The following is a 56,795-nucleotide window of genomic DNA, read 5'->3' as shown; positions in this document are numbered from 1 at the left end:
ATGTACTCGGCCAGCATGTTGAGGACGAAGGGCGAGACGTTGAGCAGGACGCTGGTGTGCAGGTTGTACACGTCCTCCTTGATGTCGTCGCTGGCGGTGAGCATCGCGGCCTTGGCGTCCTGCACGGGCCAGGTCTTGCCGGTGTCCTCGATGACCAGGTAGCGGACGCCGGAGTTCTCCAGGAGCTCGTACACGTCGAAGCGGGCGAGCTCCTCGTCGTACAGCGTGAAGGACGCGAAGCAGAAGTCGATGACCAGGAGCTTGTCGTGGTCCTTGCAGTACCGGACGACCTCCTCCAGGCCCCGGCGGCCGTGCGACATCAGGCTGAAGCCGGTGGGGTTGTTGGGGTCGACGAGGAAGAGCGCGTCGGTGCGGACCCGGCGCTTGAGCTCGGTGTAGATGCGGTCGACGTCGTGCAGCGCGGACTCGTCGATGGGGTAGAGCGGCACGCCCATGTTCGACAGCACGTCGTGCAGGTTGTCGAAGCAGGGCTCGACCAGGGTCACGGCCATGCGCTGCCGCTTGAGGTACATCGCCACGACCATGGTGGAGATGGACGCCGCGTAGGACAGCAGCGTCTTGTTCTTCTCCAGTGCGGTGGGCTGGCGGTGGAGGCGGAAGAAGGCCTCGGTGAAACGCTGTTCGTAGGTGGCCTGGAGGCCTTCCTCGGCCTCGTACCACAGCTGCGGCAGCCGCTCGACGATCCCGTGCTGGGAGGCGGACTGGCGCTGGTGGGTGTGGGCGTCGGCGAGGTTGAACTCGGTGCGGAGCGCCTGGATCTCGTGCTGGGTCAGGTCCAGGAAGGTGTCGGCGTGCACGGTCATGGTTCCTCCGGTCGTACGGCGTACGGATGAGGAGCACGGGCGGGTCGGGCGGGCGGGCGCATGGCGGCGCCGGCCGGTCCGGCTCGTGCTCAAGAGGATTTCTCGTTGCAGGCCGCGGCCTTGGGGCACGCGGGAACCGTCCCTGCGGACGGGGATGCGGGTGCGGCGACGTCCCAGGGATGTCCTGGGGATGTCCTACGGAACGGTGGAGTGAATGCGTCTGCGGGAGGAGGTCGTAGTGCTCCTGCCGGATCGCGATACAGCCATGATTACCCCCGTAAACGGACTGCGGTCCGATTGGGGACTCTGTCACAGTCGGCGGCGGCGGTACAAGCGGCTCGCCAAGGAGTGGGCCATCTTCTGGACGCCGGTTGCGCGATGGTCATATGGCCGTCGCACGATGGTCGGTTTGCGGTCGGACGGGGGGTCGGTTCGAGGGCCGGTCGTCGGGTGGCCGTCGGGCGGCCGGCGGGCGATCGGTGGGCGATCGGTGGGCGGTCGACACGGTCGGTGGGCGATCGGTGGGTGCTCCGTGCTCGGGTCACGGCGCCGCGACGGTCCGGCCTGGACCATTCCCCGTACACTGCACGTACGCCGCCCCCGCTCCGCCATCCCCACGGAGAAAGAACCGAGGCCCCGCGTGCAGAACCTCTCGCCCGCGCCCTTGCCCTGCGCCCTGCACGAGCCGCCGGCCGAGCGCTCGGACGCCGCGCGCAACCGGCTGCGGATCCTTGCCGCCGCCCAGAAACTCTTCGACCGGCGCGGTGTGGCGAACGTGTCCATGGACGCCATCGCCGCCGCGGCCGGCGTCGGCAAGGGCACGCTCTTCCGCAGGTTCGGCAGCAAGGCAGGGCTGGCCGCCGCCCTGCTCGACGCGCAGGACAGCCGCCTTCAGGAGCGCATCCTGCACGGCCCGCCACCGCTCGGCCCGGGCGCTCCGGCGGCGGCGCGCATCACCGCCTTCTTCGGCGCCTACCTGGACCTTCTGGACGAGAACCTGGAGCTGGTACGGCTGTCGGAGACGGCCGCGCCGGGCGCGCGCTACCAGATAGGTTCGTACGCCTTCTGGCGCGTGCACCTGACCATTCTGCTCCGCGAGGCTTGTCCGGATCTCGACGCCGACTGTGGCGCGCATCTGCTCCTCGCGCCCCTGGACTCGGACCTCCAGCACGCGCTGCGGGAGGGCGAGTTCGACGGCGACCGGATCCGGGGCACGCTGCTCGCCCTGGTGGCCCGGATCACCGGCGCCTGAGCGCGCGGCGCGAGGCAAGGGCCTCGGCCGTGCGAGCAGGCACGACCGAGGCCCTTCGTGGCCGGGCGTCAGGAGGTCAGTTCTCCTTGATCGCCTCGAGCTCCAGGGACAGCTCGATCTCCTTGGAGACGAGGATGCCGCCGGAGTCCAGGACCATGTTCCAGGTCAGGCCCCAGTCCTCGCGGTTGACCTTGCCGTGGGCGGAGAAGACCGTACGGTCGTTGCCCCACGGGTCGCGGGCGTGCCCGAGGTAGTCGACCTCCAGGGTCACCGGCTTGGTGACGTCCTTGATGGTGAGGTCGCCACTGAGGGTGCCGCGCTTGCCGTCCCAGGTCACCCGGGTGGAGGTGAAGGTGGCCTTCGGGAACTTCTCCACGTCGAAGAAGTCGCCCGAGCGCAGGTGGTCGTCGCGGGTCTGGTCGCCGCTGTCCACGCTCGCCATGTCGATGACGGCGGTGACCTTGCTGTCCTCGGGCCGCTCGCCGATCTCGATGGTGGCGTCGACGCCGGTGAACCGGCCGCGGACCTTGGTCAGCATGAAGTGGCGACCGAGGAAGCCGACCTCGGCGTGGCCCGGGTCGATCTTCCAGGTGCCGACGGCGGGCAGCTCCACGCCGTCGACGGTACGAGTCGGGGAAGTGGTCATGTCAGTCGCGTCCTCTGTTCGGAGGTCGGAGGTCGGAGACCGGCGGTCTCAGGCGCCGGACTCGGTCGGCAGGCCGGCCTCGACCCAGTCGGCCTTGCCCTCGTAGTACTCGCGCACGTCGGTGTAGCCGAGCTCCACCAGACGCTCGGCGGCGATGCCCGAGTTGGGGCAGGGGCCGTCGGCGCAGTAGGTGACGATCGCCGCGTCCTTGTTCGGGAGCAGGGTCGGGGACAGCTCGTCCACCTGGTCGAGCGGCAGGTTGAGGGCGCCGGGGAGGTGCTTGTCGGCGTAGTACGACAGCGGCAGCGCCTCGACGACCGTCACCAGGCCCTCGTCGATCTTCTTCTGCAGCTCGTCGCGGGTGATCTTCTGGACCATGTCCGTGCCTCCAGCATGAGTGGCTAATCAGTGCGTCCGCACACACATTAATCAATGCGTGCGCACGCACGCAAGTCCCGTTACACTCGTCCCTGTGAACGAAGGTGAGCACCGACTCGAGGCCTGGCGAGCCCTGCTTCTCGCCCACAGCGCCGCCGTGCGCGCCATCGAGAGTGATGTGGCGCGCAATGGCACCATCCCGCTGACCTGGTACGACGTCCTCCTGGAAGTCAGGAGCGGCGGCGACCAGGGCCTGCGCATGCAGGAGGTAGCCGAACGGGTCGTCCTCAGCCGCACCCGCGTCAGTCGCCTGGTCGACGAGATGGCCCGATCAGGCCTGGTCACCAAGCGCCCGGACCCCACGGACAAACGCGTCACCTGGGCCACCATCACCGAAGCCGGCCGCGCCGCCATCCACGCCACGGCCCCCGCCTACATGGCCGGCATCTGGGAACACTTCTCCCGCCACCTCACCGACGACGAATCCACCACCATCGCGGAGGCCCTCTTCCGCGTGGCCCACGCCCAACAGGAACTCCGGCTGGGCTGATCTGACCCCGGGGATCGTGAAGAGGAAGGCCCGTTGGCTGTGTCAACGGGCCTTCCTCTCACTTGAATTGAGGTTGTCGTATACGCTGCGCGCGGGGATGGGGTCTGTCCGCATCGTGCCGTGTGGGCGATCTCCGATGGGGAATCGTGTGCCCGCACGGGCCACGCGAATGCGCAAGGGAAGAACGGGCTTGGCGACGCAGATGATCGCGGGGCGGTTCCGGCTCGACGCCCTCTCCTTCCACCTCTGCGGGATCAACCGCGACGACATCGACCGCAGTCTCGACACCTCCGCCACACCGTGCGGAAGGGCGAGGCCAGGCACGGTACCTGCCGCACCAAGGCCCTCGTCCTCACCGAGAACGACCGTATGGCGGCGGCCGGCGTCGGCCTGACGACGCCCCTCGTGGACGGCGAGAACCGCGCCTCCGTCCTCACCCTGCCCCTGGGGCCACGGCCCTCACCACCCGGAAGCCTGACGCGCGCCACCGCCCATGCGGCCCGGACCGGAGGAGAGCACCCGGTCCGGGCCGCGACGAAGGAGTGACCATGGATGACGAGATCGAGCTGATCAGGGACGGCGACGGCCTGGCGGTCATCGGGGATCAGGCAGCGGTCGAACGCTTCCTCGTCACCGAAGGGCTGCCGTCGCAGGCCCTGCGACGGCGTCCGTTCCGGTCCGCCCTCGGTAACGCGGCCGGAGCCGCGCAGGCGGGCTCCGACATCGCCGCCCAGTCGAGCCGTTGGGTGAAGCTGACCAAAGAGTCCGCGCAGCGGATCGACAAGCTCGGGCTGAGGAAGAGCGCCGAGACGGGTCTCAGCACAGGAGTGCTGAAGGGGCCCAAGGGCCAGATCAAGGGATTCGTCGAATTCGCGAAGGATTCGGGACCACTGCGGGGCAACCCGGCGCAACTGGCCAACGCCGCGGCGCTCATGGCACAGCTCGCCATGCAGCAGACCATGGACGAGATCACCGACTATCTCGCCGCCATCGACGAGAAGCTCGTCGACGTGCTCCGCGCCCAGGAGGACGAAGCCGTGGCGAAGATGATCGGAGCGGAGCTCGTGATCACCGACGCCATGACCATCCGGGACGAGGTGGGCAGGGTCTCCGACATCACCTGGTCGAAGGTGCAGGCCACGCCGGAGACGATCGCGACGACCCAGGTGTACGCGCTCCGCCGGCTCGACGCGCTCGCGGAGAAGATGGAACAGAAGGCCAAGATCGGTGAGCTCGCCGCGGCGGCCGAGGAAGCCGAGGCCAAGGCTCGGCAGTGGCTCGCCGTTCTGGCTCGTTGCTTCCAGCTCCAGGACGCGGTCGCCGTGCTCGAACTCGACCGGGTGATGGATGCGACTCCGGAGGAGCTGGACCGGCATCGCGACGGGATCCGGATCGCCCGGCGGAGTCGGCTGGAGCTCATCTCGCGGAGCACCGAGCGGCTGGTGGCCCGGATGAACGCGGCCGCCGACGAGGCCAACGCGAAGGTGCTGCTGCACCCGGCCAAGTCCCCGGCCGTGGTCCAGTCGAGCAACCAGGTCGTGGTCGGCGTGCACGACTTCCACGGGCGGCTCGGGATCGAGTCCGGTCGCCAGGCGTCGGAGACGAGACGATGGGTGGCCGCGGCGGCGGAGGCGAGGGACAAGGCGCTTGAGACCGGTGCGAAGGGCGTCGTAGCCGCCAGAAATCTCGGCAACGGGACCCTCGACCGGGCCAGTTCGGTGAAGGGGAAGCTCTCCAGCGGCATCGCCGATCGAGCCCGTCGTCTGCGTGCGGGTGAGGAGGAACGGGACGCGGAAGGCTGAGCGAGCGGCAAGCGGGCTCGCTGGGCCTCGACAGGCTGCCCGAGAACCGATCTGCCCTTGTAGCGGCCACCTCGTCTGAGGAGTCCATGACCTGACGGTGGGCCGCTCGCCGCTGGAGACCGGCGGATCCACAGCCCCACCCGCACCCTTGATCGCGATGAGTTCCGCATCAGACCCGCCCGCCCCGGACAGGTCCGCACCTCACTGGGCGACGACGGCGCTGGACGACACCGCCGTTGGTGAGCGCTCCGACGGCGGCGAGTTCGAATAGGCCGCGGGCCCCCGTCATACAGCCGCTCAGGGCGGCACACGCCCGCACATACAACAAGACCCCGTCCTCAGCGTTTCCGCTGATCACGGGGTCTGTCTGGCACTTCTGCGAAGTGCCCCCGGCAGGATTCGAACCTGCGCACACGGCTCCGGAGGCCGTTGCTCTATCCCCTGAGCTACGGGGGCCTCACCGCTTGTCGCGGCGACGGGAAGAACACTACCAGCTCTCGGAGTGTGCCTGTGAACAGGTATTTCCGGGGCGTCACCGGGGTGGGGGTCCCTCGCACGGGTCAGAAGTGGGCAAAAGCCGGACGCAGTGGCTGCGCGGGTCCTACTCTCGAGGTGTGTCAGGCGTGTCCGGGCGGGTGCTGGTTGTGGATGACAACCGGGTGATCCGCCAGCTGATCAGGGTCAATCTCGAACTCGAGGGGTTCGAGGTGGTGACCGCGGCCGATGGTGCCGAGTGTCTGGATGTCGTGCATGAGGTCTGTCCTGATGTCGTCACCCTGGACGTCGTCATGCCCCGGCTCGACGGGCTGAAGACCGCCGCGCGGCTGCGGGAGGATCCGCGGACCAGAGATCTGCCGGTGGCGATCATCAGTGCCTGCACCGAGTACGACACGGACGGCGGCGGCCTCTCCGGGGTCGACGCGTTCCTCGCCAAGCCCTTCGAGCCGGCCGAGCTGGTGCGGGTCGTGCGGCAGCTCATGCACCGGGAGCGGCGCGGGCCGCGGGACGGTGGGGGAGCGGGCGGTGGGCAGGGGCAGGACGGCGCCGAGGAGCCGCCCGCAGTGAGTTCGAGCCGCTGCGCCGGAGAAGCCTGACCGCGGGGCCGGCCCCCCACCGCCCACATGCCGAAACCCGTTCGCGTTCGTACCCCCCTCCTCCCCTAGGCTTGTCCCGTGACCCCCGCGGACCTCTCCCTCACCGTGCTGCACGCCGTGCGCCGTGCGGTCGACGAGGGTGCGTTGCGGGTCGGTGTGCCCGCGCGCGTCAAGGTCGAGCGGCCCCGGCCCGGCGGCACCGGCGATTACGCCAGCAGCGTCGCGCTCAGCCTCGCCCGGCCCTCCGGGCTCGACGCCCGCGCCGTCGCCGCGATCCTGAAGGAACGGCTCCACGACAGCCCCGGCGTCCGCTCCGTCGACATCACCGGGCCCGGGTTCCTCAACTTCACCCTGGAGGACGGGGGACAGGACCAGGTCGTGCGCGAGATCCTCGCTGCCGGCGCCTTGTACGGGCACTCCTCTCTGCTCTCCGGGCAGCGCATCCGGCTCCGGGCCACCGACGAGCCCCGCGCCCGCCTCCTCACCGAGACCGTCCTCGCGCTCCTCCGCTCCCAGGGGGCCGACGCCCGCCTCGATCCCGCCGGTGAGCGGATCCCGGTGCTCCCCGCCCCGTACGAGCCTCACCTCCTCGGCACCGACGCCGCCCGCTGGGCCCTCCTCCGGCCCGCCGCCCACGACCGGGCCCTCTCCGGCGCGCCGCTCCTCGTCCAGCACGAGCGCAATCCGCTCTTCCGGGTGCGGTACGCCCATGCCAGGAGCCGAGCCCTCCTTCGTAACGGGGCACAGCTCGGCATCAGCGCCGCGTACGCCGAACCCGTCGACGCGCCCGACCTCCTCACCCTCCTCGGCGACCACCCCGACGTCCTCGCCTCCGCCGCCCGCCACCGCGCCCCCGACCGGGTCGCCCGGCACCTGGAGGGGCTCGCCGACGCGTTCCTCGCGTACCAGCACACCGTCCTGCCCCTCGGCGACGAGAAACCCTCGGCCGCCCACCGCTCCCGGCTCGCGCTCGCCGAAGCCGCCGGGACGGTGCTCGCCGGTGGCCTCTCCCTGCTCGGCATCAGCGCACCCGACCAGATCTGAAAGACGCAGAGACATGAGCCGTTCCGCCCACCCCGCCGGGCCCCGCCACGCCGACGTCCTCCCCGAGGGGCACTACTCCGCGCCTCCCGCCGACCTCAACCGGCTCGACCCCAAGGTCTGGTCCCGGACCGTCGAGCGGGACGAGCAGGGGCAGCTCACCGTCGGCGGGCTCTCCGTGACCCGGCTCCGCGAGGAGTTCGGCACCCCCGCCTACTTCCTCGACGAGGACGACTTCCGCGCCCGCTGCCGCGCCTGGGCCGACGCCTTCGGCAAGGACGCCGACGTGTTCTACGCGGGCAAGGCCTTCCTCTCCCGCGCCGTCGTGCGCTGGCTCAAGGAAGAGGGGCTCAACCTCGACGTCTGCTCCGGCGGCGAGCTCTCCACCGCCCTCTCCGCCGGCATGCCGGCCGAGCGCATCGCCTTCCACGGCAACAACAAGAGCACGGACGAGATCCACCGCGCGGTCGAGGCCGGCGTCGGGCGGATCGTGCTCGACTCCTTCCAGGAGATCGTGCGGGTCGCGCACATCGCGCAGTCCCTCGGCAAGCGGCAGCGCGTGCAGATCCGCGTCACCGTCGGCGTCGAGGCGCACACCCACGAGTTCATCGCCACCGCCCACGAGGACCAGAAGTTCGGCATCGCGCTCGCCGGCGGACAGGCCGCCGAGGCGGTGCGGCGGGCGCTGAACCTCGACGGTCTCGAACTCATCGGGATCCACTCCCACATCGGGTCCCAGATCTTCGACATGGCCGGCTTCGAGGTGTCCGCCCGGCGCGTCGTCCAGCTGCTCGCCGAGGTGCGCGACGAGCACGGCGTCGAGCTGCCCGAGATCGACCTCGGGGGTGGGCTCGGCATCGCGTACACCTCCGACGACGACCCGCGCGAGCCGCATCACATCGCCAAGGCGCTCACCGAGATCGTCTCGCGCGAGTGCGAGGCCGCCGGGCTCCGCACCCCCCGCATCTCCGTCGAGCCCGGCCGCGCCATCGTCGGGCCCACCGCCTTCACCCTGTACGAGGTGGGCACGGTCAAGCCGCTGGAGGGGCTGCGCACCTATGTCTCCGTCGACGGCGGCATGTCGGACAACATCCGCACCGCGCTGTACGACGCCGAGTACAGCGTCGCGCTGGTCTCCCGTACGAGTGACGCCGAACCGATGCTGACCCGTGTCGTGGGCAAGCACTGCGAGAGCGGCGACATCGTCGTGCGCGACGCCTTCCTGCCGGCCGACCTCGCGCCTGGCGACCTGATCGCGGTGCCCGCGACCGGCGCGTACTGCCGCTCCATGGCCAGCAACTACAACCACGCGCTGCGCCCGCCGGTCGTGGCCGTACGGGACGGGGAAGCACGCGTCATCGTGCGCCGCGAGACGGAGGAAGATCTCCTGCGTCTCGACGTCGGGTGATGAAATAGTCACGTGATGGAAACCATGTCTCGCCATTCGGACTATGCCCTGAAACGGGCGTCCGGTGAGTGAGACTGGTTCCACCGTGGGGATCCCCCGGAGATTCCCCGGAGCTCCCACCAGGGAAACGACCGTAGAGATACGGATCAGTAGGTACGAGAGACGAGGTCGGATGATGCGTACGCGTCCGCTGAAGGTGGCGCTGCTGGGCTGTGGAGTGGTCGGCTCAGAGGTGGCGCGCATCATGACGACGCACGCCGACGACCTCGCCGCGCGCATCGGCGCGCCGGTCGAGCTCGCCGGCGTGGCCGTCCGCCGGCCCGACAAGGTGCGCGGCGGCGTCCCCGCCGAGCTGATCACCACCGACGCGACCGCCCTCGTGAAACGCGGGGACATCGACGTCGTCATCGAGGTCATCGGCGGCATCGAGCCGGCCCGCTCCCTCATCACCACCGCCTTCGAGCACGGCGCCTCCGTGGTCTCCGCCAACAAGGCGCTGCTCGCCCAGGACGGCGCGGCCCTGCACTCCGCCGCCATCGAGAGCGGCCAGGACCTCTACTACGAGGCCGCCGTTGCCGGTGCCATCCCGCTGATCCGGCCGCTGCGCGAGTCCCTCGCCGGCGACAAGATCAACCGGGTGATGGGCATCGTCAACGGCACGACCAACTTCATCCTCGACAAGATGGACACCTCCGGGGCGGGCTACTCCGAGGCCCTGGACGAGGCCACCGCGCTCGGGTACGCCGAGGCCGACCCGACCGCCGACGTCGAGGGCTTCGACGCCGCCGCCAAGGCCGCGATCCTGGCCGGAATCGCCTTCCACACGCGCGTGCGTCTCGACGACGTCTACCGCGAGGGCATGACCGAGGTCACCGCCGCCGACTTCGCCTCCGCCAAGCAGATGGGCTGCACCATCAAGCTGCTCGCGATCTGCGAGCGGGCCGCCGACGGCGAGTCCGTCACCGCGCGCGTGCACCCCGCGATGATCCCGCTCAGCCACCCGCTCGCCTCGGTCCGCGAGGCGTACAACGCGGTCTTCGTCGAGGCGGAGGCCGCCGGGCGGCTCATGTTCTACGGTCCGGGCGCCGGCGGCTCGCCGACCGCCTCGGCCGTCCTCGGCGACGTCGTCGCCGTCTGCCGCAACCGTCTCAACGAGGCGACGGGCCCCGGCGAGTCCGCGTACACCCAGCTGCCCGTGAGCCCCATGGGCGACGTGGTGACGCGGTACCACATCAGTCTCGACGTGGCCGACAAGCCGGGCGTGCTCGCCCAGGTCGCGACGGTCTTCGCCGAGCACGGCGTATCCATTGACACTGTGCGCCAGCACGGTCGCCAGGACGGCGACGGCGAGGCTTCGCTCGTCGTCGTCACCCACCGCGCGCCCGACGCCGCCCTCTCCGGGACCGTCGAGGCGCTGCGCAAGCTCGACACCGTGCGCGGTGTCGCCAGCATCATGCGTGTTGAAGGGGAGTAAGGACCCATGATCACCAAGGGCACCCACCAGTGGCGCGGCATCATCGAGGAGTACCGGGACCGTCTTCCGGTCACGGACACGACGCCGGTCGTCACGCTCCGTGAGGGTGGCACGCCGCTCGTCCCCGCTCAGGTCCTCTCCGAGCGCACGGGCTGCGAGGTGCACCTCAAGGTCGAGGGCGCCAACCCCACCGGTTCCTTCAAGGACCGCGGCATGACCATGGCCATCTCGAAGGCCAAGGAGGAGGGCGCGCAGGCCGTCATCTGCGCGTCCACCGGCAACACCTCGGCCTCCGCCGCCGCGTACGCGGTGCGCGCCGGGATGGTCTCCGCGGTGCTCGTCCCGCAGGGCAAGATCGCGCTCGGCAAGATGGGCCAGGCCCTCGTGCACGGCGCGAAGATCCTCCAGGTCGACGGCAACTTCGACGACTGCCTGGACCTGGCCCGCGCGCTGTCCGACAACTACCCGGTCGCGCTGGTCAATTCCGTGAACCCGGTGCGTATCGAGGGCCAGAAGACCGCCGCCTTCGAGATCGTGGACATGCTCGGCGACGCCCCCGACATCCACGTGCTGCCCGTGGGCAACGCCGGCAACATCACGGCGTACTGGAAGGGGTACCGCGAGTACGCCACCGACGGCCTCGCCACCCACCGCCCGCGCATGTGGGGCTTCCAGGCCTCCGGCTCCGCGCCCCTCGTGCGCGGCGAGGTCGTCAAGGACCCGTCGACGATCGCCACCGCGATCCGCATCGGCAACCCGGCCTCGTGGGACTACGCGATCGCCGCGCGCGACGAGTCCGGCGGCTTCATCGACGAGGTGACGGACCGTGAGATCCTGCAGGCCTACCGCCTGTTGGCCGCTCAGGAGGGCGTCTTCGTCGAGCCCGCCTCGGCCGCCTCGGTGGCCGGCCTCCTCAAGGCCGCCGCGCAGGGCAAGGTCGACCCGGGCCAGACCATCGTCTGTACGGTCACGGGCAACGGCCTCAAGGACCCCGACTGGGCCGTCGCCGGCGCCCCGCAGCCGGTGACCGTCCCGGTCGACGCCTCGGCCGCCGCCGAGCGCCTCGGCCTGGCCTGAGGATCCGGCCTGAGGATCCGGCCCGAGGATCAGGCCAGAGGATCCCGCCTGAGCGTCCGGCCCGAGGGTCTCGGCCCGGGAATCCCGGCCGGGAGCCTCACCTGACACTCTCGCCCGAAATTCTGGCCTGAAAACGGTGCCCCTTGGTTTCCGATCAAGGGGCAAACCCGATCAGGAACCTACATAGGCGCACAGGTTGGCGCGCGACACGCATCGTGCGCCTCCTGTGCGCCCTATGTCGCGACAGAACCTTCCTTCGATAGGCTGTGCCCAACCCGCCCCGCCGCAGATGTGCGGTGTTGTTGCCGTCGCCCGTGAGGCGCGAACGGCCCCCGGGTTCTCCGCACTTCCTTCGAGCCACCCCGCAAGTCAAGGAGAGTCATCGAGCGATGGCCGGTCCAGCGTTCCGCGCCGCCGCCGTACGGGTGCGCGTTCCCGCCAGCAGTGCCAATCTCGGCCCCGGATTCGACGCCTTCGGGCTGTCCCTCGGGCTGTACGACGACGTCGTCGTCCGGGTCGCCGACTCCGGGCTGCACGTCGACATCGCCGGCGAGGGTGCCGACACCCTGCCCCGCGACGAGAGCCACCTGCTCGTCCGCTCGATGCGCACGGCCTTCGACCTGCTCGGCGGGCAGCCGCGCGGCCTCGAGGTCGTCTGCGCCAACCGCATCCCGCACGGCCGCGGCCTCGGCTCCTCCTCCGCCGCCATCTGCGCCGGCATCGTCGCCGCCCGCGCCGTGACCATAGGCGGCGACGCCCGCCTCGACGAGACGGCACTGCTCGAACTCGCCACCGAGATCGAGGGGCACCCCGACAACGTCGCCGCCTGTCTGCTCGGCGGATTCACGCTCGCCTGGACCGAGGCCGGCGCCGCGCGGGCGATCAGGATGGAACCCTCCGATTCCATCGTTCCGGTGGTTTTCGTCCCCGGGAAGCCGGTGCTCACCGAGACCGCCCGCGGTCTGCTCCCGCGCACCGTCCCGCACGTCGACGCCGCCGCCAACGCCGGCCGCGCCGCCCTCCTCGTCGAGGCCCTGACCCGCCGCCCCGAACTGCTGCTCGCGGCCACCGAGGACAAGCTGCACCAGGAGTACCGGGCCCCCGCGATGCCGGAGAGCCTCGCCCTGGTGCACCGGCTGCGGGCGGACGGGATCCCCGCGGTCATCTCCGGCGCGGGCCCCACGGTCCTCGCGCTGGCCGAACACGGGACGGCCGACAAGGTCGCCCTGCTTGCGGGCGAGGGCTGGGCCGCGAACCGGCTCGAGCTCGACATGCCCGGTGCGAGCGTGCTGCCGCTCGCGCCCTGACGTACCCGGCCGCGCGGTCTCCGAGCCGGACCGCGCGGACACGGGATTGCCGGTGACGGAGAGGGGGAATGTTTGTTGGAGCCGGTAGTGTTAACCTCAAGTCTGCACCCGACGTCTACGAGACGCGGTGCTGAGTGTCCCCGTCCGGGACCACTGATTCTTCCGGGAGCCTCCTCCACTGCCTGAGCAGCCTGCCTGAGCAGTTTCGAGCACGCTCCGGAACCGGCGCGACACCCCTCGTTCTTTCTCGTCGAGGGCCGAGCAGGGGGCGCTCGGGCCGGACCAACGCATGTTTTTCTCTCTCCGCCGCACCCGGCGGGACCACCGCCCCGACACGGTCCACCAAGCAGGACCGCTGCCGGACAGCACAACCGGTCGCCGAGCCAGATGGCCGACGTCCGCTCCAGGGAAGGACCCTTCGTGAGCGACACCACCGATCTGATGGGCGTGACTGCCGACAACAGTGTCGACACCACCGCGCCCGCCGCAGGTGCTGCCACTGGCACCACCGCACGGCGCCGCCGCTCCGGCACCGGCCTCGAGGGCATGGTCCTGGCCGAGCTGCAGCAGGTCGCGTCCGGCCTCGGCATCAGGGGCACCGCGCGGATGCGCAAGAGCCAGCTGATCGAGGTCATCAAGGAGGCGCAGGCCGGGGGCTCCGCCGCCGGTTCCGCCGCGCCCGCCAAGTCCGGCGACGCCGCCGAGACCAAGCCGAAGCGCCGCGCCACCTCCAAGGCCCGCACGGGCGAGTCCGCCGCCGAGACCGCCGCGCCCAAGGCCGAGAAGGCCGAGCAGGGCGAGAGCGCCCAGCAGCAGATCGAGATCCCGGGCCAGCCGGCGGGCGAGGCCCCGGCCGGCGAGCGCCGCCGCCGGCGCGCCACCGCCCCCGCCGGTTCGCCGGAGGGCGAGGCCAAGGCCGAGACCGCGCAGGCCGTCAAGACCGAGACCCGTACCGAGGCTCGCACGGAGACCAAGGCGGAGCCGCAGGCCGCGACCGACGCCAAGGCCGAGGCCGCCGCCGACGGCGCCGAGGGCCGGGGCCGCCGCGACCGCGGTGAGCGGGGCGAGCGCGGTGACCGCCGCGACCGCCGCGACCGCCAGCGCGACCGCAAGGGCGACGACCAGCAGGGCGGTGGCCAGGGCGGCCAGCGCCAGCGTCAGGGCGGCCAGGGCCAGGGCGGCCAGCAGGCCGGCCAGGGTCAGGGCCAGCAGGGCGGTCAGGCCGGCCCGCAGGACGACGACGACTTCGAGGGCGGCCGTCGGGGCCGTCGCGGCCGCTACCGCGACCGTCGTGGCCGTCGCGGCCGTGACGACTTCGCGACCGGCGAGCCGCAGGTCTCCGAGGACGACGTGCTGATCCCCGTCGCGGGCATCCTCGACATCCTCGACAACTACGCGTTCATCCGGACCTCCGGCTACCTGCCCGGCCCGAACGACGTGTACGTCTCCCTCGCCCAGGTCCGCAAGAGCGGCCTGCGCAAGGGCGACCACGTCACCGGTGCCGTGCGCCAGCCGAAGGAGGGCGAGCGCCGCGAGAAGTTCAACGCGCTCGTGCGCCTGGATTCGGTCAACGGCATGGCGCCGGAGTCCGGCCGCGGCCGCCCCGAGTTCAACAAGCTCACCCCGCTGTACCCGCAGGACCGCCTCCGTCTGGAGACCGACCCGGGCGTGCTGACCACGCGGATCATCGACCTCGTGTCGCCGATCGGCAAGGGCCAGCGCGGTCTGATCGTGGCCCCGCCGAAGACCGGCAAGACCATGATCATGCAGGCGATCGCCAACGCGATCACCCACAACAACCCCGAGTGCCACCTGATGGTCGTCCTCGTCGACGAGCGTCCGGAAGAGGTCACCGACATGCAGCGGTCGGTGAAGGGCGAGGTCATCTCCTCGACCTTCGACCGTCCCGCCGAGGACCACACCACCGTCGCCGAGCTGGCCATCGAGCGCGCCAAGCGCCTCGTGGAGCTGGGTCACGACGTGGTCGTCCTGCTCGACTCGATCACCCGCCTGGGCCGCGCGTACAACCTCGCGGCGCCCGCCTCCGGCCGCATCCTGTCCGGTGGTGTCGACTCGACCGCGCTCTACCCGCCGAAGCGCTTCTTCGGTGCCGCGCGCAACATCGAGGACGGCGGCTCGCTGACCATCCTGGCCACCGCGCTCGTCGACACCGGCTCGCGCATGGACGAGGTGATCTTCGAGGAGTTCAAGGGCACCGGCAACATGGAGCTCAAGCTCGACCGGAAGCTCGCCGACAAGCGCATCTTCCCGGCCGTCGACGTCGACGCCTCGGGTACGCGCAAGGAGGAGATCCTGCTCGGCAGCGAGGAGCTCTCCATCACCTGGAAGCTGCGCCGGGTGCTGCACGCGCTCGACCAGCAGCAGGCGATCGAGCTGCTGCTCGACAAGCTCAAGCAGACGAAGTCGAACGCCGAGTTCCTGCTGCAGATCCAGAAGACGACGCCCGGCGGCGGCAACGACTGACGCCGAGATCCTCGTCACACGGCGTGACGGCGACCCCTGGGTCGTAACCTCGCCGTGACCTGCACAAACGACTGCGCCCACCGAGCCCCGCTCGGTGGGCGCAGTCGCGTCACCGGCCGTCGCTCATCGAAACCTCACAGCCGCCCGTGCAACCCTTTCGGGTGCCTTGCCGTCACACAAGGTGAACCATAGGGCTGAGGGAAGACGATGACCGAGCAGAACAGCAACGGCCGAATACGAGCCGGCGGCCGCCGCCGCAGGCCGCCCGCCAGGGGCCGCCGCGCCGCGGTCGTCGCCGCGTGGAGCGCCGCCGTGCTGGTCCTCGCCGGCGGCTCCGGACTCGGCTACGTGTACTTCAAGCTCAACGGCAACCTCGAAGGCGTCGACATCAACGGGGCGCTCGGCAAGGACCGGCCCGAGAACGTCGACAACGGCTCGATGGACATCCTCGTCCTCGGCTCCGACTCCCGCTCCGGCGCCAACGGCGCGTACGGCAAGGACGAGGGCGGCGCCCGCTCCGACACCGCGATGGTGGTGCACGTCTACGAGGGCCACAAGAAGGCCTCCGTGGTCTCCATCCCGCGCGACACCCTGATCGACCGCCCGCGGTGCACCTCCGGCGACGGCACCACCGCCCCCGCCGAGCACCGGGCCATGTTCAACACGGCGTACGAGGTCGGCGGCCCGGCCTGCGCCGTGAAGACCGTCGAGGCCATGTCCGGCATCCGCATGGACCACTACATCGAGGTCGACTTCACCGGCTTCAAGAAGCTCATCGACAAGCTCGGCGGCGTCGAGATCACCACCACCAAGGCCATCAAGGACGCCAAGAGCCACCTCGACCTCCCACCGGGCACCCACACCCTCGACGGCGAGCAGTCCCTCGGCCTGGTCCGCACCCGCAAGAGCGTCGGTGACGGCAGCGACCTCGGCCGCATCCAGCTCCAGCAGGCCTTCATGAAGGCCTTCATCGACCAGGTGAAGAGCGTCGGCGTCTTCTCCAACCCCAAGACGCTCTTCGACCTCGCCGACACCGCCACCAAGGCCATCACGCCGGACTCCGAGCTCGACTCCGTGAACGAGCTGATGGGCTTCGCCAAGGGCCTGTCCGGGCTCGGCGCCGACGACGTCCACATGATCACGCTGCCGGTCGAGTACGACCCCCGCGACCCCAACCGCGTCGTGCCCCTGGAGGCCCAGGGCAAGCAGGTCTGGGCGGCGCTCAAGGCGGACAGGCCGATCCCCGGGTCGGCCACCAGGGACGCCGCCACCGGCCAGGCCGCCGGCCTGGTGAAATGACCCCGCAGGGCACCCAGGAATAGTTCCGCACCGACCCCGGTTTTGGGAGATGCGGCCGGTCCTGGCAGACTGGTACGTCGGCCCCGGTTCACGCATGTGCATCCCGCACGGGCGACCCGGAGCCCTCCCGGAACTAGGAGACACCTTGAAGCGCGAGATCCACCCCGAGTACGTCGAGACCCAGGTCAGCTGCACCTGTGGCGCGTCGTTCACCACCCGTAGCACCCTCACCGAGGGCACCATCCGTGCCGAGGTCTGCTCCGAGTGCCACCCGTTCTACACGGGCAAGCAGAAGATCCTCGACACCGGCGGCCGCGTCGCCCGCTTCGAGGCCCGCTTCGGCAAGGCTGCCGGCTCCGCCAAGAAGTAGCGAGCCACAGCGCCGGTCTTCGGCTGCCCCTGCGCGGGGCGGCCGGGACCGGCGCTTTGCCGTCCCCGTAGCAACTGACGAAAACCCCAGGAGCCCCCGATGTTCGAGGCGGTCGAGGAACTGGTCGGCGAACGAGCCGACCTCGAGAAGCAGCTCGCCGATCCTTCGGTCCACGCCGACCAGGCCAACGCGCGCAAGCTGAACAAGCGGTACGCCGAGCTGACCCCGATCGTCGCCACCTATCTCTCCTGGAAGCAGACCGGTGACGACATCGAGACGGCCCGCGAGCTGATGCACGAGGACCCCGAGTTCGCCGCCGAGGTCAAGGAGCTGGAGAAGCAGCGCGAGGAGCTCACCGACAAGCTCCGCCTGCTGCTCGTTCCGCGTGACCCCAGCGACGACAAGGACGTCATCCTGGAGATCAAGGCCGGCGCGGGCGGCGACGAGTCCGCCCTGTTCGCCGGCGACCTGCTCCGGATGTACCTCCGCTACGCCGAGCGGATCGGCTGGAAGACCGAGATCATCGACTCCACCGAGTCCGAGCTCGGCGGCTACAAGGACGTCCAGGTCGCCGTGAAGACCAAGGGCGGCAACGGCGCGACCGAGCCCGGCCAGGGCGTCTGGGCCCGGCTGAAGTACGAGGGCGGGGTGCACCGCGTGCAGCGCGTGCCCGCCACCGAGTCGGCCGGCCGCATCCACACCTCCGCCGCCGGCGTGCTCGTCACCCCGGAGGCCGAGGAGGTCGACGTGGAGATCCACGCCAACGACCTGCGCATCGACGTCTACCGCTCGTCCGGCCCCGGCGGCCAGTCGGTCAACACCACCGACTCCGCGGTCCGCATCACGCACCTGCCGACCGGCATCGTCGCCTCCTGCCAGAACGAGAAGAGCCAGCTCCAGAACAAGGAGCAGGCCATGCGCATCCTCCGCTCCCGGCTGCTCGCCGCCGCGCAGGAGAAGGCCGAGGCCGAGGCCGCCGACGCCCGCCGCAGCCAGGTCCGCACCGTCGACCGCTCCGAGAAGATCCGTACGTACAACTTCCCGGAGAACCGCATCTCGGACCACCGCGTCGGCTTCAAGGCGTACAACCTGGACCAGGTGCTCGACGGCGAACTCGACCCCGTCATCCAGGCCTGCGTGGACGCGGACTCGGCGGCGAAGCTCGCCAACGCGTAAGCCAGCGCCCGTACTTGTCAGCCCCACCCGCACCACGGAGGACCAGCGTGAACCTGCTGCTTGCCGAGGTGGCCCAGGCCACCCAGCGGCTGGCCGACGCCGGCGTTCCCTCACCGCGTTTCGACGCCGAGGAGCTCGCCGCGTTCGTGCACGGCGTCAAGCGGGGGGAGCTGCACAACGTCAAGGACGCGGACTTCGACGCCCGCTACTGGGAGGCCATCGCCCGCCGCGAGGCGCGCGAGCCGCTCCAGCACATCACCGGCCGCGCGTTCTTCCGCTACCTGGAGCTCCAGGTCGGCCCCGGCGTCTTCGTGCCGCGCCCCGAGACCGAGTCCGTGGTCGGCTGGGCCATAGACGCGGTGCGGGCGATGGACGTCGTCGAACCGCTGATCGTCGACCTGTGCACCGGCTCCGGCGCGATCGCGCTCGCGCTGGCCCAGGAGGTGCCGCGCTCGCGCGTGCACGGCGTGGAGCTGTCCGAGGACGCGCTGGTGTGGACCCGCAAGAACGTCGACGGCTCCCGTGTGGTGCTGCACGAGGGCGACGCGCTCACCGCGCTGCCGGAGCTCAACGGGCAGGTCGACCTGGTCATCTCCAACCCGCCGTACATCCCGCTCACCGAGTGGGAGTACGTGGCGCCCGAGGCCCGCGACCACGACCCGGAGATGGCCCTCTTCTCCGGCGAGGACGGCCTCGACACCATCCGCGGCATCGAGCGCACCGCGCACCGGCTGCTGCGGCCCGGTGGCCTGGTGGTCATCGAGCACGCGGACACGCAGGGCGGCCAGGTGCCGTGGATCTTCAACGAGGAGGCCGGCTGGGCGGACGCCGCCGACCACCCCGACCTGAACAACCGGCCGCGTTTCGCGACCGCCCGCAAGGCGACCCCATGACCAGGCAGACGCACGACGTGTACGAGGAGGACCGGGACTGATGGCTCGGCGATACGACTGCAACGAGGCGACGGACCGGGCGACGGGTCTGCGTGAGGCCGCGTCCGCCGTACGCCGCGGCGAGCTGGTCGTCCTTCCCACGGACACGGTGTACGGGATCGGCGCGGACGCCTTCGGCTCGGAGGCCGTCGCGGACCTCCTCGCCGCGAAGGGGCGGGGCCGCAACATGCCCACGCCCGTGCTCATCGGCTCCCCGAACACCCTGCACGGCCTGGTCACGGACTTCTCCGAGATGGCGTGGGAGCTCGTCGACGCGTTCTGGCCGGGCGCGCTGACGCTGGTCGCCAAGCACCAGCCGTCGCTGCAGTGGGACCTCGGCGACACCCGGGGCACCGTCGCGATCCGGATGCCGCTGCACCCGGTCGCGATCGAGCTGCTCACGGAGGTCGGCCCGATGGCGGTCTCCTCGGCGAACCTCACCGGGCACCCGGCGCCGGAGGACTGCGACGCGGCGCAGGGCATGCTCGGCGACTCCGTCTCCGTGTACCTCGACGGCGGCCCGACCCCCGGCAACGTGCCGTCGTCCATCGTGGACGTGACGGGCAAGGTGCCGGTGCTGCTGCGCGAGGGCGCGCTCACGGCGGAGGAGCTCCGGAAGGTGGTACCCGACCTCGAGGTGGCGAATTGACCGCCCCTGAGGGGCGTGGCATAGCGGGGCACGAGCACGACGGCAAGACCTTCCGCATCCTCCACGTCAGCACCGGCAACGTCTGCCGCTCGCCGATCACCGAGCGGCTGACCCGCCATGCCCTGATCGACCGGCTCGGCGACCCCATGGGCGGCGGCCTGATCGTGGAGAGCGCGGGCACCTGGGGCCACGAGGGCGCCCCGATGGAGTCCAACGCGGAGCAGGTCCTCGCGGACTTCGGCGCGGACTTCAGCGGCTTCATGGGCCGCGAGCTCCTCGACGAGCACGTCATCCGCGCCGACCTGGTCCTCACCGCGACCCGCGACCACCGCGCGCAGGTCATCTCGATGGGCCACTCGGCGGGCCTGCGCACCTTCACCCTGAAGGAGTTCACCCGCCTCGTCCGCGCCATAGACCCGGCCACCCTCCCGGACCCCCGCGACGGCCACGGCACGGTCGACCGCGCGCGTGCCCTGGTCCGCGCTGCCGCGGCTCTACGCGGGTGGCTCCTGGCCCCGTCGCTGGAGGCGGACGAGGTGAACGACCCGTACGGGGCGCCGATCACGTTCTTCCGCTCGATCGGCGACGAGATTCAGCAGGCGCTGGACCCGGTGGTGACGGCGCTGACCGGGGTGCGGGCGCGGCGCTAGAAGGGCCCCTCGTGGGGCTCTGGAGGCCCATGGAGCAGTTCCGGGGGCGGGGGTGGGGGTTGGTGCCTAGAGTGGGGTTTCAGGTCCCCCCTCACGCACGGAGTGCGTCATGCCGGTCACCGCTCCCATCGAAGCCGAGCACGGGCTCGACGTGCTGCGCCGTCAGGATCCCGAGGTCGCCGACGTGCTGTTCGGGGAGGTGCGGCGGCAGGGGGACAGCCTGCAGCTGATCGCCGCCGAGAACTTCACCTCGGGCGCGGTGCTCGCCGCGCTGGGGTCGCAGCTCGCCAACAAGTACGCCGAGGGCTACCCGGGCGCCCGGCACCACGGCGGCTGTGAGTATGTCGACGCCGTCGAGCGGATCGCGATCGACCGCGCCCGGTCGCTCTTCGGGGCCGAGCACGCCAACGTACAGCCGCACTCCGGCTCCTCCGCCGTGCTCGCCGCCTACGCCGCGCTCCTGCGCCCCGGCGACACCGTGCTCGCGATGGGCCTCGCGTACGGCGGGCACCTCACCCACGGCTCGCCCGCCAACTTCTCCGGCCGCTGGTTCGACTTCGTCCCGTACGGCGTCGACGCCGAGACCGGGCTCGTCGACTACGAGCAGGTCGCCGCCCTCGCCCGGCACCACCGCCCCAAGGCGATCGTCTGCGGCTCGATCTCCTACCCCCGGCACCTCGACTACCCCCTCTTCCGCGCCATCGCCGACGAGGTCGGCGCGTACCTCATCGCCGATGCCGCCCACCCCCTCGGCCTGATCGCCGGCGGCGCGGCGCCGAGCCCCGTGCCGTACGCCGACATCGTCTGCGGCACCACCCACAAGGTGCTGCGCGGGCCGCGCGGCGGGCTGCTGCTGTGCGGGGCCGAGCTGGCCGAGCGGGTGGACCGGGCGGTGTTCCCGTTCTCCCAGGGCGGTGCGCAGATGCACACGATCGCGGCCAAGGCGGTGGCCTTCGGCGAGGCGTCCACCCCGGCCTTCACCACGTACGCCCATCAGGTGGTCGAGCACGCCCGGGTGCTCGCGGCCGCCCTCGCCGCCGAGGGCTTCGCGCTGACCACCGGCGGCACCGACACCCACCTCATCACCGCCGACCCCGCCCCGCTCGGCGTCGACGGGCGCACCGCGCGCGCCCGGCTCGGCGCCGCCGGCATCGTGCTCGACACCTGCGCGCTGCCGTACGGGGACGGCCGCGGCATCCGGCTCGGCACCGCGGCCGTCACCACCCAGGGCATGGGTGCCCCCGAGATGGCGAGAATTGCGGGATTGTTCACCGCCGCGTTGCGGGACGACGCGGAGGAGACGGCCCGGGTACGCGCGGAAGTACGCGCACTAGCAGGGCGTTTTCCCCCGTATGGCCGGTAGCGCGGGTCCCACCGCAACCGTTCGCGCCACCCGTATGTCCTCAACCATGGGGACGGCCCGGCTAGGGTGTGGGGCTGAGATGGCCAGCGATTCCTGTGGGGCAGCCCGTGCGTGATTACCTGCTGACGCTCTGTGTCACGGCCGCGGTGACCTATCTGCTGACCGGTCCGGTGCGGAAGTTCGCCATCGCGACCGGCGCGATGCCGGAGATCCGCGCCCGCGACGTGCACCGAGAACCGACTCCGCGGCTCGGTGGCATCGCCATGTTCTTCGGGCTGTGCGCCGGCCTGCTCGTCGCCGACCACCTGCAGAACCTCAACAGCGTCTTCGAACTGTCCAACGAGCCCCGCGCGCTGCTCTCCGGCGCCGCCCTGATCTGGCTGATCGGCGTCCTCGACGACAAGTTCGAGCTGGACGCGCTGATCAAGCTCGGCGCGCAGATGATCTCCGCGGGCGTGATGGTCATGCAGGGTCTGACGATCCTGTGGCTGCCCATCCCGGGCGTCGGCACGGTCGCGCTCACCCAGTGGCAGGGCACCCTCCTGACCGTCGCCCTGGTCGTCCTCACCATCAACGCCGTGAACTTCGTCGACGGCCTCGACGGCCTCGCCGCCGGCATGGTGTGCATCGCCGCCGCCGCCTTCTTCCTCTACGCGTACCGGATCTGGTTCAGCTACGGCATCGAGGCGGCCGCCCCCGCGACGCTCTTCGCCGCGATCCTGATGGGCATGTGCCTGGGCTTCCTGCCGCACAACATGCACCCGGCGCGGATCTTCATGGGTGACTCCGGCTCGATGCTGATCGGCCTGATCCTGGCCGCCTCGGCCATCTCCATCACCGGCCAGGTCGACCCCGACGCGCTGCGGATCTTCGAGGGGTCGACGAAGGCGGCCACGCACGCGGCGCTGCCGGTCTTCATCCCGCTGGTGCTGCCGCTGACCATCATCGCGATCCCGATGGCCGACCTGGTCCTGGCGATCGTGCGCCGTACGTGGAAGGGCCAGTCGCCGTTCGCGGCGGACCGCGGGCACCTGCACCACCGGCTCCTGGAGATCGGGCACTCGCACAGCCGCGCGGTGCTGATCATGTACTTCTGGTCGGCGCTCATCGCCTTCGGCACGCTGGCCTACTCGGTGCACTCGACCTCGATGTGGATCGTCCTCGCCGTGGTCTTCCTGAGCGCGGTCGGCCTGGTGCTGCTCCTGCTGCCCCGCTTCACGCCGCGCGCCCCGCGCTGGGCGGAGGCCGTCGTGCCGCCGCGCTACCGGCGCCGCCGCGTCGTCGTGGAACCGGAGCCGGCCGCCGTCCTGGAGGAGCGCGAGCCCGTGCCGGCCGGAGTCAACGGAGCGACCGCCATCGGTCACCGTTCGCGCTTCTCCGACCGGAGTAAGGCCGGAGCGCGCGGTTGACGCGTGGGTGAACCGCGGTTGACGAGAGTCGCATTCGAGGCCATTACCAGACATATCTCCCCGCTGCCGTGCACACACGCGCAGGGTCACTCTCACGTGTGAGAGTTGGCACACCCACGGGTAAAGACCTATTCAAATAGTTTGTGATACGGTTCACGAGACCCGGCGACAGTGCCGAAAGACCGTAGTGCGACGGTCTGTTGGCCCCGAGACACACCTCGGACCGGGCCTACGCTCGTCCCTGACGACACCATCGCCCCCACCAGCAAGCGGAGACACCGCCATGCCGTCCAACGACGCACGCACCCTGCTGCTCACCGCAGTGCCCACCGCCGCCGTAGGCGTCATCGCCACGGTTGTCAGCGGTGTGGTCGCCGGTGGCAAGGGTGCGCTCGGCGCCGTCGTCGGCACCGCCGTGGTCCTCCTCTTCATGGGTATCGGGCTGGTGGTTCTGCAGCGGACGGCGAAGAAGCTTCCGCAGCTGTTCCAGGCCATGGGACTGATGCTCTACACGGCCCAGCTGCTGGTCCTCTTCATCTTCCTGGCCTTGTTGAAGGACACCTCGGCGTTCGACTTCAAGGCCTTCGCCTTCACGCTGCTCGCCACGACCATCGTGTGGGTCGCCGCCCAGGCCCGGGCCTATATGAAGGCCAAGATCATGTACGTCGAGCCCGACAAAACGGGACCGAAGTCGTGAAGGGTAGGGCCGGGATAAAGAGCCGTTCGGCTTCCTGCTATCGTCCGGTGCCAACTGCGGCACTGCGGGCGCGGGCATCCGAAGCGGCGCCTGTCCCAGCGCGAGGCTCGATGCCGAACCGCCGCCCCCTTATCCGTAAGACCAGTCCAGTGCCGACCCGCGGCTGCGTGCCGCGCCGACACAACGAGGTTGCCGTACCTATGCGCCACGCTGAAGGAGCCCGCGGTGAGTGCTGACCAGACGCTTGCCTTCGACCCGGATTGCCACATCTTCACCGGATGTGGCTTCCCGGCGCCGGGGCTGCACACGTTCATGTACGAGCCCATCTTCACCGTGGGCAGCTTCGACTTCACCAAGCCGATGCTGCTCGCCATCCTGGGTTCGATCGTGGTCGTCGGCTTCTTCTGGGCCGCGTTCAACAAGCCGAAGCTGATCCCCGGCAAGATGCAGATGGTCGGCGAGGCCGGTTACGACTTCGTCCGCCGCGGCATCGTCTACGAGATCATCGGCAAGAAGGACGGCCAGAAGTACGTGCCGTTCATGGTCTCGCTGTTCTTCTTTGTATGGATCATGAACCTCTGGTCCATCATCCCGCTGGCACAGTTCCCGGTCACCTCGCTGATCGCCTTCCCGGCGGCCCTCGCGCTGATCGTCTACGTGATCTGGGTCTCGCTGACCTTCAAGAAGCACGGCTTCGTCGGCGGCTGGAAGAACATCCTCGGCTACGACAAGTCGCTGGGCGCGATCCTCCCCCTGATCATGCTGCTCGAGTTCTTCTCGAACCTGATCATCCGGCCCTTCACGCACGCGGTCCGACTGTTCGCGAACATGTTCGCCGGTCACCTGCTCATCGTGATGTTCTCGCTGGCCACCTGGTACCTCATGAACGGCCTCGGCTTCGTCTACGCCGGCGCCTCCTTCGTGATGGTCATCGTGATGACCGCCTTCGAGCTCTTCATCCAGGCCGTCCAGGCGTACGTCTTCGTCCTCCTGGCCTGCAGCTACGTCCAGGGCGCGCTCGCCGAGCACCACTGAGCCGGCCCGGCAGCAGCTTCACCACCCCCTTACCAACAGTCGTCCGGTGGCCAACCCCCACCGGGTCCTTGAAAGAGAAGGAAGAACCGGCATGTCCGCTCTCGAGACTCTCGCCGCCGTCAACGGAAACGTCGCCTCCATCGGCTACGGCCTCGCGGCCATCGGCCCCGGCGTCGGCGTCGGCATCATCTTCGGTAACGGCACCCAGGCCCTCGCCCGCCAGCCCGAGGCTGCCGGCCTGATCCGTACCAACCAGATCATGGGTTTCGCCTTCTGTGAGGCGCTCGCCCTCATCGGCATCGTCATGGGCTTCGTCTACAAGTAAGCCGGACCGACAGCCCGATTCTTTTTACGGAAGGCACTGATGTGAACGCTCTGCTTCTTGCGGAAGCGGCGGAGGAGCAGCCTCCGCTCATCCCGCATCTCGACGAGCTCGTCATCGGCCTGATCGCCTTCGTCATCGTCTTCGGCTTCCTCGCCAAGAAGCTCCTCCCGAACATCAACAAGGTTCTGGAAGAGCGCCGCGAGGCCATCGAGGGTGGCATCGAGAAGGCCGAGTCGGCCCAGATCGAGGCTCAGAGTGTGCTGGAGCAGTACAAGGCTCAGCTCGCCGAGGCCCGCCACGAAGCCGCGCGTCTCCGCCAGGAGGCGACGGAGCAGGGCACCGCGATCATCCAGGAGATGAAGGCGGAAGGCCAGCGCCAGCGCGAGGAGATCATCGCGGCCGGCCACACGCAGATCGAGGCCGACCGCAAGGCCGCGTCCGCCGCGCTGCGTCAGGATGTCGGCAAGCTCGCCACGGATCTGGCCGCGAAGCTGGTCGGCGAGTCCCTCGAGGACCACGCCCGCCAGAGCCGCACCATCGACCGGTTCCTCGACGAGCTCGAGGAGAAGGCCGAGGCCGTCCGATGAACGGAGCGAGCCGCGAAGCACTGAGCACCGCGCGCGAGGCCCTCGACGCGCTGACCGACAACACGTCGGTCGACGCCGGCAAGCTCGCGGGCGAGCTGGCGGCGGTCACCGCGCTGCTCGACCGCGAGGTGTCGCTGCGTCGGGTCCTGACCGACCCGGCGCAGGCGGGCGAGGCCAAGGCCGAACTCGCACAGCGCCTTCTGTCGGGTCAGGTGGACGGCCCCGCCGTCGACCTGGTCTCCGGAATGGTCCGCTCCCGCTGGTCGCAGTCGCGCGACCTGGTCGACGGTCTCGAGGAGCTGGCGAACACCGCCGACCTCACCGCCGCCCAGAAGGCGGGCGGCCTCGACGACGTCGAGGACGAGCTGTTCCGATTCGGCCGGATCGTCTCCTCCAGCAACGAGCTCCGCTCGGCGCTGACGGACAAGAAGGCCACGGCCTCCGCCAAGGGCGAGCTGCTCCGCAGCCTGCTCGGCGGCAAGGCCGACGCCGTCACCGAGCGCCTGGTCGTGCGTCTGGTGACCCAGCCCCGGGGACGTAGCCTGGAAGCGGGACTCGAGTCCCTGTCCAAGCTCGCCGCGGCGCGCCGGGACCGCATGGTCGCCGTCGTCACCACGGCGGTGCCGCTGACCGACCAGCAGAAGCAGCGCCTCGGCGCCGTCCTCGCCAAGCTGTACGGCCGCCCGATGCACCTGAACCTGGACGTGGACCCCACGGTCCTCGGCGGGATCTCGGTGCGGGTCGGCGACGAGGTCATCGACGGCACCATCGCGGAGCGTCTCGACGAGGCGACCCGCCGCCTGGCCGGCTGACGGCAGCCACACAGCAGAACAGCAACACGGCAACACAAGCGGCCCGGTTGGGCCGTGCAGAGATTGCAGAAGATTCCTGGGGGTCGGCCCCCAGACCCCTTAAGAAACTTCGGGCCCAACAAGGAGAGCAGGGAACCCAGATGGCGGAGCTCACGATCCGGCCGGAGGAGATCCGGGACGCGCTGGAGAACTTCGTCCAGTCGTACCAGCCGGACGCGGCCTCGCGCGAGGAGGTCGGCACGGTCAGCCTGGCCGGCGACGGCATCGCCAAGGTCGAGGGTCTTCCCTCGGCCATGGCGAACGAGCTGCTGAAGTTCGAGGACGGCACCCTCGGTCTCGCGCTGAACCTCGAAGAGCGCGAGATCGGTGCGATCGTCCTCGGCGAGTTCAGCGGCATCGAGGAGGGACAGTCGGTGCAGCGCACCGGCGAGGTCCTCTCCGTCGGTGTCGGTGAGGGATACCTGGGTCGCGTCGTCGACCCGCTCGGCAACCCGATCGACGGTCTCGGCGAGATCGCGACCGAGGGCCGCCGCGCCCTCGAGCTGCAGGCCCCGGGCGTTATGGCCCGTAAGTCGGTGCACGAGCCGATGGAGACCGGCTACAAGGCCGTCGACGCCATGACGCCGGTCGGCCGTGGTCAGCGTCAGCTGGTCATCGGCGACCGTCAGACCGGCAAGACCGCGCTGTGCGTCGACACGATCATCAACCAGCGCGATAACTGGCGCTCGGGCGACGTGAACAAGCAGGTCCGCTGCATCTACGTCGCCGTCGGCCAGAAGGGCTCGACCATCGCGTCCGTCCGCGGCGCCCTGGAAGAGGCCGGCGCGCTCGAGTACACGACGATCGTCGCCGCCCCGGCGTCCGACCCGGCCGGCTTCAAGTACCTGGCGCCGTACACCGGTTCCGCCATCGGTCAGCACTGGATGTACCAGGGCAAGCACGTCCTGATCGTCTTCGACGACCTGTCGAAGCAGGCCGACGCCTACCGCGCCGTGTCGCTGCTGCTGCGCCGCCCGCCGGGCCGTGAGGCCTACCCGGGTGACGTCTTCTACCTGCACTCGCGTCTCCTCGAGCGCTGCGCCAAGCTCTCGGACGAGCTGGGTGCCGGTTCGATGACCGGTCTGCCGATCGTCGAGACCAAGGCCAACGACGTCTCGGCGTTCATCCCGACCAACGTCATCTCCATCACCGACGGCCAGTGCTTCCTGGAGTCCGACCTGTTCAACGCCGGCCAGCGTCCGGCCCTGAACGTCGGTATCTCGGTCTCCCGAGTCGGTGGCTCCGCCCAGCACCCGGCCATGAAGCAGATCGCCGGCCGCCTCCGCGTGGACCTGGCCCAGTTCCGTGAGCTCGAGGCGTTCGCCGCCTTCGGTTCCGACCTGGACGCCGCGTCGAAGGCGCAGCTGGAGCGCGGTCAGCGCATGGTCGAGCTGCTCAAGCAGGCTCAGTACCAGCCGATGCCGACCGAGAACCAGGTCGTCTCCGTCTGGGCCGGCACCACCGGCAAGATGGACGACGTCCCGGTCGCCGACATCCGTCGCTTCGAGGCCGAGCTTCTTGCGTACCTGCGCCAGAACCACGCGAGCCTCATGACCTCCATCCGCGAGGGCAAGAAGATGTCGGACGACACCCTGACGGCCGTCGCCGACGCCATCGCGGAGTTCAAGAAGCAGTTCGAGACCTCTGACGGCAAGCTGCTCGGCGACGACGCCTCCGCCGTCAACGTCTCGAAGTGACGACGGAAGGGACCTGACTCATGGGAGCGCAGCTCCGGGTCTACAAGCGTCGCATCAAATCCGTCACCGCGACGAAGAAGATCACCAAGGCGATGGAGATGATCGCCGCCTCGCGTGTCGTCAAGGCGCAGCGCAAGGTGCAGGCGTCGACTCCGTACGCGACCGAGCTCACGCGCGCGGTCACGGCCGTGGCCACGGGTGCGAACGACAAGCACCCGCTGACCACGGAGGCGGAGAACCCGAGCCGTGCCGCGGTCCTGCTCCTCTCGAGCGACCGCGGTCTGGCCGGTGCCTTCAACTCCAACGCCATCAAGGCGGCGGAGCAGCTCATCAAGAAGCTGGAGGGCGAGGGCAGGGAGGTCGACATCTACGTGGTCGGCCGCCGTGGCGTCGCGCACTTCAACTTCCGTGAGCGGAAGCTGAGCGACACGTGGGTCGGCTTCACGGACGAGCCCACGTACGCCGACGCCAAGAAGATCGCGGTACCGCTGATCGAGGCGATCGAGAAGGACACGGCCGAGGGTGGCGTGGACGAGCTCCACATCATCTACACCGAGTTCGTCTCGATGATGACCCAGACGGCGATCGAGGCCCGGCTGCTGCCCCTCAGCCTCGACGAGGTGGCGAAGGAGGCCGGCGAGCCGGACACCCTCCGACCGCTGTACGACTTCGAGCCGTCGGCGGAGGACGTCCTCGACGCCCTGCTGCCGCGCTACGTCGAGAGCCGGATCTACAACGCGCTGCTGCAGTCGGCTGCCTCCAAGCACGCCGCCACGCGCCGCGCGATGAAGTCGGCCACCGACAACGCGGGAGACTTGATCAACAACCTCTCCCGACTTGCCAACGCGGCCCGCCAGGCCGAAATCACCCAGGAAATCAGCGAGATCGTCGGTGGCACCGCAGCCCTGGCCGACGCGACCGCGGGGAGTGACAAGTAATGACGACCACTGTTGAGACGGCCGCCGCCACGGGCCGCGTCGCCCGGGTCATCGGCCCGGTCGTCGACGTGGAGTTCCCCGTCGACGCGATGCCGGAGATCTACAACGCCCTGCACGTCGAGGTCGCCGACCCGGCCGAGGAGGGCGCGAAGAAGACGCTGACCCTCGAGGTCGCGCAGCACCTCGGTGACGGCATCGTCCGCACCATCTCGATGCAGCCCACCGACGGTCTGGTCCGCCAGGCCCCCGTGGTGGACACCGGCGACGGCATCACCGTGCCCGTCGGCGACGTCACCAAGGGCCGCGTGTTCAACACGCTGGGTCAGATCCTGAACGAGCCCGAGGCCGAGTCCGAGGTCGGCGAGCGCTGGTCCATCCACCGCAAGGCCCCGGCGTTCGACCAGCTCGAGTCGAAGACCGAGATGTTCGAGACCGGCCTGAAGGTCGTCGACCTTCTCACCCCGTACGTCAAGGGTGGAAAGATCGGTCTGTTCGGTGGCGCCGGTGTCGGCAAGACCGTTCTGATCCAGGAAATGATCATGCGTGTGGCCAAGCTGCACGAGGGTGTTTCCGTGTTCGCCGGTGTCGGTGAGCGTACGCGTGAGGGCAACGACCTCATCGCGGAGATGGAGGACTCGGGCGTCCTCGACAAGACCGCCCTTGTCTTCGGCCAGATGGACGAGCCGCCGGGCACCCGTCTCCGGGTGGCCCTCGCCGGTCTGACCATGGCGGAGTACTTCCGCGATGTGCAGAAGCAGGACGTGCTGTTCTTCATCGACAACATCTTCCGCTTCACCCAGGCCGGTTCCGAGGTGTCGACCCTGCTCGGCCGGATGCCCTCCGCGGTGGGTTACCAGCCGAACCTGGCCGACGAGATGGGTCTCCTCCAGGAGCGCATCACCTCGACCCGTGGTCACTCGATCACCTCGATGCAGGCGATCTACGTCCCCGCCGACGACCTCACCGACCCGGCGCCGGCGACCACCTTCGCCCACCTCGACGCGACGACGGTTCTCTCCCGTCCGATCTCCGAGAAGGGCATCTACCCGGCCGTGGACCCGCTGGACTCCACGTCCCGGATCCTGGACCCGCGCTACATCGCGCAGGACCACTACGACGCCGCCACGCGCGTCAAGGGCATCCTGCAGAAGTACAAGGACCTCCAGGACATCATCGCGATCCTCGGTATCGACGAGCTGAGCGAGGAGGACAAGCTCGTTGTCCACCGCGCCCGCCGTGTCGAGCGCTTCCTGTCCCAGAACACCCACGCGGCGAAGCAGTTCACCGGTGTGGACGGTTCGGACGTTCCGCTCGACGAGTCGATCGCCGCGTTCAACGCGATCTGCGACGGTGAGTTCGACCACTTCCCGGAGCAGGCGTTCTTCATGTGCGGTGGTCTTGAGGACCTCAAGAACAACGCCAAGGAGCTCGGCGTCTCCTGAGCCCCGTGCTCGCCTGAGGGGGGCGGGACTGGTCCCGCCCCCCTCTCCACGCCCACTAGCTGCATCCCCCGGGGGACAACCCCCGGACCCCCGGCAGAGAAGAGCCGGGGCGAGGGCTCTGGCGCACCGGCGCCGTCCGCCCTACTAGACTTTGACCCAACACCCGGCAGCACCGCCGGGTGGTGACCCGAGGAGCCACCCTTGGCTGCTGAGCTGCACGTCGAGCTGGTCGCCGCGGACCGGAGTGTCTGGTCCGGCGAGGCCACCCTGGTCATCGCGCGTACCACCTCCGGCGACATCGGCGTCATGCCCGGCCACCAGCCGCTGCTCGGTGTGCTGGAGTCGGGCCCGGTGACGATCCGTACGAGCGAGGGCGGCACGGTCGTGGCCGCCGCCCACGGCGGTTTCATCTCCTTCGCCGATGACAAGCTGTCTCTGCTCGCGGAGATCGCCGAGCTGGCGGACGAGATCGACGCCCAGCGTGCCGAGCGCGCGCTGGAGCGCGCGAAGGCCGAGGAGGACGCCGCCGCCGAGCGGCGCGCCGAGGTCCGGCTGCGCGCGGTAGCGGTCCGCTAGCGGACCGCGCCGAGAGCCCCAGACCTCAGCCGCGGCACGGCTGGAATGTTCCGGATGGAATGTTTCGGACCGTGCCGCGGCTGAGGCGATGCATATGCAGGTCGTATTCGGTCAGGCCGGTTCCGCCGGCCACGGGACGCAGCGAGGAGGTCGGTGAAGATGTTCCTCGCGCTGCTCGTGTGCGGCCTGGTCGTCGCGACTCTGGTGATCGGGCTCTTCGTCTTCGGCTTGCGCCGCAGGCTCATCCAGCGGGCCGGCGGCACCTTCGACTGTTCGCTGCGCAGCCCCGTGGCGGAGACCCCGGACCGCAGCGGCAAGGGCTGGTCCTACGGGGTGGCCCGGTACAGCGGTGACGAGATCGCCTGGTTCCGGGTCTTCTCGTACGCGCCCCGCCCCAAGCACGTCATGGAGCGCTCGGCCATCGAGGTCCTGGAGCGCCGGATGCCGGAGGGCGAGGAGGAGCTCGCGCTGCTCTCGGACTCCGTGATCCAGGGCTGCCGGGTGAACGGCACGCGCCTTGAGCTGGCGATGAGCGAGGACGCCCTGACCGGCTTCCTGGCCTGGCTGGAGGCGGCACCGCCCGGCCAGAGGGTGAATGTCGCGTAGCGCGTAGTGAATCTCGCGTAGAGACATGAAGAAGCGGGGACGGCGTGCTGCGCCGTCCCCGCTTCGTCGTACGGAAACTAGCTCAGACCGCTGTTGATGGCGCCGACCAGCTCGCCGTTGCTGGTGTCACCGCTGAACTCCCAGAAGAACGCGCCGCCGAGGCCGTTGTTCTTGGCCCAGCTCATCTTGGAGTTGACGGTGGCGGGGGTGTCGTAGCTCCACCAGTTGGTGCCGCAGTGGGCGTAGGCGGTGCCGGCGACGGTGCCGTTGGCCGGGCAGGAGTTCTTGAGGACCTTGTAGTCCTCGATGCCCTGCTCGTACGTGCCCTGCGCCGGTCCGGTGGCGGTGCCGCCGGGGGCGGACTGGGTGACGCCGGTCCAGCCGCGCCCGTAGAAGCCGATGCCGAGCAGCAGCTTGTTCGACGGGACGCCCTTGGCCTTGAACTTGGCGATCGCCTCGGCGGAGTTGAAGCCCTGCTGCGGGATGCCGGCGTACGAGGTCAGCGGGGAGTGCGGGGCCGTCGGGCCCTGCGCCGCCCAGGCGCCGAAGAAGTCGTACGTCATCACGTTGAACCAGTTCATGTACTGCGCGGCGCCCGCGTAGTCGGTGGCGTCGATCTTGCCGCCGGCGGAGGCGTCGGCGGTGACGGCCGCGGTGACGATCCCGTTGGCGCCGAACTTGGCGCGCATCGCCTGCATCATGTTCTTGAAGGCGTTCGGGCCGCTGGTGTCACAGGACAGACCACAGGCGTTGGGGTACTCCCAGTCCAGGTCGATGCCGTCGAAGACATCGGCCCAGCGCGGGTCCTCCACCAGGTCGTAGCAGGACTGCGCGAAGGCGGTCGGGTTCTGCACGGCCTGGCCGAAGCCACCGGACCAGGTCCAGCCGCCGAAGGACCAGATGACCTTGATGTTCGGGTAGGCCTTCTTCAGCTTGCGCAGCTGGTTGAAGTTGCCGCGCAGCGGCTGGTCCCAGGTGTCGGCGACGCCGTCCACGGACTGGTCGGCGGTGTACGCCTTGTCGTAGTCGGCGTAGGAGTCACCGATGGTGCACTTGCCGCCGGAGACGTTGCCGAAGGCGTAGTTGATGTGGGTGATCTTGGACGCGGAGCCCGAGGTCACGATGTTCTTCACGTGGTAGTTGCGCCCGTAGACGCCCCAGTTGGTGAAGTAGCCCATCTTCACCACGTTCGGGGGCGGAGTGCCGCCTCCGCCGCCGGTGGTGTGGACCGGGGTGGCGGCGCTGGCCGGGCCGGTCTGGTCGATGGTGTCGCGGGCGACGACCGTGTAGCTGTAGTCGGTGCCGGCGGACAGACCGCTGTCGGTGTACGTGAGGCCCGTGGTCGTGGTGACCTTGGCGCCGTCCCGCAGCACGTCGTAGTTCTTGACGCCCTTGTCGTCGGTGGCCGCGGTCCAGGTGAGCTTCACCGAGGTGTCGGTGATGTTGGAGGCGACCGGGGTGCCGGGGGCGGAGGGGGCGTTGTCGCCGGGCTGGCCGCCGGAGCCGTCGCAGGAGCCGCCGTTGACCTTGCAGCCGGACGGGGCACCGGAGCCGGTGCCGTTGAAGCCGAAGGAGATGGTCGCGCCGGGGGCGAGGGTGCCGTTCCAGCCGACGTTCTTGGCGGTCCAGTGGGTTCCGGAGCTGGTGACGGTGGCGTCCCAGGCGGAGGTGACGGCGGTGCCGGAGGGGAAGTCCCACTCGACGGTCCAGGAGGAGAGCGTGGTGGTGCCGGTGTTCTTCACCGTCCACTTGCCCTCGAAGCCGGAGCCCCAGTCCTGGGTCTTCTGATAGGTGGCGGTCGCGGAGGTGGCTGCCTCGGCGGGGGCGGCGAGGCCGATCATCGCGGCCAGGGGCAGGACGAGGGCGGTCAGACCGGCGGCGGCCCGGCGTCTGAAGCCTGTTCTGCGCGTCGGTGCTTGAGTGCTCAACGGTGCTCCTCAAGTTGCGGACGTTGCGGACGACAAAGGGTGGGGGTGGTCCGAAAGGGTGCGCGCGCCCCGCGAGCGTAGAAAGGTCTGGACCAGCCGTCAAGAGGTCCAGACCAACGTCGGAATGCGTGCTTTCAGATCCCCAACTCCTGGGCGAGCACGGCGGCTTGGACCCGGCTGCGCAGCTCCAGCTTGCCAAGGACCTTGCTGACGTGCGTCTTCACCGTCGCCTCCGCCATGTCGAGCCGCACCGCGATCTCCGCGTTCGACAGGCCGCTGCCGAGCGCCCCGAGCACCTCCCGCTCGCGCGGGGTCAGCCGGTCCACGACGCCCGGATCGACCCGGGGCTCGGGGCGGCGCGGGGCCGCGAACTCGGCGATCAGCCGCCGGGTCACCGCCGGGGCGATCAGCCCCTCGCCGCGCGCCACCGTCCGTACCGCCTCGATGAGGTCCCGGGCGTCCGTGTTCTTCAGGAGGAAGCCGGCGGCGCCCGCGCGCAGCGCCCCGAACACGTACTCGTCGAGGTCGAAGGTGGTGAGCACGAGGACGTCGGCCAGGCCCTCGGTCACCACCTGCCGGGTCGCCGACACCCCGTCCAGCTTCGGCATCTGCACATCCATCAGGACCAGGTCCGGGCGCAGCGCGCGGGCCAGCTCGACGGCCTGCTCGCCGTCCGCCGCCTCGCCCACCACCTCGATGTCGGGCGCGCTGCCCAGGATCAGCACCAGCCCGGCCCGTACCGCGCTCTGGTCCTCGGCGACCACGACCCGGATCACCCGGGCTCCGCTCGCCCGGGCCCCACCCGTACCGCCTGTGTCCGTCATGCGTCCGGTGTCCTCTCCTCCGCGGGCAGCACCGCCCGCACCTGCCAGGTCTTCGTCCCGTCGTCCGCGGACACCGGTCCCGCCTCGAACTCCCCGCCGAGCAGCGCCACCCGCTCGCGCATCCCCACCAGACCGGCCCCCGAGCCCGGCGCGCGCGGCCCCGGCCGGTCACCGTACGGGCTGGTCACCCGCACCGTCAGCGCCCGCGCGTCACGGGCCAGGAACACGGCGACGGTGCCCGGGGCGGCGTGCTTCAGCGCGTTGGTCAGCGACTCCTGCACGATCCGGTACGCGGCCAGCTCCACCGGCGCCGGCAGCGGATGGCCGCCCTCGGGCCGGGTGTCCTCCAGGGCGAAGCCGAGCCCGCTGGACTCGCCGTTCGTCCGGGCCTGCGCGAGCAGCGCCTCCAGACCGGCCAGGGTCGGTGCGGCGGCCGGCTCGGCGTCCCCGCTGCTGTCCCGCAGCAGCCCGATCAGCCGGCGCATCTCCGCGAGGCCGGCCACGCTGTTCTCCCGGATCACGGTCAGCGCCTGCCGGGTGGTGGCCGGGTCGTCCAGGGACAGCGCGGCGGTGGAGTGGATCGCGATGGCCGAGAGATGGTTGGCGACCATGTCGTGCAGCTCGCGAGCCATCCGGCTGCGCTCGGCGGTCACCGCCTGCGCCCGGTCCATCTCGGCGAGCAGCGCGGTCTGCTCGGCCCGCAGCCGGGCGGCCTCCGCCGCCTCCCGGTGGTTGCGCACGATGGCCCCGGTGACCGCCGGCAGGAAGGAGATCATGCCCGAGAGCACGCCCACGAGCAGCGCGATCGCGTTCTGCCACCAGATCAGCAGCCCCACCGTGATCCCCACGGTGATCAGGCCCGTGGTGTACGGGATGCGGCGCGCCGAGGCCGGCGGGCCGTACACCACCGACGCGTAGACCACGTCCGTGAACATCAGCACGGTGGCGAGGTTGCCGTTGGTGAACTGGTCCGCCGTGATGGCGAGCGTGCCGACGATCAGCGCGGTGCGCGGAGCCGTGCGGCGCAGCGCCTCCATCGCCGACATCACGGTCAGCGGGACCAGGGTGGCCCAGCGCGCCTCGACGACCCGGTCACCGGTCACGAACAGACCGAAGAACCACAGGATCAGGCCGCCGACCAGTCCGGCGAGGGCGATCAGCAGGTCGTCGCGGTGGGGGCGGGGAAGGCGCACGTCCCCATCCAACACGGTGGGTCCGGCCCCGGCGTCCTCGTCCGGGCCGAGCCGCGCCCCCGTCGGACTCCGTCGAAGGATGTAGCCGCGGTTCATCGGCGCCGACGACGCGCGGGCCCCGTCCGCACGGAAGCCTGGAGACGTACCGAAAGGGGAGTCCCGTGATCGTCACGCTGATCGTGATCTGCGAGGTCGGCTTCTGGGTCCTGCTCGCCGCCGGACTCGCCGCCCGCTATCTGCTGCGGATGCCGCGCACCGGCCTCGCGCTGCTGCTCTGCGAGCCGCTCCTGGAGGTGCTGCTCCTGGTGGTGACGGCCGTCGACCTGAAGAACGGCGCCGACCCCAGCTGGAAGCACGGCCTCGCCGCGCTCTATATCGGCTACACCGTCGGCCACGGCCACCGCACGGTGAAGTGGCTCGACGGCCACGCCGCCCACCGCCTCGCGGGCGGCCCGCCGCCGGTGAAGCCGCCGCGCTACGGCATGGCCCGGGCCCGCCACGAGGGCAAGGTGTGGCTGGGCTCGGTGCTCGCCGCGGCCGTCGCCTCCGGCCTGCTGCTCCTCGCCATCCGGTACGTCGGCCCCGACGGGAACACCGAGTCGCTGTGGGCCTGGATCGGGACCGCCTGGCGGGCGGCCGGCATCCACGGCGTGATCGCGCTCTCGTACGCGCTCTGGCCGAAGAAGGCGCCCAAGGAGGCGGAACCGTCAGCGGTCCCCGCCCGGGACCCAGAGCACGTCCCCGACCTCGCGGTTCGCCACCCGGGCAAGGATGCTGCATCCCCCGGGGGACAACCCCCGGACCCCCGGCAGCAGGGTGCGTCGGTGTCCCCGTCAGCGGTCCCCGCCTGGCACCCACAGGACGTCCCCGACCTCCCGGTTGGCGATCCTCGCAAGGATGAAGAGCAGGTCTGAGAGCCGGTTGAGGTACGTGGCGGTGAGCGGGTTCATGGTCTCCCCGTGCACCTCCATCGCCGCCCACGTGGACCGCTCGGCCCGCCGGACCACCGTGCACGCCTGGTGCAGCAGCGCCGCGCCGGGCGTGCCGCCGGGCAGGATGAAGGAGCGCAGCTTGTCGAGCCGCTCCAGGAAGAGGTCGCAGTCCGCCTCCAGCTTGTCGATGTACGACTGCTCGACGCGCAGCGGCGGGTACTGCGGGTTCTCCACCACCGGGGTGGACAGGTCGGCGCCCACGTCGAACAGGTCGTTCTGCACGCGGACGAGGACCTTCACCACGTCCTCGTCGAGCTGCCCGAGGGCGATGGCCGTGCCGATGACGGCGTTGGCCTCGTTGGCGTCGGCGTAGGCCGAGATCCGCAGATCGGTCTTGGCGGTCCGGCTCATGTCGCCGAGGGCGGTGGTGCCCTGGTCGCCGGTGCGGGTGTAGATGCGCGTCAGATTGACCATGAGTCCAGCGTAGTTACGCCTGGGCCCCGCGGAACGTCCGTGTGCCGACCGTCACGGCGAGCGTCACGAGTCCGGCCGCGGCGAGGAGGCCGTACAGCATCGTCGGGGTCGCGTAGTGCCCCACGTACGCGTCCCGTACGGCGTCCACCAGATAGCGGAACGGCATGAAGTGCGAGAGCACGTCGAGCCAGCCGGGCGCGAGGGCCATCGGGAGCATCAGGCCGGACAGCAGCATCGAGGGCATGGCCAGGGTGTTGATCGCCGGGCCGAACTCCTGCGGGCTGGGCAGCCGCAGCGCGAGGACGTACGAGAGCGAGGCGAGCGAGAAGGTCAGCAGGGCGACGAAGCCGAAGCCGATGAGGACGCCGGCGAGCGGCGCCCGCAGGCCCATGAGCAGGGCGGCGAGGACAAGCAGGACGGCCTGGAAGAGGAAGAGGGCGGTGTCCCGCAGGGTCCGGCCGAGCAGCAGCGCGAGGCGGCTGACCGGGGTGACCCGCATGCGTTCGAGGACGCCCCAGTTCTTCTCCATGATGACGGCGAAGCCGGCGAACGAGGCCCCGAACAGGCCGAGCTGGAGCAGCAGCCCCGGCACCAGGACCTGCCAGGCGTCGCCCTCGCGGCCGAGCGGGAGGCCGGTGAGCAGCGGGCCGAAGAAGAACAGGTAGAGCAGCGGCATCAGCGCGCCGAAGAAGATCTGGAACGGCGAGCGCAAGGTCTGCCGGGCGTAGCGGCCGAAGAGGACCGCGGTGTCGTGGAGAAGCATCGCGTGGGTTCCTGGAGTGTGATCCGGTCGGGCGGCGGTCAGACGGCGACGGGGGTGGTGTCGACGGGCGCGGGGCCGCGCCCGGTGATGGCGAGGAAGGCGTCCTGGAGGGTGTCCGCGCCGTGCTCGGCGCGGAGCGCCGCGGGGGAGCCCTCGGCGGCGACGACGCCCCGGTCGATGATCACCAGCCGGTCGGCGAGGGCGTCCGCCTCGTCGAGGTAGTGGGTGGTGAGGACGACGGTGGTGCCGTGCTCGTCGCGCAGCCGCCGCACAAGCGCCCACAGGGCGGCCCGGCTGCCGGGGTCGAGGCCGGTGGTCGGCTCGTCGAGGAAGAGCAGCGCGGGGCGGTGGGTCAGGCCGAGGGCGAGGTCGAGCCGGCGCTTCTGGCCGCCGGAGAGCGCGGTGGTGCTCCGGTCGAGGAGCTCGGTGAGGTCGAGGTCGCGGGCGAGTTCGCCGGCCCGGGCCGCGGCCTCGGCGCGCGGGAGCCCGTAGAGCCGTCCCTGGAGGACGAGTTCGGAGCGCACGGTCTCCTGTGGGTCGACGCCGCCGCCCTGGGCGACGTACCCGATCTTCCGGCGGACGCCGACGGGGTCGCGCAGCAGGTCGTGGCCGGCGACGGTGGCGGCTCCGCCGGTGGGCGGGAGCAGGGTGCTGAGCATGCGCAGGGTCGTGGACTTGCCGGCGCCGTTCGGGCCGAGGAAGCCGAGGATCTCGCCGGGGCGGACGGTGAGGTCGATGCCGCGGACCGCGTGCACCTCGCCCCGTGGCGTGCGGAAGGTCCGGGAGAGCCCGGACGCACTGATGATTGCCATAGTGACTACAAAAACAGAGTCACTGGAATTTTGCAACGCCTCCAAAATTCAAGGAGGTGCACGGCTGCCTAGGATGAGCGCATGGCTGAAGGGCTGAGGGAGCGCAAGAAGCGCCAGACGAAACAGCGGATCTCGGACATCGCGACCGGGCTCTTCCTGGAGCGCGGCTTCCAGGCCGTGACGGTGGCGGAGATCGCGGAGGCCGCCGACGTCTCCGTCAACACCGTCTACAACTACTTCCCGGCCAAGGAGGACCTCTTCCTCGACCGGATGGAGGGCGTCGCCCACCGCCTCGCCCGGATGATCCGCGGCCGCGACCCGGGCGAGTCCGCCGCCCGGGCCGTGCTCCGCGAGATCCGCGGCCATCTCGCCGCCGTCTCGCCCGCGTACGGACTCATGGACGGCTACGCCGACTTCATGCGGGTGATCGACGAGGCCCCCACCCTCCAGGCCCGGCTCATGGCCCTCCAGCAGGAGGTCCGCCGGACCACCGTCGCCGCCCTGCGCGAGGAGGCCGGCACCGGGCCCGACGACCCGATGCCGCTGCTCGTCGGCGGCCAGATCGCCTGGATCCAGGGCGCCGTCGTCGAGTTCATCAGCGACCGGATGACCTCCGGGCACAAGGCGAACGAGGTCTCCCGCGAGGCCCTCGACCTGCTCGACGAGATCGAGGACCTGCTCAGCGCGGCCGTGCTCGACTACGCGGTGCGCCCGGCCGGCTGAGCCGCTGCCACGCCGCCGGAGGCCCGTACCCCCGCCGCGAGCGCGCGGGCCGCCCGTACCGCCTCCTCCTCCGTGGAGAACCGGCCGAAGCCCACCCGGATGCTGCCCCGGATCCGCTCCGGCGCCAGCCCGATCGCGGACAGCACGTGCGAGGGCTCCTGCGCGGAGCTGTTGCACGCCGAGCCCGAGGACACGGCCACCTCCGTCACCTCCAGGAGCAGCTGCTGCGCGTCCGCGCCCGCGAAGGACAGGTTCACCGCCTGCGGCAGGAAGCCCTCGTCCGTCCCGCTGTTGAGCGTGTACGGCACGAGCCCGGCCAGCTCCGCGAGGAACCAGGCCCGCAGGCCGGCGAGGCGCGCCGCCTCCCGCTCGCGGCCCGCCGCGAGCAGCTCGACCGCCGTCGCCAGACCGATCACCGCCGCGGTGTTGAGGGTGCCCGCCCGCAGCCCGCGCTCCTGGCCGCCGCCGTGCAGCAGCGGCGCCAGCGGGGCCCGGTCGGACAGCGCGTTCGACACGTAGAGCACGCCCACGCCCTTGGGGCCGTAGATCTTGTGCCCGGAGAAGGTCAGCAGGTCCACGCCGAGCGCGCGCACGTCCACCGCGAGCGTGCCGACGCCCTGGGTCGCGTCGCAGTGCAGCGGCACCCCGGCCGCCCGGGTGAGCTCGGCGATCGCGGCCACCGGCTGGACCGTCGCGATCTCGTTGTTCGCCAGCATCACCGATACCAGGGCGGTCTCGGGGCGTAACGCCGCCGCCACCGCCGCCGGGTCCACCCGGCCCGCCGCGTCCACCGGGAGCACGGTCACCTCGTGGCCCGCCGCGCGCAGCGAACGGCAGGTGTCGAGCACGGACTTGTGCTCCACCGCCGTGGTGATCACATGCCGCGGCCGGGCCGGCGGCCGGGCGGCGTCCGGCCCGCCGCCCCTTGACCGCCAGGTTGTTGCCCTCGGTCGCGCCCGAGGTGAAGTAGATCTCGCTGCGCCCCGCCCCGAGGAACCGGGCCACCGTGCCGCGGGCCCGCTCGACCTCGCGGAAGGCCCGGATGCCGGCCGCGTGCGGGCTGGACGGATTGGCGAAGCACTCGGTGGCGGCCGTCAGCATCGCCGCGGCGACCGCCGGGTCCATCGGGGTGGTCGCCTGGTGGTCGAGATAGATCGTTGCCATGTCGCTGTCCCCTCGCGCTGTATGACGGATTGCCGTGTGACGGATGCTCAGAAGTCCTGCGCGGTGTACGGCAGGGCGATCGGATCCGTGCACTCCGCGTCGGCGAAGACCAGCACGATCTCCTCCTCGGGGGTGCCCTGGGTGCGCAGATAGATCTCCGCGCCCTTGGTCACCTTGTCCCGGTCGGCGAGCGAGTTGATGTCGATGACATGGCGGCGGGCGCAGTCGGGAAAGGCGCGAAGGCGCGCGAAGTAGCGGGCGAAGTACTCGGCGACGATCAGCGGGCAGCGCGGCACCACGTGGTCGTCCTTCATGACACCGGCGAGCACCTTGGCGTACGTCCGGGAGCGGAACAGGATCTCGTCGCCCTCGCGGGCGAACGGCGGGTCGAGTTCCGGTGCCCGCAGCGCCGGTTTCATCGCGCGGGCGGCGCGGTTGCGCAGGGTGCGTTCGCGGGTGACGGAGTACGCGACCCCGGCCGCGGCGGCGGCCGCGTCGAGCGGGGCGAGGTCGAGCGCCTCGGGGGCGGGCGAGCCCGGGGCCGGGACCGTGCAGACGTCGGTGGAACAGGACATGCCGAGGTCGTTGACGATGACGTCGTGGACCACCTTGTTGCCGCGGTGCAGCCGGCGGGCCGCGCGGCCGGTCTCCAGGCCCAGGGCGAAGGAGTTCCGTGAGAAGGCGCCGATGCCGGCGGCCGTGTCGAAGTAGCCGCCGGCGATCAGGACGGCCGAGCGGGTGGTGCGGGAGACGGTCTCCAGGAGGGGCGCGACGCGGGCGGCGGCGGCCTCGGTCGCGGCCGTGCTCGTGCTCGTGCTCGTGTGAAGGGTCGTCAGGCTCATGTCTGGTGCACTCCGTTCTCTTTCCGGGAAGGGGATCGATCGGTTGGTGCGGGGGAGGGGGACGCGGGTGGCGTGGGCTCCGCGCCGGCGCCGGCCGCGCCGATGCCGGTGCCGAGCGCGGCGCCGACGACGCACAGCACGGCGGCCCACTGGGCGCCCGAGAGGTGCTCGCCGAGCAGGGCGAGGCCGGCCAGCGCGGCGATGACCGGCTCGACCGTGGAGAGCACGGCGAAGACCCGGGGCGGCAGCCGCCGCAGCGCGGCGAACTCCAGCGAGAACGGGATCACCGTGGTCAGTACGGCCACGGCGAGCGCCGCGCCGAGCACGGCCGGCTCCAGGAGGGCGCCGAGCGGCGGGATGCCGAGCAGCGGGGCGGTGGGCAGCGCGAGCACGGCGGCGACGGTGAGCCCGAGGGCCAGGCCCGCGCCGCCCGGCACGGCCCGCCCGACCCGGGCGCCGAGCAGGATGTAGCCGGTCAGCGCCGCCCCGGTGAGCAGCGCGGCGGCGAGGCCGACCGGGTCGTCCAGACCCCGGGTGCCGCCCAGGACGAGCAGCCCGGCGGCGGCGAGCAGCACCCACAGGCGGTCGAGCGCCCGCCGCGAGGTGAGCGCGGCGAGTAGCAGCGGCCCGCTGTACTCGATGGTGACCACCACGCCGAGCGGGAGCCGGGAGGTCGCCTCGGCAGGAGCAGCCGCCAGTGGCTGCGCAGCAGCCGTACGGCGGGCCGGGAGAACAGACACAGCAGCGCGGCGGAGATCAACAGCCGCAGCAGGGTCGCGGCATGAGGTCCGATGTGGGCGAAAAGTGTCTTGGCGAACGCCGTGCCGCACTGAAGGCTGACCATGCCGGTCAACAGCAGCAGCGGCGCCTGGACGGCGCGCGGGGCGAACCGGCGCATGGCGGCCTCCTCCCGTTCGTCACTCGACTCCCAGCAGACTCTATACCCCCAGGGGGTATATCGTGACGCGGATCCGGCCAAGCCGGGGGTGTCGTGAGTGTGACGTCCGTCAAACCGGGCGTGACGTGGCTTACTTAGCGGTCACATGGCGCCCGCCGCCCGCTAATCTCCGCCGAAGAGCCAGAAGTGAACAGTTGTTGAGGCATCGAGGGGTGGAAGTAGTGGCCAGGAAGCTCGCCGTCATCGGAGCCGGACTCATGGGGTCCGGCATCGCGCAGGTCTCGGCCCAGGCAGGCTGGGACGTCGTGCTGCGCGACGTCACCGACGCCGCGCTGACCCGGGGCACGGACGCCGTCAAGACCTCGTACGAGCGCTTCGTCGCCAAGGGGAAGATGGCGGCCGCCGAGGCCGAGGCCGCGCTCGGGCGGATCACCGCCACCACCGAGCTCGACGCCGTCGCCGACGCCGACATCGTGGTCGAGGCCGTCTTCGAGAAGCTGGAGGTCAAGCACGAGATCTTCCGCTCCCTCGACAAGATCGCCAAGGACGGCGCGGTCCTCGCCTCCAACACCTCCGCCATCCCGATCACCAAGATCGCCGCGGTGACGGAGCGTCCGGAGGCCGTGGTCGGCGTCCACTTCTTCTCGCCGGTCCCGATGATGCAGCTCGTCGAGCTCGTCCGCGGCTACAAGACCAGCGACGAGACCCTCGCCACCGCACGGGAGTTCGCCGAGTCCGTCGGCAAGACCTGCATCGTCGTCAACCGCGACGTGGCCGGCTTCGTCACCACCCGCCTCATCTCGGCGCTCGTCGTCGAGGCCGCCAAGCTCTACGAGTCGGGCGTGGCCACCGCCGAGGACATCGACATCGCCTGCAAGCTGGGCTTCGGTCACGCGATGGGCCCGCTCGCCACCGCCGACCTCACCGGCGTCGACATCCTCGTCAACGCCACGAACAACATCTACACGGAGTCCCAGGACGAGAAGTTCGCGCCGCCGGAGCTGATGCGCCGGATGGTGGACGCGGGTGACATCGGCCGCAAGAGCGGGCAGGGCTTCTACACGTACTGACACCTCGACCGGACACGGGGCGCTCCACCAGGCGCGCCCCAGGGCGCTCCGCACGGCGCGCCCTGCCGCCGGGGTGGCGCACCGATTCCCGCACTGGGGTCCGACCGCCCCGGCGCCATCGCCCCCAGGGGTGAATTTCGATATCGGTTCGCTTACAAGGCGCAACGCTTCTGCCGATGCGGCAGTCAGACAGTCAAGCGTTGCGAAGACGGGCACACGACACGGAGCACTCTCGGGGAGCGCATATGCACATCAGGGGCGACGACGCCGAGCTGGTCGTCGGGGGCCGCCTCGACGTCCGCAGCGCGGCTGACGCCCGAACGGTCCTGCACACGGCGGTCGACGACGGAGTCGGCGACCTCGTGCTCGACCTGACCGGCCTCGACTCCTGGGACGCCACCGGACTCGGCGTCATCATGGGCGCCCACCGGCGGGCCGGCCGCTGCGGCCGCCGGCTCGTGCTCCGCGGAGTGCCGCCGCAGATGCAGCGCCTCCTCGTCGCCACCCGGCTGCACCGCATCCTCGCGATCGAGGGCGGGCTCGCAGCGGAATCGCTTCCTCGCGTCTGATCGCTTCCTCGCGTCTGATCGAACACTCCCTGGCACACAGGTCACGGCCGTGACACGCGGCTGTGAAGCACCTGTGCGAACCACGCGTCACACCCAATCCTCACAAGACCGTGACGTCTTGGTCTCCACCGCCCCCCGGATGTTCACGGGACCCGGACAACCGTCTAGGGTCGGCTCGCCTGCACATCGCCCGCCGCTTGGGAGCTTGGACCATGGACCCGATCAACCGGGGACCCGAGGAATACGGTCACGCCGCCGAGGGCGAGGACGTGCGCCCCGGCCCCGCCGCACCCGCCCCCGTGTCCACCGCCCCCGCCCGCGTGCGCACCGCCCGGCTGGTCTCCGGCGGCCTCCTGCTCACCGTCAACCCGCTCGACGGCAGCGAGATCGAGGTGTGTCCGCCCGCGGATCAGCCGAAGGCACCGCGGCGCAGGACCGCGCCGGAGCGCGCCGAGGCCGCCCGCGCCGCCGCCCCGCCCGTACCGCCGGGCCCCGCGGCGCCCGCCCTGCCGCTGCTCGAACGCGACGAGCAGCGCGACACCCTCGTACAGCACCTCACCCGGGGCCGCTCCGCCCGGCTCACCGGCCCCGCCGGCTCCGGCCGCACCCGGCTCCTCGACGCGGTCGCCGCCGAGTGCGGCAAGGTCGCCCCCGACGGCGTCGTCCGGCTCTCCGGCCACCACCGCACGCCCACCGACCTCCTGTACGAGCTCTTCCACGCCGTCCAGTACGCCCCCGGCTTCCGGCCCGACCGCGAGGAACTCCTCCTGGAGGTCCGCCGCATCGGCGCCATCGTCGTCGTCGACGACCTGGAGTTCGGCGGCGCCGCCCTCGACGAACTGCTCGCCGCCACCCCCGACTGCGCCTTCCTCTTCGGCGCCACCCCGGACACAGCCGCGCCCTCGGCCGAGGCCGGCCTCGAAGAGGTCGCCCTGACCGGACTCGCCCGCGCCGCCGCCGTCGAGCTCCTGGAGCACGCCACCGGCCGCGCCCTCACCGACGACGAGGTCAACTGGGCCGGCGACCTCTGGTTCGAGTCCGAGGGCCTGCCGCTCCGCTTCGTCCAGGCGGGCGCCCTGCTCCGGCAGCGCGACCGGCTGCGCGTCGGCCCCGCCGAGTTCGACGCCTTCGGTGCCCTGGAGGAGGCCTTCGGCAACCCCGGCGGCGGCACCAACGGCAGCACCGCCCAGGCTCCGGCTCCGGCCGCCGGCGTCGACGACCCCGACGTCGAACTGCGCGAGGTGCCGCTGCCGAGCCTCGGCGAGGGCGCCGCCCCCGCCGTGCTGCTCGCCTCCCGGCTCAGCCGCGCCGCCCAGGACACCCTGCGGCTCGCCGTCGCCCTCGGCGGCGAGGTCCCGCACCAGGCCCATCTGCCCGCGCTCGTCGGCGACACCCACGCCGACGCCGCCGTCGGCGAACTCATGGCCTGCGGACTGCTCTCCCCGGTCGGCACCCGCTACCGCCTCGCCGCCGGCGTCCTCACCCAGCTGGTCGCCCAGAACTACGAGCCCGACCCGCTCGGCCGCGCCCACGCCGTCGCCCAGCACTACGCCTGGTGGGCCGGCCACCCCTCGGTCACCCCCGAGCGCGCGACCGCCGAGGCCGACTCGCTGCTCGCCGCCCTTGCCGCGCTGTCCCCGGGCACCGCCCCCGAACACCCGGCCACCGCCGTCCTGCTCGCCCGCGCCGCCGCCCCCGCCTTCGCCGCGGGCCTGCACTGGAGCGCCTGGGAGCGGGCCCTGCGCGGCGGCCAGGGCGCCGCCCGCCAGGCCGGCGAGGTCGCCGAAGAGGCCTGGTTCCACCACGAGTTGGGCGTCCTCGCGCTCTGCCGCGGCAGTCTCCAGCGGGCCCGCGCCGAGCTGGAGGCCTCCATCGGCATGCGCGGCGCCCTCGCCGACAAGCGCGGCACCGTCGCCGGCCGCCGCGCCCTCGCCCTGGTCGCCGACCTCACCGGCCAGGCCGCCCCGGTGGACGCCGAGCCCGAGCCGGCCTCGTTCGCGAAGACCACGCCCCTGCCGAAGACCGGACCCTCGATCGGACCGTCGATCGGACAGCCGACCGGACAGCAGGGCGGCCGGCCGGCCGGTCAGCCGGGCGGGAAGTCCGCCGGGCCGACCGCCCGCACCGCGCCGCTGCCGCGCCGCGAGGGCCCCGCCTCGCCGCCGCGCGGCATACCCGCGGCCGCCCCGCTGCCCGTGAAGCCCGCCTTCCCGGACCTCGCCTCGCCGGCCCCGGCGCGCCCCATGGCCGGCTCCTCGGCCTCCCTGGACGCCTTCGCGTCGTTCACCGACGAGCCCGCGACCGTCGTCGTCGGCCCGCCCGACGACCGCGAGCCCGCCAAGGGCGGCGGCCTGCGCAAGGGCCTCCTCACCGGGGCCCGCCGCAATCTCGCCGCCGTCGGCGCGGGCGCCGTACTCGTCGCCGTCCTCGGCACCGTGGTCACCCTCGGCCTCACCTCCGGCGACGCCGACGACCCGGGCACCGGCACGGTCACCTCCGACAGCACCGCGACCCAGGACGCCGGCCTCGACGACGGCGGCGGCGACGACGCCGAGCCCACCGAGGACGCGACAACGAGCCCCGCCGACCCGGCGTCCCCGACCGCGACCGGCACCCCGAGCCCGGGCGCGACCGGCACCGCCGGCACCTCGCCGACGCCGACCGGCTCGCCGACGGCGACGGGCAGCCCGACGCCGAGCAGGACAGCGACGACGAAGCCGCCGAAGCCGACGACCTCGCCGACGAAGACGACGCAGCCCACGACGCCGCCGCCGACGGCCACGACGACTCCGCCGCCCACGACCACGCCGCCGCCCACGCCGACGACGACGGCTCCCACCGGCACCGCCGAGGGCCCCAGCAACTCCGCCTCCACGAACTCGACCGCCCCCACCCTCTGACGGAATACGCCGAAGGCCCGGGCGCGATCACTCGCACCCGGGCCCTCACCCGTACAACAGGAAGCGCGTCAGAACAGGCGCAGCTTGTCGTCCTCGATGCCCCGCAGCGCGTCGTAGTCGAGCACCACGCAGTCGATGCCGCGGTCGTTCGCGAGCACCCGGGCCTGCGGCTTGATCTCCTGCGCCGCGAAGATGCCCTTCACCGGCGCCAGGTGCGGGTCGCGGTTCAGCAGCTCCAGATAGCGGGTCAGCTGCTCCACGCCGTCGATCTCGCCGCGCCGCTTGAGCTCCACCGCGACCGTGCCGCCGTCGGAGTCCCGGCACAGGATGTCCACCGGGCCGATCGCCGTCGGGTACTCGCGGCGGATCAGGGTCCAGCCCTCGCCCAGGGTCTCGATGCGGTCGGCGAGCAGCTCCTGGAGGTGCGCCTCCACGCCGTCCTTGATCAGACCCGGGTCGACGCCCAGCTCGTGCGAGGAGTCGTGGAGGATCTCCTCCATCGTGATGATCAGTTTCTCGCCCGCTTTGTTGATCACGGTCCAGATGCCCTCCTCGCCGTTGACGCCCTCCTTGAGGGTGCACGGCGGGGACATCCAGTTGAGCGGTTTGTACGCCCGGTCGTCCGCGTGGATCGAGACGCTGCCGTCTGCCTTGACGAGGATCAGACGGGGAGCGGAGGGCAGGTGGGCCGTGAGCCGGCCCGCGTAGTCCACGGAACAGCGGGCAATGACGAGACGCATGGTCCGCAACGCTACAAGACGGACGAGCCTCCACGCGATTCGGGCGCCGGGCGGGCGCCGGTGTCCGCCCGGCGCCCGCGGCGCGTGCGCCCAACCACCGTCACTTATTGGCCGGTTGTGCGCCCATTCTCCTGGTGCGGGCAGGACCCGGCGCTTACCGTGGAGGACAGGAGGTCGTCGTCCGTGCACGCTGCGTGCGCGACGACTGCCACCCGTCCCTGCCCGCAAGACCCCGCCCGCCGGGGTCGCGAGAGGAGAACCCATGTCGCTCGACGTCTCACCGGACCTGTTGGAACAGGCCGAGCGAGGCGAGGTCGACGAAGCCGCCTTCGTCGACTGCGTCCGGACCTCCCTGCCCTTCGCATGGGAGATGATCAGTTCTCTGGTGGCCCAGCTGAAGGTCGACGGCGGAGACTTCGCCGACAACCAGACGCCGCCGCCGGACGAGCAGGCACGTGGTCAGCTGCTGCGCGCTCTCGCGAGCGATGCCATCCGTGGTGCGCTGCAGCGGCACTTCGGGGTACGCCTCGCTTTCCAGAACTGCCACCGGGTGGCGGTCTTCCCGCTGGACCCGTCGGTCGACGAGCGGCTCGCCCGCTTCACGTCCGTACGGGCGCAGCTTCTCAACCAGTCGCCGGAACTGCGCGACTGCTGACAGGCCTGGTGCCGCCGCTCCGCGTCGCGGGAGAGCTTCACTGATCGCGGACGCGGCGGCACGGTCGTCACTTCGCCGGTCGTCACTTCGCCGGCCGTCACTTCGCCGTCACCCCCGGAGAGTCCCCTCACCACCCATGTCAGACGAGCAGCGGAAGCACCTCGGAGCCCAGGCGCCGCAGGTTCTCCTCCGTGCCGGCCAGATCGCCGGAACCCTCCGCGAGCAGCGCGAAGCGGGTGATGCCCGTGCGCTCCGCGGTCGCCGCGAGCCGGTCCGCCGCGAGCCGGGGGCTGCCCACCGGGTGAAGCCCGCACAGCAGCTCGGTGTACGCCACGGGGTCCCGCATCGATCGAAACCTGCCGTCCACCGTGACATGAGCGTCGAGACCCTGTTTCAGCCAGCCCGGCATCGCCTTCACCAAGGCCTCCGAGGCCTCCGCCGTACGGTCCGCCAGCTGGACCACGCCCGCCGAGACATGGCCGGCGCCGATCTCCGCGATCTCGTCCGGGGTGCGTCCGGCCTCCCGCGCGGCCCGCTCCCAGCAGGCCACCATCTCGGCCTTCTCCTCGTCGCCGCAGTGCATGCCGAGCAGCATCGGAAGGCCGCGCTCGGCCGCGAGCCGCACGCTGTTCCGCGAGGTGCAGGCGACCACCACCTCGGGGGCGGCCGGTCCGCCGATCAGCTCGCCGGGGCGCGGCACGACCGCCACCTCGCGGAAGGAGAACCGCTCGCCCCGGGCGCCCACGCTCGGCTCGGTCAGCCAGCGCAGCAGCAGGTCGAGGGAGTCGGGGAACCCGTGTTCGTACGCGGGCAGTCCCGCGCCGAACACCTCCAGGTCGATCCACGGGCCGCCGCGTCCCACCCCGAGGGTGAACCTGCCCCCGGAGGTCACGTGCAGCATCGCGGCCTGCTCGCCCAGGGCCACCGGGTGGACGGTCGGCAGCACGCTGACCGCCGTGCCCACCCGGAGCCGGCGGGTCCGGCCGAGCAGCAGGGCGGCCAGGGTGATCGCCGAGGGACACACCCCGTACGGCACGAAGTGGTGCTCGGCCAGCCAGACCGAGTCCAGGCCCGCCTCCTCGGCGACCTCCGCCGTCCGCACCGCCCGGTGCAGTGCCTCACCCTGGCCCTGCCCCGGAAACTGGGCGGCCAGCACGAACGTACCCACGCGCATCGCTTCTGCCTCCTCGCGGCCCGGCGCGGTCTCCCTCGCGGACTTCGCCCACGCGGACTTCGCCCACGCGTCCCCTCGTACTGGCAACAACGTCTGACACGTGCCAAAGGCAACGGCCCCGCGGGAAGTTCTTGCGATTTTCCGTTGATCCGCCCCCGGCCCCGTGCCGGGACACCCCGTCGCGGCCCGTACGCTGGACGGAACCGTCCGTGTCCCCGAGCCCGAGCGAGGTGCCGAAGTGTCCCCGCGGAACAACCGCCCCCGAGGCGGCGCGAAGCCCGACCGGCAGAGCGAGCAGGGCGACCGGTACGGCGGTGTGCAGAGCACCGAGACCTGGCAGGGCGAGGAGTGGTGCGTCCGCCACGTCGCCGGCGCCAGCGCGCCGGGCAAGCGCTACCGCTGCCCCGGCTGCGACCAGGAGATCCCCCCGGGCGCCCCGCACCTGGTGGCCTGGCCCGAGTACGGCGGCGTCGACGACCGCCGGCACTGGCACAAGGCCTGCTGGAACGCGAAGGACCGCCGCACCACCCGGGTGCAGCGGTCCCGCAACGCGCCGCGCTACTGAGCTCTCGATCCTGAGTGGCGGTCACACGTCCCGGCTGTTGAGCAGCGCGAACGCGCCGCCGAGCACGGCCGCCGTGAGGCCGAACAGGATGAGCACCGGCTCCCAGCCGGCCGGACCCTTCCCCTCGAACGGCGCGGTCTCGCTGTAGAGCGCGATCATCTGCGAGGGCAGCGCGTACGTGAGCAGCGCCGCCTGCAGCGAGCGCAGCGCCTCCGAGAACATGAACATGGCCGCCACCAGCGGGAGCAGCAGCACACCGATCATCACGGTGATGGCGCCCGCCGAGTGCCGCACGATCGCGCCGATGCCCATCCCGAGCAGACCGAGCAGCGACAGGAAGAGCCCCACGCCGACGGTGGCCCGCAGCCACTCGCCGGCGGACGGCGTGGCCGCGTCGACCATCGACACCTGGGCCGCGCCGACCACGCCGGCGAGCACCGTGACGAGCGTGAAGACCAGGACGAAGAAGATGATCGCCTTCGCCGCGAGCACCCGGCCGCGGCTCGGGCAGGCGGTCAGCGTGGTCCGGATCATGCCGGTGCCGTACTCGGAGCTGATGGTCAGCACGCCGAGGGTGATCACACAGATCGAGGCCGGCAGGACGCCGAAGAAGCCGAGCCCGAGCGCGGGCTCCTCCGAGTACTCGGACATCGAGGCGGCGGCGACCGCGCCGACCGCGAGCCCGATGCCGAGCATCAGCAGCGCCATGACCCCCAGCGTCCACATCGTGGAGCGCACCGAGCGGATCTTGGTCCACTCCGAGGCGAGCGCGTCGCCGAGGTGCGCCCGGCGGACCGGGATGGGGGAGGTGTACGCGTACGGGGCGGGCGCCGGCCCGTTCATCGGCTGCGTCGGGCTGCTCATCGGGCGTCCTCGGGGTTCTGGCCCGGCTGCTGCGGGTCCTGCGGGGCGGTGGCGTACGGGTTCTGTCCGGGCGGCGGCGGGGCGTACCAGCCCTGCTGCGGCACCTCGGGGATCACGTACTGCGCCTGCGGGTCCTGCGGCAGCTGGTGCGGCGGCACCGGCGCCTGGAGGTGCGCGAGCCGGTCGTCGGTGGAGCGGTAGTCCACGGCGCCCTGCGTCATCCGCATGTACGCCTCCTCCAGCGAGGCCTGGTGCGGGGAGAGCTCCCACAGCCGGACGTCCGCCCCGTGCGCCAGGTCGCTGATCCGGGGCAGCGGGAGGCCGGTCACCCGCAGCGCGCCGTCCGGCTCCGAGAGCACCCGGCCGCCGGCCTCGGTGAGCACCGCGGTCAGCTTCTCGCGCTGCTGCGGCTCGGTCTGCGGGGTGCGCACCCGGGCGAAGTCGGCCGAGTTCGCCGAGATGAAGTCCTTGACGCTCATGTCCGCGAGCAGCTGGCCGCGGCCGATCACGATCAGATGATCGGCGGTGAGCGCCATCTCGCTCATGAGGTGGCTGGAGACGAAGACGGTGCGGCCCTCGGCGGCCAGCTTCTTCATCAGGTTGCGCACCCAGAGGATGCCCTCGGGGTCCAGACCGTTGACCGGCTCGTCGAAGAGCAGCACCTGCGGGTCGCCGAGCAGGGCCGCCGCGATGCCGAGCCGCTGCCCCATGCCGAGCGAGAAGCCCTTGGAGCGGCGCCGGGCGACGTCCTGCAGGCCGACCACGCCGAGCACCTCGTCGACCCGCTGGGCCGGGATGCCGGCCAGCTGGGCGAGCGACAGGAGGTGGTTGCGGGCGCTGCGGCCGCCGTGCACGGCCTTCGCGTCGAGCAGCGCGCCGACCTGCCGGGGCGCGTTCGGCAGCTGCCGGAAGGGGTGCCCGCCGATCGTCACATGGCCGGAGGTCGGCATGTCCAGGCCGAGGATCATGCGCATGGTCGTCGACTTGCCCGAGCCGTTGGGGCCCAGGAAGCCCGTGACATGGCCGGGTCTCACCTGGAAGGAAAGGTTGTACACGGCCGTCTTCGCGCCGTAGCGCTTGGTCAGGCCGACTGCCTCGATCATTCTCCAGCCCCATCGACAGGTCAGGTCGTGTCCTCGTCGGGGCGTCGTGGCCGGTGGCCGTGGCCCCCCGTATGAGCGAAGAGCTTATCCAGCCGTTTACGGTTCCGACGAAGCGGAATCGAGACCTGGGGGAAGAACCAGGGACGCGTCAGGGTCGGATCGGGTCCGGATCGGGTCCGGATCGGGTCCGGTTCAGGGAGGACTCCGGGTCCCGTCAGGCGTCCCGCTTCTTCAGCACCAGATAGCCGCCGAGCAGCGCCGCCACCACCCACAGCACCATGATCCCGAGCCCGCCCCACGGCCCGTACGGCGCCTTCTCCGAGCCCATCGCGTCCGGCACCACCTGCATGATCTTGGAGCCGGCCTGGTCCGGGAAGTAGCGGGCGACCTCCTTCGCCTTCGGCACCGCTGACAGGATCTGCGAGATCAGGAAGAAGAACGGCACCAGGATGCCGAGCGACAGCATCGAGGAGCGCAGCATCGTCGCCACGCCCATCGAGAACAGCGCGATCAGGGCCATGTAGAGCCCGGCGCCGACCACCGCCCGCAGCACGTTGTCCGCGCCGATCGTGGTGCGGTGGTCGCCGAGCAGCGCCTGCCCGAGGAAGAAGGACAGGAAGCTGGTCACCAGACCGACGACCAGCGCGAGCACGCCGGCCACCGCGATCTTCGAGAAGAGGAAGGCGGCCCGCTGCGGGACGGCGGCGAGCGAGGTGCGGATCATGCCCGAGGAGTACTCGGTGCCGACGACGAGCACACCGAAGACCACCATCGCCAGCTGGCCGAGCACCATCCCGGAGAAGCTCACGAAGGTCGGGTCGAAGGTGGCCTGCTCCAGCTCGGACAGGTCGTCGAAGGTCGACTTGAGCAGCGCGGACAGCGCCGCGCTCATCGCCACCGTCACGACGAGCGCGCTGGCCAGCGTCCACACCGTCGACGAGACCGTCCGGATCTTGGTCCACTCCGACTGCAGGACCGCGGATACCGCTGCCATCGATCAGGCTCCCTCGAAGCTCTCGCCCCAGCGGGGCCCTGCCGGGTCCCCGGCGTCGCCGCCGGCGTGGATGTCCGTGCCGTGCGCGTGGTACTCCACCGCGGCCGCCGTCATCTGCATGAACGCCTCTTCCAGCGAGGCCCGCTGGGAGCTCAGCTCGTGCAGCACGATCTGCTGCGAGGCCGCCAGCTCGCCCAGCTTCTCCGTGGTCGCGCCGTCCACCTCCAGGACCCCGCCGCCCGCCTCGACGGCGACGAAACCGTTGGCGTGCAGCACGTCCCGCAGCCGCTCCTGCTGCGGCGAGCGCAGCCGTACGTAACTCCGGGAATTCTGCTGGATGAAATCGGCCATCGACGTGTCGGCGAGCAGCTTTCCCTGCCCGATCACGATCAGATGATCGGCCGTCAGCGCCATTTCACTCATCAGATGACTGGAAACGAAGATCGTCCGGCCCTCGGCGGCGAGCGCCTTCATCAGATTGCGGATCCAGTGAATTCCCTCGGGGTCCAGACCATTGACGGGTTCGTCGAACATCAGGATCTCGGGATCGCCCAGCAACGCGGAGGCGATTCCGAGCCGCTGTCCCATACCGAGCGAGAAGCCCTTCGACTTCTTCCGCGCCACCGCCGTCAGACCGACCAGATCGAGCACCTCGGAGACCCGCTGGGCCGGAATCCTGTTCGACTGGGCCAGACACAGCAGGTTGTTGTACGCGGAGCGGCCGCCGTGCATCGCCTTGGCGTCGAGCAGCGCCCCGATGTACTTCAGCGGCTCCTGCAGCTCCCGGTAGTGCTTGCCGTCGATCCGGACCGTCCCGCTCGTCGGGTTGTCCAGATCGAGCATCATCCGCATCGTCGTCGACTTGCCCGCCCCGTTCGGCCCCAGGAAGCCGGTGATCACCCCGGGGCGCACGGTGAAGGTGAGGTGGTCGACCGCCGTCTTCGACCCGAACCGCTTGGTGAGACCCTCCAGCTCGATCATGCGTACCAACCTAAGGGCACGCAAAACCCCCCGCCACCGGAATGACAGGGGGTCTCTTACGAAGGTGTGACGGGCTCAGCGGGTCTGCTGGGCCGGGACGCCCGCGGTGCGCTCGTCGTCGATCGGGGAGCCGGCCGCCGCCACCGCGGCACCGGTCAGCGTGGCCAGCATCTCGCGGACGTTGGTCAGCTGCGCGTTGATCGAGTCGCGGCGGTTCGTCAGCGCCGCCAGCTCGCGCTCCGATTCCGAACGGATCCGGTCGGCCTTGGCGTTCGCGTCGGCCACGATGTCCTCGGCCTGGCGCTGCGCGGTCTCCACCGTCTGGCGGGCCCGGCGCTCGGCGTCCGTACGCAGCTTCTCCGCCTCCAGGCGCAGCTGCTCGGCGCGGTGCTCGATCTCCGCGAGACGCTTCTCGGCCTTGGCCTGACGGGAGGCCAGGTCGCGCTCCGACTGCTCGCGGCGCTTGGCGAGGTTGGTCTCGAAGTCCGCGGCGGCCTGGGCGGCCTTGGCGCGGGTCTCCTCGAAGAGCGCGTCCGCCTCCTCGCGCTTCGACTGCGCGTCCTTCTGCGCCTCGGCGCGCAGCGAGTTGGCCTCGCCCTGGGCCTTCTCGACGATCCGGACGCCCTCGTCCTCGGCCTTGGCCTTGCGCTCGGCGGCGAACGACTCGGCGTCGTTGCGCACCTGCTGGGCGGCCGACTCGGCGAGCTCACGGTGCTGCTCGGCGGCGCGACGGGCCTCCTCGCGCAGGTCCTTGGCCTCCTCCTCGGCGAGCCGGAGGATCTTCTCGACGCGCGCTCCGAGACCGGCGTACGACGGCTCCGCGTCGGTGACCTGAGCCTGGGCGTTCTGCGTCTCGAGGTGCAGCTCCTCGATGCGCTTTTCCAGAGAGGTGATTCGGGCCAGAGCACTGTCACGGTCGGCGACGAGCTTGGTAATGCGGTCGTCCACCTGACCGCGGTCGTAACCACGCCGCACGAGCTCGAAGCCGAAGGGGGAGGAAGTGTCGCTCATGGGGTTCCTGTCGAATGAGACCGGTGAGGTGTTAGGGGGAATCCTAGGGGTCGAAGCGGCGTGTCATCGAGCGTATGCCCGTTTGATCTGGAGAATGTCCAGCCTTTTGAGTGGCTAGCTACCGGAGGACTTGCCCCCCGAACGAGTGGACCCCGTCGAAGCTCCGGCCTTGACCCCGTCCCGGCCCTCGGACTTCCCGCCCGCCGACGGGGTCTCGAAAGACTCCAACGCTTCCAGCACGTCCTGGACACGGGAGATCTCGGCATTGATGTTCTCGCGCCTGCGCACCAGGACATCCAGCTCGCGCTTGCCCTCCGTGACGGTCTGCTCGGCCTCCCGCTCGGCCTCGGCCTTGATCCGCTCCGCCTCCGCGACCAGCGAGGCCTTCTTCTGCTCGGCCTCCTTCAGCAGCGCCTCGGCCTTCTTCACCGCGGCGATCCGGACCTTGCTCGCCTCCGAAGTCGCCTCCGAGACCAGCTCCTTGGCCTTCTCGTCGGCCTGGGCGCGCTGCTCCTCGGCGGCCTTCACCAGCTTGTCGACCCGCTCGCCGGCCGTCTTCATCTGCTCGGCCGTCTCGCGCCGCGCCCGCTCGTGCAGCTCCTCGATCTCGCCCTCGATCCGGCCGCGCAGCTCCTCCGCCCGCTCCCTTATGGCGGTCGCGTCCGAGCGCGCACCGACCAGGAGTTCGTCGGCGTCCGTACGGGCCTTCTCCACCAGCGAGTTGCCCTCGATGGTCGCCTCGGCGACGATCCGCTCGGCCTCCTTGCGGGCCGCGCCGACCATCGTGTCCGCCTGCTCCTCGGCCTCGGTGGTGGCGCGCAGCGCCTCCTCCTGGGCCTTGGCGATGAGCTGGTCGGCCTGCTCGGCGGCGTCCGCGCGCTTCTTCGCGCCCGCCTCCCGGGCCTCGTCGAGCGTCCGGTCGGCCTCCGCGCGCGCGTCGGCCCGCATCTCCTCGGCCGCGGCCTCGGCGTCCGCCCGCACCCGTACCGCCTCCGCGGCGATCCGGTCGGCCTCCGCCGTCGCCTCGCCGACCAGGGTGTCGGCCTGTTCGGCGGCGTCCGCCCGGCGCTTGTCGGCGGCCTCGCGGGCCTCGTCGAGGACGCGCGCCGCCTCCTCGCCGATCCGCTCGGCCTCCGCCGTCGCCTCGCCGATCAGGGTGTCGGCCTGCTCGGCGGCGTCCGCCCGGCGCTTGTCCGCGGCCTTGCGGGCCTCGTCCAGGATCCGGTCGGCGTCCGCGAGCGCGGCACTGCGCAGCGCCTGCGCGTGCGCCTCGCCGTCCACCTTGACCTGCTCGGACTCGGTACGGATCCGCTGCGCGTCCTGCTCCGCCGACTCGAGCAGCTCCGCCGCCTCGGCGGTGATCCGCTCGGCCTCCGCCGTCGCCTCGCCCACCAGGGTGTCGGCCTGTTCGGCGGCGTCGGCGCGGCGCTTGTCGGCGGCCTGGCGGGCCTCGTCGAGGACCTGTTCGCCGTCGGCGCGGGCGGCCGCCCGCAGGGCCTCGGCCTCGGCCTCGCCGTCCGCCTTGACCTGCTCGGCCTCCACCTTGAGCCGCTCGGCGTCGGCGGTCAGCCGCTCCGCCTCGGCGGTCGCCTCGCGCACGAGGGTGTCGGCCTGTTCGGCGGCGTCGGCGCGGCGCTTGTCGGCGGCCTGGCGGGCCTCGTCGAGGACCTGTTCGCC

General features: G+C 71.0%; 54 protein-coding genes, 1 tRNA gene and 3 pseudogenes (1 of these 58 running past the window's edge). 36 read left to right on the top strand and 22 right to left on the bottom strand.

The annotated features are described in order from the left end of the window. Nucleotides 1-824, bottom strand: partial view of a pyridoxal phosphate-dependent aminotransferase gene (locus KV205_RS32985; RefSeq protein ID WP_265868548.1) — the 5' portion only. Its footprint begins 343 nt before the window's first position; the window shows 824 of its 1,167 coding nt (coding positions 1-824); its start codon is at nt 822-824; its stop codon lies off the left edge, out of view. Nucleotides 825-1,464: 640 nt separating this feature from the next. Here KV205_RS32985 and KV205_RS32980 point away from each other — a divergent pair. Further along, nucleotides 1,465-2,076, top strand: coding sequence for a TetR/AcrR family transcriptional regulator (locus KV205_RS32980; RefSeq protein WP_265868547.1), 612 nt, complete (start codon nt 1,465-1,467; stop codon nt 2,074-2,076). A gap of 76 nt (nt 2,077-2,152) precedes the next feature. Here KV205_RS32980 and KV205_RS32975 read toward each other — a convergent pair whose 3' ends face one another. Next, nucleotides 2,153-2,722, bottom strand: coding sequence for a YceI family protein (locus tag KV205_RS32975; protein WP_265868546.1), 570 nt, complete (start codon nt 2,720-2,722; stop codon nt 2,153-2,155). Nucleotides 2,723-2,770: 48 nt separating this feature from the next. After that, nucleotides 2,771-3,100, bottom strand: coding sequence for a rhodanese-like domain-containing protein (locus tag KV205_RS32970; protein ID WP_265868545.1), 330 nt, complete (start codon nt 3,098-3,100; stop codon nt 2,771-2,773). A gap of 94 nt (nt 3,101-3,194) precedes the next feature. On the opposite strand from KV205_RS32970, the gene KV205_RS32965 reads away from it, so the two are divergent. From KV205_RS32965 to KV205_RS32955, 3 genes are all read left to right on the top strand, one after another. Beyond that, complete coding sequence (locus tag KV205_RS32965; protein ID WP_265868544.1) at nt 3,195-3,650, top strand: MarR family winged helix-turn-helix transcriptional regulator; 456 nt, start codon at nt 3,195-3,197, stop codon at nt 3,648-3,650. 300 nt (nt 3,651-3,950) lie between these two features. Continuing rightward, nucleotides 3,951-4,196, top strand: a complete 246-nt coding sequence (locus KV205_RS32960; protein WP_265868543.1) for a hypothetical protein — start codon at nt 3,951-3,953, stop codon at nt 4,194-4,196. A 2-nt stretch (nt 4,197-4,198) separates the two neighbouring features. Continuing rightward, on the top strand, nt 4,199-5,452 hold the full coding sequence (locus KV205_RS32955) for a hypothetical protein (RefSeq protein ID WP_265868542.1): 1,254 nt from the start codon (nt 4,199-4,201) through the stop codon (nt 5,450-5,452). A 384-nt stretch (nt 5,453-5,836) separates the two neighbouring features. Here the strand turns inward: KV205_RS32955 and KV205_RS32950 are convergent. Further along, nucleotides 5,837-5,908, bottom strand: a tRNA-Arg gene (locus KV205_RS32950). 110 nt (nt 5,909-6,018) lie between these two features. Between KV205_RS32950 and KV205_RS32945 the strand changes: the two genes are divergently transcribed. The 25 genes from KV205_RS32945 to KV205_RS32825 all read left to right on the top strand — a co-directional run bounded on the left by KV205_RS32945 (nt 6,019) and on the right by KV205_RS32825 (nt 31,939). Next, nucleotides 6,019-6,546, top strand: a complete 528-nt coding sequence (locus tag KV205_RS32945; RefSeq protein ID WP_374214764.1) for a response regulator — start codon at nt 6,019-6,021, stop codon at nt 6,544-6,546. 78 nt (nt 6,547-6,624) lie between these two features. Then, nucleotides 6,625-7,590 carry an ArgS-related anticodon-binding protein NrtL gene (gene nrtL / locus KV205_RS32940; RefSeq protein WP_265868540.1) on the top strand — a complete coding sequence of 322 codons (966 nt, stop codon included), beginning with the start codon at nt 6,625-6,627 and terminating at the stop codon, nt 7,588-7,590. A 13-nt stretch (nt 7,591-7,603) separates the two neighbouring features. Next, a complete protein-coding gene (gene lysA, locus KV205_RS32935; RefSeq protein WP_265868539.1) occupies nt 7,604-8,995 on the top strand; it encodes a diaminopimelate decarboxylase in 1,392 nt (463 codons plus the stop codon). Nucleotides 8,996-9,167: 172 nt separating this feature from the next. After that, nucleotides 9,168-10,469: a homoserine dehydrogenase gene (locus tag KV205_RS32930; protein ID WP_265868538.1), complete on the top strand. Its 1,302-nt coding sequence runs from the start codon at nt 9,168-9,170 to the stop codon at nt 10,467-10,469. 6 nt (nt 10,470-10,475) lie between these two features. Continuing rightward, on the top strand, nt 10,476-11,546 hold the full coding sequence (thrC, locus tag KV205_RS32925) for a threonine synthase (protein ID WP_265868537.1): 1,071 nt from the start codon (nt 10,476-10,478) through the stop codon (nt 11,544-11,546). A 389-nt stretch (nt 11,547-11,935) separates the two neighbouring features. Next, nucleotides 11,936-12,853: a homoserine kinase gene (gene thrB, locus KV205_RS32920; protein WP_265868536.1), complete on the top strand. Its 918-nt coding sequence runs from the start codon at nt 11,936-11,938 to the stop codon at nt 12,851-12,853. A 420-nt stretch (nt 12,854-13,273) separates the two neighbouring features. After that, nucleotides 13,274-15,337, top strand: a complete 2,064-nt coding sequence (rho, locus tag KV205_RS32915) for a transcription termination factor Rho (protein WP_265868535.1) — start codon at nt 13,274-13,276, stop codon at nt 15,335-15,337. A 207-nt stretch (nt 15,338-15,544) separates the two neighbouring features. Then, entirely contained in the window at nt 15,545-16,636 is a 1,092-nt protein-coding gene (locus tag KV205_RS32910; protein WP_265868533.1) for an LCP family protein, read from the top strand. A gap of 145 nt (nt 16,637-16,781) precedes the next feature. Beyond that, nucleotides 16,782-17,006, top strand: coding sequence for a 50S ribosomal protein L31 (gene rpmE, locus KV205_RS32905; protein WP_030761597.1), 225 nt, complete (start codon nt 16,782-16,784; stop codon nt 17,004-17,006). Nucleotides 17,007-17,105: 99 nt separating this feature from the next. Then, complete coding sequence (prfA, locus tag KV205_RS32900) at nt 17,106-18,182, top strand: peptide chain release factor 1 (RefSeq protein ID WP_265868523.1); 1,077 nt, start codon at nt 17,106-17,108, stop codon at nt 18,180-18,182. Between the two features lie 47 nt (nt 18,183-18,229). Beyond that, entirely contained in the window at nt 18,230-19,075 is an 846-nt protein-coding gene (gene prmC / locus KV205_RS32895) for a peptide chain release factor N(5)-glutamine methyltransferase (RefSeq protein WP_265868522.1), read from the top strand. Between the two features lie 40 nt (nt 19,076-19,115). Next, the gene (locus KV205_RS32890; RefSeq protein WP_265868521.1) at nt 19,116-19,763 is read left to right on the top strand and encodes an L-threonylcarbamoyladenylate synthase; all 648 of its coding nucleotides are present in this window, start codon (nt 19,116-19,118) and stop codon (nt 19,761-19,763) included. Continuing rightward, entirely contained in the window at nt 19,760-20,413 is a 654-nt protein-coding gene (locus KV205_RS32885; RefSeq protein ID WP_265868520.1) for a protein-tyrosine-phosphatase, read from the top strand. Before KV205_RS32890 ends, KV205_RS32885 begins: the two co-directional genes overlap by 4 nt. Nucleotides 20,414-20,522: 109 nt before the next feature. Then, on the top strand, nt 20,523-21,776 hold the full coding sequence (glyA, locus tag KV205_RS32880) for a serine hydroxymethyltransferase (protein ID WP_265868519.1): 1,254 nt from the start codon (nt 20,523-20,525) through the stop codon (nt 21,774-21,776). A gap of 107 nt (nt 21,777-21,883) precedes the next feature. After that, nucleotides 21,884-23,185, top strand: coding sequence for an MraY family glycosyltransferase (locus KV205_RS32875; RefSeq protein ID WP_265868518.1), 1,302 nt, complete (start codon nt 21,884-21,886; stop codon nt 23,183-23,185). 283 nt (nt 23,186-23,468) lie between these two features. Next, nucleotides 23,469-23,882 (top strand): hypothetical protein, encoded by a 414-nt coding sequence (locus tag KV205_RS32870; RefSeq protein WP_265868517.1) that lies wholly within the window; start codon nt 23,469-23,471, stop codon nt 23,880-23,882. Between the two features lie 225 nt (nt 23,883-24,107). Next, complete coding sequence (gene atpB, locus KV205_RS32865) at nt 24,108-24,917, top strand: F0F1 ATP synthase subunit A (protein ID WP_265868515.1); 810 nt, start codon at nt 24,108-24,110, stop codon at nt 24,915-24,917. Between the two features lie 91 nt (nt 24,918-25,008). Next, on the top strand, nt 25,009-25,242 hold the full coding sequence (gene atpE, locus KV205_RS32860; RefSeq protein WP_010474382.1) for an ATP synthase F0 subunit C: 234 nt from the start codon (nt 25,009-25,011) through the stop codon (nt 25,240-25,242). Between the two features lie 41 nt (nt 25,243-25,283). Beyond that, a complete protein-coding gene (locus KV205_RS32855) occupies nt 25,284-25,829 on the top strand; it encodes a F0F1 ATP synthase subunit B (RefSeq protein WP_265868513.1) in 546 nt (181 codons plus the stop codon). After that, complete coding sequence (locus KV205_RS32850; RefSeq protein WP_265868512.1) at nt 25,826-26,641, top strand: F0F1 ATP synthase subunit delta; 816 nt, start codon at nt 25,826-25,828, stop codon at nt 26,639-26,641. Before KV205_RS32855 ends, KV205_RS32850 begins: the two co-directional genes overlap by 4 nt. Nucleotides 26,642-26,781: 140 nt before the next feature. Further along, nucleotides 26,782-28,377, top strand: coding sequence for a F0F1 ATP synthase subunit alpha (gene atpA, locus KV205_RS32845; RefSeq protein ID WP_265868511.1), 1,596 nt, complete (start codon nt 26,782-26,784; stop codon nt 28,375-28,377). Nucleotides 28,378-28,397: 20 nt separating this feature from the next. Beyond that, nucleotides 28,398-29,315, top strand: a complete 918-nt coding sequence (locus tag KV205_RS32840; protein WP_265868510.1) for a F0F1 ATP synthase subunit gamma — start codon at nt 28,398-28,400, stop codon at nt 29,313-29,315. Then, entirely contained in the window at nt 29,315-30,757 is a 1,443-nt protein-coding gene (atpD, locus tag KV205_RS32835) for a F0F1 ATP synthase subunit beta (protein WP_265868509.1), read from the top strand. The genes KV205_RS32840 and atpD overlap by 1 nt, the downstream gene beginning before the upstream one ends. 201 nt (nt 30,758-30,958) lie before the next feature. After that, nucleotides 30,959-31,333: a F0F1 ATP synthase subunit epsilon gene (locus KV205_RS32830; protein ID WP_265868508.1), complete on the top strand. Its 375-nt coding sequence runs from the start codon at nt 30,959-30,961 to the stop codon at nt 31,331-31,333. 159 nt (nt 31,334-31,492) lie between these two features. Then, entirely contained in the window at nt 31,493-31,939 is a 447-nt protein-coding gene (locus KV205_RS32825) for a DUF2550 domain-containing protein (RefSeq protein ID WP_265868570.1), read from the top strand. 77 nt (nt 31,940-32,016) lie between these two features. Here the strand turns inward: KV205_RS32825 and KV205_RS32820 are convergent, their stop codons facing one another. The 3 genes from KV205_RS32820 to KV205_RS32810 all read right to left on the bottom strand — a co-directional run bounded on the left by KV205_RS32820 (nt 32,017) and on the right by KV205_RS32810 (nt 35,884). Continuing rightward, entirely contained in the window at nt 32,017-33,867 is a 1,851-nt protein-coding gene (locus KV205_RS32820) for a glycosyl hydrolase family 18 protein (protein WP_374214763.1), read from the bottom strand. Nucleotides 33,868-34,001: 134 nt separating this feature from the next. Further along, nucleotides 34,002-34,691, bottom strand: a complete 690-nt coding sequence (locus KV205_RS32815; RefSeq protein ID WP_274711128.1) for a response regulator transcription factor — start codon at nt 34,689-34,691, stop codon at nt 34,002-34,004. Next, nucleotides 34,688-35,884 (bottom strand): sensor histidine kinase, encoded by a 1,197-nt coding sequence (locus KV205_RS32810; protein WP_265868507.1) that lies wholly within the window; start codon nt 35,882-35,884, stop codon nt 34,688-34,690. Before KV205_RS32810 ends, KV205_RS32815 begins: the two co-directional genes overlap by 4 nt. A gap of 161 nt (nt 35,885-36,045) precedes the next feature. Between KV205_RS32810 and KV205_RS32805 the strand changes: the two are divergent. After that, nucleotides 36,046-36,669 (top strand): annotated as a pseudogene (locus tag KV205_RS32805) (hypothetical protein); the annotation flags it as partial. Between the two features lie 48 nt (nt 36,670-36,717). Here KV205_RS32805 and KV205_RS32800 read toward each other — a convergent pair. Genes KV205_RS32800 through KV205_RS32790 form a run of 3 tightly spaced genes read right to left on the bottom strand, consistent with a single transcriptional unit; the run spans nt 36,718 to nt 38,865 of the window. After that, the gene (locus KV205_RS32800; RefSeq protein WP_265868504.1) at nt 36,718-37,290 is read right to left on the bottom strand and encodes a cob(I)yrinic acid a,c-diamide adenosyltransferase; all 573 of its coding nucleotides are present in this window, start codon (nt 37,288-37,290) and stop codon (nt 36,718-36,720) included. A gap of 13 nt (nt 37,291-37,303) precedes the next feature. Next, on the bottom strand, nt 37,304-38,053 hold the full coding sequence (locus KV205_RS32795; RefSeq protein ID WP_265868503.1) for an ABC transporter permease: 750 nt from the start codon (nt 38,051-38,053) through the stop codon (nt 37,304-37,306). Between the two features lie 38 nt (nt 38,054-38,091). Next, nucleotides 38,092-38,865 (bottom strand): ABC transporter ATP-binding protein, encoded by a 774-nt coding sequence (locus KV205_RS32790; protein ID WP_265868502.1) that lies wholly within the window; start codon nt 38,863-38,865, stop codon nt 38,092-38,094. A gap of 81 nt (nt 38,866-38,946) precedes the next feature. Between KV205_RS32790 and KV205_RS32785 the strand changes: the two genes are divergently transcribed. After that, complete coding sequence (locus tag KV205_RS32785) at nt 38,947-39,588, top strand: TetR/AcrR family transcriptional regulator (protein ID WP_265868501.1); 642 nt, start codon at nt 38,947-38,949, stop codon at nt 39,586-39,588. On the opposite strand, the gene KV205_RS32780 is transcribed toward KV205_RS32785, so the two are convergent. The 4 genes and pseudogenes from KV205_RS32780 to KV205_RS32770 form a co-directional block, all read right to left on the bottom strand. Next, a complete protein-coding gene (locus KV205_RS32780; protein ID WP_265868500.1) occupies nt 39,564-40,466 on the bottom strand; it encodes a cysteine desulfurase family protein in 903 nt (300 codons plus the stop codon). The two genes, KV205_RS32785 and KV205_RS32780, sit on opposite strands and share 25 nt — an antisense overlap. 55 nt (nt 40,467-40,521) lie before the next feature. After that, nucleotides 40,522-40,752: pseudogene (locus KV205_RS36630) on the bottom strand (aminotransferase class V-fold PLP-dependent enzyme); the annotation flags it as partial. 47 nt (nt 40,753-40,799) lie between these two features. Continuing rightward, nucleotides 40,800-41,594, bottom strand: a complete 795-nt coding sequence (locus tag KV205_RS32775; RefSeq protein WP_265868499.1) for a hypothetical protein — start codon at nt 41,592-41,594, stop codon at nt 40,800-40,802. Beyond that, nucleotides 41,591-42,334, bottom strand: coding sequence for a DMT family transporter (locus KV205_RS32770; RefSeq protein ID WP_265868498.1), 744 nt, complete (start codon nt 42,332-42,334; stop codon nt 41,591-41,593). Before KV205_RS32770 ends, KV205_RS32775 begins: the two co-directional genes overlap by 4 nt. 379 nt (nt 42,335-42,713) lie before the next feature. Here KV205_RS32770 and KV205_RS32765 point away from each other — a divergent pair, with 379 nt between their 5' ends. The 3 genes from KV205_RS32765 (at nt 42,714) to KV205_RS32755 (ending at nt 47,031) form a co-directional block, all read left to right on the top strand. Further along, nucleotides 42,714-43,562, top strand: coding sequence for a 3-hydroxyacyl-CoA dehydrogenase family protein (locus KV205_RS32765; protein ID WP_265868497.1), 849 nt, complete (start codon nt 42,714-42,716; stop codon nt 43,560-43,562). 245 nt (nt 43,563-43,807) lie between these two features. After that, nucleotides 43,808-44,131: an STAS domain-containing protein gene (locus tag KV205_RS32760; RefSeq protein WP_265868495.1), complete on the top strand. Its 324-nt coding sequence runs from the start codon at nt 43,808-43,810 to the stop codon at nt 44,129-44,131. Between the two features lie 212 nt (nt 44,132-44,343). Next, entirely contained in the window at nt 44,344-47,031 is a 2,688-nt protein-coding gene (locus KV205_RS32755; protein WP_265868493.1) for an ATP-binding protein, read from the top strand. 68 nt (nt 47,032-47,099) lie between these two features. Here the strand turns inward: KV205_RS32755 and nucS are convergent, their stop codons facing one another. Then, complete coding sequence (nucS, locus tag KV205_RS32750; protein WP_265868492.1) at nt 47,100-47,771, bottom strand: endonuclease NucS; 672 nt, start codon at nt 47,769-47,771, stop codon at nt 47,100-47,102. 262 nt (nt 47,772-48,033) lie between these two features. Here nucS and KV205_RS32745 point away from each other — a divergent pair, with 262 nt between their 5' ends. Further along, nucleotides 48,034-48,426 (top strand): SCO5389 family protein, encoded by a 393-nt coding sequence (locus tag KV205_RS32745; RefSeq protein WP_265868491.1) that lies wholly within the window; start codon nt 48,034-48,036, stop codon nt 48,424-48,426. 139 nt (nt 48,427-48,565) lie between these two features. Here the strand turns inward: KV205_RS32745 and KV205_RS32740 are convergent, their stop codons facing one another. Beyond that, entirely contained in the window at nt 48,566-49,600 is a 1,035-nt protein-coding gene (locus tag KV205_RS32740) for an LLM class flavin-dependent oxidoreductase (protein WP_265868490.1), read from the bottom strand. Nucleotides 49,601-49,838: 238 nt separating this feature from the next. Between KV205_RS32740 and KV205_RS32735 the strand changes: the two genes are divergently transcribed. Further along, nucleotides 49,839-50,165, top strand: a complete 327-nt coding sequence (locus tag KV205_RS32735; protein ID WP_265868489.1) for an ATP/GTP-binding protein — start codon at nt 49,839-49,841, stop codon at nt 50,163-50,165. A 21-nt stretch (nt 50,166-50,186) separates the two neighbouring features. On the opposite strand, the gene KV205_RS32730 is transcribed toward KV205_RS32735, so the two are convergent. The 6 genes and pseudogenes from KV205_RS32730 to KV205_RS32705 form a co-directional block, all read right to left on the bottom strand. Continuing rightward, nucleotides 50,187-51,029: an ABC transporter permease gene (locus KV205_RS32730; RefSeq protein WP_265868488.1), complete on the bottom strand. Its 843-nt coding sequence runs from the start codon at nt 51,027-51,029 to the stop codon at nt 50,187-50,189. After that, complete coding sequence (locus tag KV205_RS32725) at nt 51,026-52,132, bottom strand: ATP-binding cassette domain-containing protein (protein WP_265868486.1); 1,107 nt, start codon at nt 52,130-52,132, stop codon at nt 51,026-51,028. Before KV205_RS32725 ends, KV205_RS32730 begins: the two co-directional genes overlap by 4 nt. 214 nt (nt 52,133-52,346) lie before the next feature. Then, nucleotides 52,347-53,126 (bottom strand): ABC transporter permease, encoded by a 780-nt coding sequence (locus tag KV205_RS32720; RefSeq protein ID WP_265868485.1) that lies wholly within the window; start codon nt 53,124-53,126, stop codon nt 52,347-52,349. A 3-nt stretch (nt 53,127-53,129) separates the two neighbouring features. Continuing rightward, nucleotides 53,130-54,107 carry an ABC transporter ATP-binding protein gene (locus KV205_RS32715; protein WP_265868484.1) on the bottom strand — a complete coding sequence of 326 codons (978 nt, stop codon included), beginning with the start codon at nt 54,105-54,107 and terminating at the stop codon, nt 53,130-53,132. 75 nt (nt 54,108-54,182) lie between these two features. After that, nucleotides 54,183-55,118 carry a cellulose-binding protein gene (locus KV205_RS32710; RefSeq protein WP_128984664.1) on the bottom strand — a complete coding sequence of 312 codons (936 nt, stop codon included), beginning with the start codon at nt 55,116-55,118 and terminating at the stop codon, nt 54,183-54,185. A 114-nt stretch (nt 55,119-55,232) separates the two neighbouring features. Further along, nucleotides 55,233-56,795 (bottom strand): annotated as a pseudogene (locus tag KV205_RS32705) (hypothetical protein); the annotation flags it as partial.

The organism is Streptomyces sp. SKN60 (assembly GCF_026236535.1).
GTDB lineage: Bacteria > Actinomycetota > Actinomycetes > Streptomycetales > Streptomycetaceae > Streptomyces.
This window is presented reverse-complemented; position numbering and strand designations above follow the sequence as displayed.

Excerpts from the sequence above, each read along its gene's own strand:
- KV205_RS32975 (WP_265868546.1), bottom strand. The coding sequence starts at position 2,722 with ATGACCACTTCCCCGACTCGTACCGTCGACGGCGTGGAGCTGCCCGCC.
- KV205_RS32970 (WP_265868545.1), bottom strand. The coding sequence starts at position 3,100 with ATGGTCCAGAAGATCACCCGCGACGAGCTGCAGAAGAAGATCGACGAG.
- KV205_RS32955 (WP_265868542.1), top strand. The coding sequence starts at position 4,199 with ATGGATGACGAGATCGAGCTGATCAGGGACGGCGACGGCCTGGCGGTC.
- lysA (WP_265868539.1), top strand. The coding sequence starts at position 7,604 with ATGAGCCGTTCCGCCCACCCCGCCGGGCCCCGCCACGCCGACGTCCTC.
- KV205_RS32930 (WP_265868538.1), top strand. The coding sequence starts at position 9,168 with ATGATGCGTACGCGTCCGCTGAAGGTGGCGCTGCTGGGCTGTGGAGTG.
- thrC (WP_265868537.1), top strand. The coding sequence starts at position 10,476 with ATGATCACCAAGGGCACCCACCAGTGGCGCGGCATCATCGAGGAGTAC.
- thrB (WP_265868536.1), top strand. The coding sequence starts at position 11,936 with ATGGCCGGTCCAGCGTTCCGCGCCGCCGCCGTACGGGTGCGCGTTCCC.
- KV205_RS32910 (WP_265868533.1), top strand. The coding sequence starts at position 15,545 with ATGACCGAGCAGAACAGCAACGGCCGAATACGAGCCGGCGGCCGCCGC.
- prfA (WP_265868523.1), top strand. The coding sequence starts at position 17,106 with ATGTTCGAGGCGGTCGAGGAACTGGTCGGCGAACGAGCCGACCTCGAG.
- KV205_RS32890 (WP_265868521.1), top strand. The coding sequence starts at position 19,116 with ATGGCTCGGCGATACGACTGCAACGAGGCGACGGACCGGGCGACGGGT.
- glyA (WP_265868519.1), top strand. The coding sequence starts at position 20,523 with ATGCCGGTCACCGCTCCCATCGAAGCCGAGCACGGGCTCGACGTGCTG.
- KV205_RS32870 (WP_265868517.1), top strand. The coding sequence starts at position 23,469 with ATGCCGTCCAACGACGCACGCACCCTGCTGCTCACCGCAGTGCCCACC.
- atpE (WP_010474382.1), top strand. The coding sequence starts at position 25,009 with ATGTCCGCTCTCGAGACTCTCGCCGCCGTCAACGGAAACGTCGCCTCC.
- KV205_RS32850 (WP_265868512.1), top strand. The coding sequence starts at position 25,826 with ATGAACGGAGCGAGCCGCGAAGCACTGAGCACCGCGCGCGAGGCCCTC.
- atpA (WP_265868511.1), top strand. The coding sequence starts at position 26,782 with ATGGCGGAGCTCACGATCCGGCCGGAGGAGATCCGGGACGCGCTGGAG.
- KV205_RS32840 (WP_265868510.1), top strand. The coding sequence starts at position 28,398 with ATGGGAGCGCAGCTCCGGGTCTACAAGCGTCGCATCAAATCCGTCACC.
- atpD (WP_265868509.1), top strand. The coding sequence starts at position 29,315 with ATGACGACCACTGTTGAGACGGCCGCCGCCACGGGCCGCGTCGCCCGG.
- KV205_RS32825 (WP_265868570.1), top strand. The coding sequence starts at position 31,493 with ATGTTCCTCGCGCTGCTCGTGTGCGGCCTGGTCGTCGCGACTCTGGTG.
- KV205_RS32815 (WP_274711128.1), bottom strand. The coding sequence starts at position 34,691 with ATGACGGACACAGGCGGTACGGGTGGGGCCCGGGCGAGCGGAGCCCGG.
- KV205_RS32800 (WP_265868504.1), bottom strand. The coding sequence starts at position 37,290 with ATGGTCAATCTGACGCGCATCTACACCCGCACCGGCGACCAGGGCACC.
- KV205_RS32795 (WP_265868503.1), bottom strand. The coding sequence starts at position 38,053 with ATGCTTCTCCACGACACCGCGGTCCTCTTCGGCCGCTACGCCCGGCAG.
- KV205_RS32790 (WP_265868502.1), bottom strand. The coding sequence starts at position 38,865 with ATGGCAATCATCAGTGCGTCCGGGCTCTCCCGGACCTTCCGCACGCCA.
- KV205_RS32785 (WP_265868501.1), top strand. The coding sequence starts at position 38,947 with ATGGCTGAAGGGCTGAGGGAGCGCAAGAAGCGCCAGACGAAACAGCGG.
- KV205_RS32775 (WP_265868499.1), bottom strand. The coding sequence starts at position 41,594 with ATGAGCCTGACGACCCTTCACACGAGCACGAGCACGAGCACGGCCGCG.
- KV205_RS32760 (WP_265868495.1), top strand. The coding sequence starts at position 43,808 with ATGCACATCAGGGGCGACGACGCCGAGCTGGTCGTCGGGGGCCGCCTC.
- KV205_RS32755 (WP_265868493.1), top strand. The coding sequence starts at position 44,344 with ATGGACCCGATCAACCGGGGACCCGAGGAATACGGTCACGCCGCCGAG.
- nucS (WP_265868492.1), bottom strand. The coding sequence starts at position 47,771 with ATGCGTCTCGTCATTGCCCGCTGTTCCGTGGACTACGCGGGCCGGCTC.
- KV205_RS32745 (WP_265868491.1), top strand. The coding sequence starts at position 48,034 with ATGTCGCTCGACGTCTCACCGGACCTGTTGGAACAGGCCGAGCGAGGC.
- KV205_RS32740 (WP_265868490.1), bottom strand. The coding sequence starts at position 49,600 with ATGCGCGTGGGTACGTTCGTGCTGGCCGCCCAGTTTCCGGGGCAGGGC.
- KV205_RS32730 (WP_265868488.1), bottom strand. The coding sequence starts at position 51,029 with ATGAGCAGCCCGACGCAGCCGATGAACGGGCCGGCGCCCGCCCCGTAC.
- KV205_RS32725 (WP_265868486.1), bottom strand. The coding sequence starts at position 52,132 with ATGATCGAGGCAGTCGGCCTGACCAAGCGCTACGGCGCGAAGACGGCC.
- KV205_RS32720 (WP_265868485.1), bottom strand. The coding sequence starts at position 53,126 with ATGGCAGCGGTATCCGCGGTCCTGCAGTCGGAGTGGACCAAGATCCGG.
- KV205_RS32715 (WP_265868484.1), bottom strand. The coding sequence starts at position 54,107 with ATGATCGAGCTGGAGGGTCTCACCAAGCGGTTCGGGTCGAAGACGGCG.
- KV205_RS32710 (WP_128984664.1), bottom strand. The coding sequence starts at position 55,118 with ATGAGCGACACTTCCTCCCCCTTCGGCTTCGAGCTCGTGCGGCGTGGT.